Raw genomic sequence first — 57,671 nt, forward strand, 5'->3', positions numbered from 1 at the left:
TTCTAAATAGTGTTTGTCTTTTGTTATCCTGAAAAGTCTTGCCATGGCTTCATTCATACCACCAAACTCTCCAGCAATATAGGTGTTCCACATGCTAATAAGCGTTTCGGTTGGTAACTGTTGCATACGAACATGTACCCAGCTACCCATGCCTTTAGCTATTTCTAGTGCTTTTTCATTACCGCTTACTTCATAAATATCCATTAACCCAGCAAGTATTTTATGTAGTGTATAGTAAGGCGCCCATACTTTTGAATTGTCTGTTCCGTATTTAGCACCTTTTTCTAGCATGATAAATTGATCTGGTGGGTAGGCACTAATAAATCCTTCACCCCAATTCCAGTAATCTGTACGGATACCTGTTTCACTTAAATCTGAATCATAATCTAACTTTCCTGGTCCTGGAGGAACAGCTGTTGGATCTGATTCATGTTTTCCTCCTGCCTGTTTTGGTTTACCTGATAATTGTGATAATTTATATAGCACACTAACCATATATTCCATTTTATCAGAAAACTTAGCTTGTAAAGCTTTGTCATAAGCTGTACTGGCATAAGCTTGAGCAATAGCTGTTAGGTAATGTCCTGTTGCATGCCCACGTAATTTAGTGTCTTGACTGTCCCAAACGCCCAAAGGTTCAGCACCTTGAGGTTGTTCTTGACCAAAAGCATTACGAAACATATAAAGAAAATTATCAGGGTTTGTTGTTGCAAGCGTATTTATGAATTTATCACGATTCTCAATAAACTTGGTGTTATGTCCATTACTATCAGTGTTTAGTGATACTTGATCTAAATTAAAGACATCTAATTTTTGATTAGGAGTCTTGCTTGTTTGCTTTTCTTTTACACTTACTGTAGCTTTTGGCTTTAAATTTGTTCCAGGAATGGTTCCTGTTATTGTATATGTTCCAATTTTAAGAACATTTCTATTGTCTATAGGAGCTGGCCAAATGACACGCGTTTTAGATATTTTAATATCATCTTGATAAATACCTTTAATGTAACGAGGTAATCGAGGAAGCGTGCCTAATACTGTTTCAACTTCAATATCAGGAATACTTATTAAGTATTCGTTATAAAGTTGAGGCTTTGCTTCTGAAAAGACCTCAAGATCGTCATCTTTTTTCTCTCTCTCATTTACTATTTTATCTTCTTGTTTTAATGCTTTATAATATATTCTAGCTATTTGTGCTTCATTTAAAGGAATTCTGTAAATTCTGAAATCATGTAATTTAGCATTAAGGTATGGTTGATTAGCTAATAATGATTTTCCTATATATAATTTGTTTTTTTCGCTTGTGCTACTTTTAAATAATTGGTCTAATTCTAGTTCTACGTTTTTAGTTTCGCTTACTAGTACACCATTAAGATAGGTGCGCATAGATTTAGAAGGAATGTCAAGAACAACAGATAGCATTACCCATTTATTAGTTTCTATAGTAGATGGCTTTGTTTTATAAGTTTTTGTATCAGAAACAATTTTAGCTAAAAAACCAGTTTCATTTTTAGTTCCTGTTGGTGTAATAAAAACATGAGATTTGTTGTTTTTTCCAAAATCAAAAAATGATTGACCATGTTTTGTTGATTGTAAATTAATCCACCCCGTAATGCTAATAGATTCTTCATTATTAACAGCTTCGCTAGGAATGGTAATATATGATTCACTTTCTGCTGATAGTGAAATTACTTTATCAAAAAGAGCATCATTTATAAATGTAGCTTTCTCTCCTTTAAGAGTAGCATGTAGATTATTTCTAGACCAATCTTTTGTATTGCCATTAAAAATGTAACGAGCAATTAACCCTGTTTCTCCAATACCATCTAAAATTTGATCGCCATTTTGAGCGTATAAAGTTGTTGTGTTTAAGGTTGTAAAAACTACTGTTAAGCAAATGAGTAACTTATATATCTTCATAATTAAATTCTTTTTCTTCAATTTTTATTAAATCTTTAATTTTTTTTAGTGATTGTAAATTTTGTTCCATGAGGGAGGTGAAACGTTCATTAAATGTTTTACAAAAAAATCTTTACGTTTTCGGTCTCCGTAAGTTGCTCCCAAAGAATGTGGCATTCCTGGAATTGTGACTAACTCAAAATCTTTATTTGCATTAATCAATGCATTTGCAAATTGCATCGTTGTTGCAGGATCTACATTATCATCAACCTCTCCCAAAATGAGCATAAGATTTCCTCCTAGTTTTTTTGCATTCTCAATATTAGAACAGGCTGCATAATGTGGACCTATTGGATACCCCATAAATTGTTCATTCCACCATAGTTTATCCATCCTATTATCATGACAGCCACATGAAGCTACGGCAACATCATAGAAATCTGAATTAAAAACTAAAGCAGCTGCAGCGTTTTGACCACCTGCAGAACCTCCAAATATACCTACCTTATCAATATTCATATAAGGGTATTTTTTTGAAGCCGCTTTCATCCATAATTTTCTATCTGGGAAACCTCCGTCTTTAAGGTTTTTCCAGGCAATGTCTTGAAATGCTTTCGACCTATTTGAAGTTCCCATGCCATCTATTTGTACAACAATAAAGCCAAGTTCTGCTAAAGAAGACATGGTCCAATAATAAGCATGAAAATCTTTAGGAACAAAAGAACTGTGAGGTCCTGCATAAATGTATTCTATAACAGGATATTTTTTATTAGGGTTAAAAGATGTTGGACGCACGATAATACCCCAAATATCGGTTACACCATCTCGTCCTTTTACTTTAAAAGGTTCTGGAGCTATCCAGCCTTCGTTTATTAAAGCTGTGTTATCGCCTTTTTGAAGTTCTAAAATAGTTTTGGTATTGTCTATTGATTTTAAAACTGTTACAGGTGGTGTGTTTACACTTGAATACTGATCGACATAATACTTATAATCTTTTGAAAACGTAACTGTATGATTACCATTTTCTGTAGTAAGTCGTTTAAAATGTTTTCCATCAAAACCTATTTTGCAATAATGTGTAAAATATGGATCTTGATTTTTATCTAATCCGCTAGCTGTAAAATAGATGGTTCTATTTTCTTCATCTACATGAATCACTTTTCTAACAACCCATTTTCCTTTGGTTATTTGATTTTTAACAACTCCATTAATTCCGTCATATAAGTATAAATGATTCCAACCATCTCGCTCTGAAGCCCAAACTATTTCCTCAGCATCGTTAATATCGTACCTGTATCTTTTACCACTATAATCTATAAACGTTTTAGCTGTTTCGTTTATTAAAACATTTAGTTTGCCTGTTTCTGCGTTTATATTAATAATTTTATAAGCTTGATGTCCACGTTGGTTGTATTCAAATGTAAACGATTTACTATCAGATCTCCAATTGATATTGTGAAGATTAAATTGATTACTGAATTCTGTGGTAGGAATAGCGATATGTTTTTTAGATTCAACTATAAATAATTGAGGACTTTTAAAAGGTAATTCATCTCCAGGTTTTCTATAATCTCTAGACTGTAATTTAGGTTGTAGTTGGTCTTTTGGAGACGATTCTACAAAGTATATTTTATGGTCTTCACCAGGTCTTACCTTATACGCCATTATTTTTTTTCCATCTGGAGACCATTTAATATATGAAGAATAATAAAAGCCTTGAGAACCATCATAACTTAATTGACTTTCTTCTTTGGTTTCATTATCTTTTATATAAAGATTAAAGTTTTTTATGAAAGCTGTCGTCTTTGAATCGGGAGAAACAACTGGAGGGTTTTTTGTTTCATCAAAAAAGTTTCCCCAATAGCCCCAATCTTTTTTTTCTTCGAGGTTAATGCTATCTAAAACTTTTAAAATGTAGTTATTGAGATTGCAAGAAATAAGTAAGTTTTTATAATTAAATTTTAAGCTATTAAGTTCTGAATCAAAATGTATATTATTAATATTTATATCATTAGAATCAACATTTGTTTCTGTTTCTTTAGAAAGAACTTCAGCAAATTTTTGATGATTAAAAAATAGTTTTTGTGTTTTTTGTTTTGCATCAACTAAAAAATAATCAGTTCCTTTTTCTGAATTATTAACATACCATAGCAAATGATTTTTAATCCAATGAAAATCTTTAGGAGTGTTAAAAACTTTGTTTTTAAATAAAGAATCTAATGTAATCGATTTTTTATATTCTTCTAAAGTTCCTTGACTAAAGGAGCTAAAAAAGCTAAGAATTAAACAAATAATAACGATATTTTTACTTAATTTTTTCATATAATGTATAATTCATAAAATTATACATTAATAGTAAAATTTAATAGCGTAATGTTAGCTAAAACTAATAGTATATTACCCTTAACATCCTTGTTGATGGGGGCTAAGTTGTTATTTTAGTACGAATTATAATGTAATTAGTTTATTTTAAAAGGATTCTCTATTGAATGCGCAGGTTCAGTAAACCATTTAGGACCATCATTAGTCATATAAATATGATCTTCTAATCGAACACCAAATTCATTTGGGACACAAATCATAGGTTCGTTACTAAAACACATTCCAGGTTCTAAAATAGTATTATTGCCTTTAACAATATATGGATATTCGTGAATATCTAACCCAATACCATGACCTGTTCTATGTGGTAAACCAGGTAGTTTGTAATCTGGACCTAGATTATGAGATTCTAAAGTTTGTCGTGAAGCATCATCTATAGAACCGCAGGTGTTTCCTAATTGGCTGGCATTAAATGCAGCAAATTGGGTTTCTTTTTCAGTATTCCAAATGTTGCGTTGTAAATCATTAGGTTTTCCAAAAATATAAGTTCTTGTAATATCTGAAATATAATCATGAAGAGAACAACCTGTATCGACCAAAACCATATCATTTAGTTCTAAAGGTTTTGGTGTTTTTACTCCATGTGGAAATGAAGAATCTACACCAAATAATACAATACAGAAATAGGATCCAGATGAAATACCGTAACGTTTATGTGCTTCATGAATAAAATCTTCAACTTCTTTTGCAGAAATGCCAACTCTTAAAATTCTTGCGGTTGCTTTGTGGACTTCTAGAGTAATATCCATTAAAGCTTGAATAATGGCAATTTCGGCATCAGATTTAATCATTCTACATGCTGAAATTATTGGTTTAGCATTTTCAATGTTTAAAGAAATTACTTTAGAAATGCCTTCATAAATAAAAAACGGAGTACTTTCATCAATTAAAATATCGCCTTCTAAAACATTATTTTCTTTAAGAATGTTGTTTAAAAGTGTAAATGGGCTTTCATGTTCTTCCCAACAATGAATGGTTCCTTCAATAACCATGAAATCTAGAATAGTACCTTTTTCGAAGTTAGGAGCAATATAGTGAACACTACCATTAGAGAATAAAATTGCACCAACCATACGTTCACTCGGATGCCAATGCATTCCTGTGAAATATAGTAGGTTAGTGCCTGCATGTAAATAAACGGCATGTACATTTTGAGTTTGCATGAGTTTGCAAGCTTTGTATATACGTGCTATATATTCACTTTTTTGAATAGGTTTTATTAATTGTGCAGTTGGCTTTATAGCTTTTAATTCTGCTTCTATTGTAGATCCTCCTATTCCGAATGTATTCATGTTATTGTTTTATTAGTGTAAAGTTAAGTGTAAAGATTAATGTGTCATAATAGTTTTAAAAATAATTTAACTTTAATTTTCTCTGTATAAGTAGCGTTTTTCAAATTCTTCTCTGGTTAACAATATGGCACCTTTAGGGATTTGAAATAGACTGTCTGGGGTTTCTTGTTTTTTCATCTCTTTTACTCTGTAAGTTATAAAGCCCGAAAGACCATTCTTATTCTTATCAAGTGGAAATGTTGCTGAGAATATAGAAAATTTTGGAGCTTTAAACATATTGTCTAAAGGTGTTTTAACAGGTGTTCTGTTTTTAGTAATCCATAAATGAGCATCAATATTTTTACCTGATTCTTTAGCAGAGAAAGGAAACAAAAATTCTTCGCAAAGGTTTTTTGCTATTTCTTTATGTTTATTTAAAGTTTTCATTTTTTTGTCATCTTGTTGCTTGTTTATATAACCATTAAAAAACATACGATAAATGCTAAAAAGAAAGTCTTTCAGTTCTGTTTTGTAATAATATGTTGTATCGTTTTTAAAACCAAAAACAATTGCTTCCTGTTTTTTTAAATCAAGAATATAAGTTGGTGCAAGTACACGAGCCGAAAGGTTATTTTTTAAAGTATAATTATCCTTTTTAGACGAGGAGCTATTAGATTGAATTAAATTAGCATCTTGTAGTGAATTTTTTCGTAGCACTTTAAAATTCTTAATGTAAAATGTATAGGTTTGATATGGGGTGTTAAAATTGGGAGTTTCGGTTAAAGACAAAAATTGCTCTACTATTAATCTGCCTTCTCCTTGATTCATAAAAACTTGAGCTTCTGTGTAATGAATAAAGCAAAATAATGATATTAATAATAATTTTTTAGGCATAGTAATTAATCTTTTAAAGAATATATTTATAAAAAAAATAAAAGGTGTTTAAAAAAGATTAAACACCTTTTAATTAATGTAATATAGAAAGTGATCATACTTCTCTGTATGTAGCAGACAGAGTTGATATTATAATAGGGAGATTAATAATATCTCCTGAATAAGTAAGACGAACAGTACTGGTAGCTACTGCATCTATAACCTCTTGTCCAATAAGGCCTCCAAAACTTGCTCTTTGAATAAGAGTTTGGTGAGTATTTATTGTATTAGTTCCTCCAGATGTTGATGGCAATCCAAATTTAGAAATAGTTCCGAATCCACTCATTGCAAATTCTAGATTATTTTGTGCTATTGTGCAATTTGCAGAATAATATGATTTAGGACCATAAGCAGAATTTCTTCGATATGCATATTGTGCTGCAATACTAACACCGTAATTAGCACTAATGCTTGAATAGAACCCCTTGAACCCTAAAGAGGCAATCGTGTTTACTACTCCTGTATAGTACTCGGCATCTGTTCCATACATTGTGGTTGTTTTGCTATAAGATGATTCAGTGCTATTTGTTAGGAGCGTAGGAGTTAACTGAGAGGTAATGGTGTCTGATATAAATATTCTATTTTCATAGAAATATTTGTAACCCTCCTCGAAATTTTCAAATTTTAACATATTTGAATCATCAATTTTTAATCCATCTGAATTGTTGAGCCAATCTATAGTTATTAAGTTTTCAAGTTTTTCCTTATATTCTAAGTCGTTTTGAGTCTTATCGTCTATTAATTCTTCGTTTTGGCATGAGTTTATTAGTATTGCACTAAATAAATAAATAAATAAATTTTTTCATGATATTGTGTTTTATGTTAATAATTACTTTGTTATGCATAACGAAGTTAAAAGTAAGATTTTAATCACGAATAAATGTTATCATAATGTTAATAATGTAGCTTTTTATTTAAAAACAAGTAGTAAAAACAACAATAAATGTAAGTTAAATATTGTTTTTTTTATTTGAAACGCTCTGGTGCAAGCGGGTTTAAATTTACTGAAGATTTTTTGTTTCCAACTAATTCTGTTACTAATTGACCAGTAATAGGCCCTAAACTCCAACCCATCATAGCGTGTCCAGCTGCAATAGTTAAGTTTGAATATTTACTTGTTTTGCCAATAAAAGGAACGCCATCTGGCGATACAGGTCTTAAACCAGAAGTAGCATTTGCTCGTTCTTCGGCTGTAATTTCGATGTCTTTATAATATTTTTTTGCAGAATTAGCTAAAGCTTCAACACGTTGTTTTCTAACTAAGTTATTGTTTCCTGAAAACTCCATAGTTCCTGCAAAACGCGTAAATCCATCCATAGGTGTAATAGCAGCTTTTGCTTCTAGTAAAATGGTTGGTATCGTTATGCCAGTAGGTCTGTGTAAATCCATACTATACCCTTTGCCTCCTTGTATAGGAATATTTAGTTTTAATTTTGATGCTAGAGTAGATGTCCAACTTCCGCTAGCTAGAACAAATTCATCTGCTTCAAAATTTACAAATTCGGTTTTTACCGATACTATTTTATTGTTTTTTACGGTAAAGTCTTCAACTTTTTGATTGGTATGAAACACAACACCATTATTTTCTAACCAAGTTTTCATAGAGGTCATAAAATGGTTAGGCGTCATGTGAGAATCACATTTATAATGTACGGCACCAATAACATTGTTTGATAAAACAGGTTGAATTTTGTTGAGCTCTTCTTTGTTTAAGCATGTAACATCAAGTCCTTCTTTTAAAGCTCTATGGGCAATTTCATGTTCTTCTTCTTCACTCTCTGCATTACTATAAGCCATTAAAACACCTTTTTTCTCGTAATGAAAATTAAAATCTAGAGTAGCAAGCATTTCTTCAAATAACACCTGACTTTTTAGGTTCAATTCTTTAATTACAGGAATTGATTTTTCAACATTTGATTTGGTTGCCGATTTTTTAAAAAGCCATGCCCATTTAAAAAAATCAAAGTCTAATCTGGGTTTTATATAAAAAGGACTAGAGCTATTAAACATCCATTTGATACCTTGTGTAATAATACCAGGAGCTGCTAGTGGTATAAAATGACTTGGTGTTAAGTATCCTGCATTTATGAAGGATGCACCAGTTGTTATATCACTTTGATCTAAAACAGTTACAGAATAGCCTTCTTTTATTAAGTAATAAGCACTACATAATCCAGAAATTCCACCACCAATTATAACTACTTTTTGCATTAGTTTTAATGTATTTATATTGAAAAATAAAATGCGCCAGTAAAATCATTTCTTAAATAGATTTATTCTGCACGCATTCTGTGTTTTATTGTTATTTAATTTTATTGTTAAATCACTTGAAAGCCATGTGCATATGGGTCATCATCATCTATAATGATATTGTTGTAACCTGTAACTTTCGCCCATCCTTGAATACTAGGTATGATGGCTGTTTTTCCATCTAAAGTGGTTTCTTCTACAACACGACCTGTAAATTTACTACCTATAAAGCTTTCGTGAATAAACGGTTCGTCAATTTTAAGTTTTCCTTTTGCATATAATTGAGCAAGACGAGCCGATGTTCCAGTGCCACAAGGGGAGCGGTCAATCGCTTTATCACCATAAAAAACAGCATTTCTACCTGAAGAAGTTGGGTCTATAGGATTACCTGTCCATAGCATATGACTTACATCTCTAATAGTATCATTTTCTGGGTGAATAAACATGTCAGGGTATTTGGCATTGATTCGATCTCTAACCACTTGCGAATACTGAATGATTTTACTTGCGGTAAAATCGTGCACACCACTAAAATTCTTTTGAGGATCTACTATGGCGTAGTAATTACCACCATATGAAACATCAAATGTAATTTCTCCTAATTCAGGGCAATCAATGGTTAAGTTTTCAGCAGCTAAATACGATTTTACATTAACTAGCTTAACCCAGTCCACTTTTTTACCTGTTTGCTGGTATTCAATTTCAACCAATCCAGCTGGTGCTTCCATTTTTATTTTTCCAGGTGTTTTTGGGGTTACTAAGCCTTCTTCAATAGCGATAGTAATAGTACCTATTGTACCATGACCACACATTGGTAAACAGCCAGAAGTTTCAATAAAAAGAATAGCAAAATCGTTTTCAGGATTATGAGGTGGAAATAAAATACTACCACTCATCATATCATGACCACGAGGTTCAAACATGAGGCCTTTGCGAATCCAATCATATTCTTTAAGGAAGTGTTGGCGTTTTTCACTCATTGTATTTCCAATAAGATTTGGACCGCCACCAGCAACCACACGAACAGGATTTCCGCAAGTATGTGCATCAACACAAAAGAAGGTTTTTCTTGACATGTGTTTATTATATATAAGATTATTAAAACCCGTATAATATACGGGTTTTATTTATTTTTTTAATGAATCAGGAAGTAATTCTATTGGAAAAGATTGGTAGCTCACAGGTCGTACCCATCTTTTTATAGAATTTGTTCCAACAGCTGTAAACCTAGAATCTGTTGAGGCTGGATAAGGACCACCGTGTTGCATTGAAGGAGTAACTTCTACGCCAGTAGGAACACCGTTAAAAATAATTCGTCCTACCCGGTTTTCTAAAGCATCTACAATGTCGCTTAAGTTATCATAATCTTCTTCTTCAGCTAGAATAGTTCCTGTTAATTGCCCTTCTAAACCAGAAATAACTTCGATTAATTCGGCTTCATCTTTACATCTTACAACTAAAGAGAAAGGACCAAATACTTCTTGATGTGTTTTAGGATTAGCAAGGAAATTTGCTCCAGAAACACTATTTATTTGAGAAGCTGCAAAGTTAGGTTCTAATGTTCCTGATACTTTTCCAGCAACTTCAACACCAGGTTGTTCTGTATTTGCTGCACCATTTTTATCATATCCATTTTTAATATTTGGATGTAACATACTTTGTGGAGCAATAGCTATTGTTTTTTCAGCTAAATCTGTAATGAATTTTTGGGTATCATCACATTCAATAGTTAAAAGTAATCCTGGGTTTGTACAAAACTGACCAGCGCCTAAAGTGATAGACCCAGCATAGGTACTTGCTATATCTTCAGATCTATTAGCAATGGCTTTTTGCGTAATAATAACAGGGTTAATACTCCCCATTTCGGCAAAAACAGGAATTGGTTCTTCGCGTTTTGAAGCAATATCAAACAGTGCGCGACCTCCATTAATACTTCCTGTAAAACCAACAGCTTTTACTTTAGCGTGTTTTACTAGTGCTGTACCTACTTCAATGCCACCAGAAACACAAGAAAAAATACCATTTGGCATTCCTGTTTTTTCTGCAGCTTTTATAATAGCAGCAGCAACTAATTCAGCAGTTCCTAAATGCATAGGATGTGCTTTAACAATTACAGGACATCCTGCTGCTAATGCGCTTGCTGTGTCGCCACCAGCTGTTGAAAATGCTAAAGGAAAATTACTTGCACCAAAAACAACAACAGGTCCTAAAGGAATAGACGTTTTTCTAAGGTCATCTTTAGGTAAAGGTTGTCTATCTGGAATGGCTTCTTCAATTATATTGTCTTTCCAATCGTCATTAGAAACTAAATCTGCAAAAGAACGTAATTGAAATACTGTTCTACCACGTTCACCAATTGCTCTACCTTCTGGAAGTCCAGACTCCGTTGTATAGGTATCAATTAATTCTTGATCTAATGCTAAGATTTCATCAGCAATAGTATTTAAAAAAGCAGCTTTTTGTGTTCCAGGTACTTTTCTGTATACTTTAAAAGCTTCAGATGCTAATAGCACCGCTTCATCAACTTCATCTTCTGTAGCTTCAATAAAAGCTGTAGGGTTTTCAATATTTAGCTTAGGGTTTACTGTTTTATGAGTAACACTTCCTTTTCCACTAAGTTTGTTTCCAATATAATTTTTACCTGTTATCATTGTCTTTTATGTGTTTTTGTAGTAAGCTATAATAAGTCCAAAACTTCAAGCCTTTCTTTTGCTAGAACATATCTTGCTCGAACATCGTCAATTTGCTCTTGAGTTAATTTTTTACCAAAGGTACGAAGTCCACCATCTGTATCATTATGATGAATTCCCATAGCAAATTTAAGGTATTCCATTAAAAGTGGTTGAGCATCAAGGTATGATATAGAATTCATAGCCTGAGAAATTTTGTTTGCTTCAGCCCATTCTCCTTTTAAAATATACTCTTGCATAGTAACACTAGCTTTTGGGAAGATAGTACCTACACCTGTAATCCCACCACATGCTCCAGCAAGTCCTGCATATACAGTGACACTGTCAACACCTGCTAAAATTTTTAAATTTTTGTTCTCTAACATAAGCATTTCAATAGTTGAAACATCTATCGTCGATATTTTAAGAGCAGTTACTTCAGGTAGAGCAGCAAGTCTTTTAAGAAGATCAGTTGAAAGAGCATGATATCCAGCTGCATCAGGGTTGTTATAAGGCATAATTGTTACACCTGCCCCTTTTGCGGTTGCTGCAGCAAGCTCATAGTACGCATACATTTCTTCATCAGAAGGTGCCTCCTTAGTCTTTGGTGGCATAACCATGACTGTATCAACTCCAACCGTTGCAAGTCCTTCAATAATCTTGGAAAGTTCTTCTTTAGTTTCTGCAGTAGCTCCACTGATTAATGGTACATTATATTCTTTTGCAACTTCAGAAAGGGATTTTAGTAAAGATAGACGTTGTTCGTTACTCAGGTATTTATTCTCACCCAGAGTGCCAGAAGCTACAAGTCCGCCCATTCTGCTTCCACCCTTACCCTGAGCATTTAAAACAGCTGCGGCTTGTTTTTTTGTTATATCAAAGTCAATTTCAAGAGTACCGGATTCCGACTCTTTTAGCCATGTAAAAACGGCTGGCATAACGACTTCCCATTGTATCATAATATGTGTGTTTTTTTATTTTAAACAAAAGTAAATGTATGTAGAACAATTTTTCATACAATTATTAGCACTTTGTGATATTATATTACCTAATAAGTATGCTGTTAATCTTTTTCTTTTACAATATTCGCATATTAGGATTGTGATTTATTTTTATTAAACTAACGTATCCTTAATTTTAAATAATGTAGGTGTTATTGATTTTTTAATGAATAGAAATTTCTTAATAAGATATATAATATGATTCCTTAATTGTTTACTAATGGCATGTTTTTAGTTAAATATTTTAATCATATTTCTTACATTCTTGAGTGTTTAATTATTCCATTTTAGTGCATGTAGAATTTGAACTGATACATATGTGTAAATTAATAGTACATATGTATTATATTACCCCATTTTATTGTTTTTGTTTATTTTTTTAGTGTTATTTGATTAAAAAAAATGAAAGTTCTCCCGTTTAAAATACCTAAACCTGAAAATCAAGCACTCGTTTATCAAGAGTATAGAGATCGGATTTTTTATAATCAACTACATCAACATGGGGAAATTCAAATTGTATTTATAGTTAAAGGATCTGGTACTTTAATTGTAGGAGATACTATTAATGAATATAAGGCAAATGATGTTTTAGTAATTGGCGGTTATATTCCTCATTTATTCAAATCAGATGCTAGTGCGTCAGATGAATCAATTAGCCTCAATTTGTTTTTTGATCAAGATTCTTTTGGTAAAGATTTCTTTAGTATAGCAGATATGACTAGTATCCAAAGCTTTTTTAAAGATGCAGAACATGGCATTAGACTTTTGTCAAGAAAAAAAGAGGTTATAAAACAATTTAAAAAGTTAGCAAGACAAAATACTGTACTGCGAATAGGGACGCTTTTAAAAATTGTTAATCATATTAATGAAGCAAAAAAAGGAACATTATCTTCTTTTGTTTATAAAAAGAAATATACAGAGGATGAAGGGAAACGCATGAATGATGTTTTTAATTTTGCAATGGAAAAGTATTATGAGCCTATAACTTTAGAAGCTGTTTCTGAAATAGCAAATATGAGTAAAAATGCTTTTTGTCGTTATTTTAAAAAACGTACTAATAAAACATTTTTTCAGTTTTTAATAGAAATACGTATTGAGAATGCTTGTAAGTTAATTTATAACAACCCAGATTTATCAATTTCTTCAATTTCAGAAGAATGTGGTTTTCAAAATGTAGCTAATTTTAATAGAAAGTTTAAAGAAATTAAAGGGGTAACTCCTTCCCATTATAGAACTCAACAGTTTTAACTTATTAATTTTAATCGTATAAAAAAGCCTAACTTAAAATTAATAAGTTAGGCTTTTTTATACTTTATTGTTTGTTGTGTATTATTCTACTTCCCATTCAAAAATACCTGCAGCATTCTTTTCGGCAAGTTTTACTTCAAGTTTTAATGCTTTTGTTTTTACAGGTTTAAAAGTAACTTCGTTTCCAAAACCTTTTTCAATAGTATAGTCAGATGTGTTTTCTACAGGAATCCATTCATCTGCACTGTTTTTATAATATAAACTCCATTTATCAGGAACCTGACAGCCTCCCCAGGGCTTATCATCATACCAGTATATTGTTGATCTACTTATGGTTTTTTCTTCAGTAAAATTATACGAAATCCATTCTGTAGTGCCTTCTTTTGGCCACCAATGGTAGTATGGTAAAGATTTGTCGTTTTCGTCTTTAGGTATAAGCCCATCATTAATAGCAACAATGGCTTTAGCATTATGAGAAGCTTTTATTTGGCTTTCTGATGCTACTGTTGGAGCCATTGTTGGTTTTGTAGCATTTAGTTCTATAGGTAACCAAACGGCCATGTCTCCACTTCCACGATGTGCCCATGCATAATAAGGTATCATGTTTAAATTTACATCTTTTGTAACAAGTTTCCCTTGATCGTTATAACTTAATGATTGTGCTTCTGTTTGAATCATATTAATGCCGTAAAGTAAATCGTTTTTCTTTTCTACTTTAAACTCAGGTTTTTTGTTTAGAATGATACCAAAAATATCAAAATCATTATCAGGCCATTCTGCACAATACACAATAGGACCTCGTTCAATAGAAACCTTGCCCTGATCTACTTTAACAGCAGGATTTGCTTTTACAGTTCTAGTTTTCATGTCAAAATGAACTTCAATTTTGTCACCTTTTTTCCAAGTTCTGTTAATGCTTGCATAGCCTTTTTCAATGTTACTAGGTGTTTCTTTTCCATTTACTGTTATAGTAAACTTTAATTCTTTTTTATCATTATAAGAATAAAGGTTTGAAGGAACAACATCATTTTGAAGCCAACCAGGAATACGAATTTTAATGGCAAATGATTGTTTTCTTTTTGGTGAAACTTCTAGGTTGATATCTCCAGTCCACGGATAATTTGTGGTTTGTTTTATAGAAACTTGTTTGCCTTTAACAGTAAGATCTGAATTGTTAGACATGAAAAGATTTACGTATACATCATCATTATTAACAGCGTAAACATATCCTGGAATAGAAGGAATGAAACGACTAATATTTGACGGGCAACATGCGCATCCAAACCATGCTTGACGTTGGTGTTGACCAATAGATTCTAATGGGTTAGGGTAGAAGAAGCTACCACCGTCTAAGGATACTCCTGATATAAGACCGTTATACAAAGTACGTTCTAAAACATCGTAATATTTAGAATCTCCATGTAGTAAGAATAAGCGATGATTTAAGTATACATTACCAATAGCAGCACAAGTTTCACAATATGCAGACATGTTAGGTAACTCATAATTTTTGCCAAAAGCTTCTCCGTGTCCTGTAGCACCAATACCTCCTGTGATGTATAGCTTTTTTGAAACAATATTATCCCAAATTTTGTCAATGGCATGTATGTAATTTTCATCGCCAGTAAGAGCAGCAACATCAGCCATACCAGAATACATGTATGATGCGCGAACCGCATGTCCAACAGCTTCATCTTGTTCTAAAACAGGTTTATGAGATTGACTGTATTCTGATTTAATATGCGTGTGACCACGTTTATCTAGTATTAGTTTTGCAAAATCAAGATATTTTTTATTTCCTGTAACCACAGAAAGTTTAGCAAGAGCCATTTCTGTAATTTGATGTCCAGGAACTACCATGGTTTGTCCAGGTTGATCTCCAACTTCACGTACGGCACAATCGGCAAATTTAATAGCAATGTCAAGAAAACTTCGTTTCCCTGTTGCTTGATAGTGTGCTACAGCGCCTTCAACCATGTGTCCAAGGTTATATAGTTCATGACTTAAATCTTCTTCTTTTTCCCAACGTTTTGTGCCTGCCCAATCGTGTGTGTGTTCAGGATTCATGGTTCTAAAGGTGTATAAATACCCATCTGGTTCTTGAGCTTTGCCTACAATTGTAATAAGGCTGTCAATATATTTATCCAATTTTTCATCAGGAAAAGTTTGCATAGAGTAGCTAGCGCCTTCAATGGTTTTGTATACATCGGTATCGTCAAATGTAAAACCTTCTACCTTGTATGTTTCATCAGGATTTGCTGCTTTTAAGAAATTTTCATAACGTCCTGTGGTTTCGCATTTGCCAAAAGCAAGTGGAATAGTAGTAACTCTACTGGCTTTAAGGCGTTGTCCCCAAAAAGTATCTGTAACGTTTACAGAAGTAAAGGGTACAGGAGAAATAGGGTATCCTGTTTTTGTTTTCTTTTGTGCTTGACTTATGAAAAAGCTTAGAGCAAAAAAGCAAATTATTGATTTACGTATCATATCAACTTTTAATTTTAGTAATTTGTTTTTTCTTTATTTTTTTGTTATTATAGCTGCCCATCCACCCGATTTATTTAAGCGAATATTCATTTTAGAAGTGTTGTTAATGTTTTTTTCTTCAATACTGTAATCACTGGCTATTTTATCTGAGTTTATACCATCTCTCATCCATTTTATATGGTAGTCACCAGTATCTAAAAATGAAAAATCAATGGTGAAATCTCTAGGTGCTTCATCATTCATTGCTCCAATGTACCATGAATCTCCATGTTTTCTTGCCATGATTACATAATCTGCAACTTTAGCCTCTAACACCAAAGACTCATCCCAAACCGTTGGGATTTTTGAAATGAATGCCGTAGTTTCATGTTCTCTGTAATAATTACTAGGTGTATCACTCAACATTTGAAGTGGTGCTTCGTAAATAACATACATAGCAACTTGATGCGCTCTCGTACCCATAACCATAGGTCTGTCAAAACGCGCTGTAAAGTTTTCTTTATGTACATTATCAAGACCGCCAGGAGTAAAATCTATTACACCAGCTGTCATTCTTGTAAAAGGAATGGTTAGTTCGTGTTCTGATGTTATTTTATCTTCCCATTTGCAGTTTTCTAAACCTTTAACACCTTCGTAATTAATTACGTTAGGATAAGCTCTTCTTAATCCAGATGGTTTAAAAGCACCGTGAAAATCTACTAATAAATGATGTTCTGCTGCTTTTTTAGCAACACGTTCATAAAAATTAACTACGTATTGATCAGCTCTTTGTATAAAATCAATTTTTACGCCTTTAACGCCCCAATTTTCGAAAATACTTAAAATAGTTTCCATCTCTTCGTCTAACGGACGCCATAAGCTCCAAAGTATAATATCAACACCTTTTTCTTTTCCGTATTTAACTAATTCTGGAATATTAATCTCAGGGTTAGATTCCTTTACATTAAGCGTGGTTTTAGACCAGCCTTCATCAAGAATTATATATTCTAAGCCATATTTAGAGGCGAAATCAATATAATATTTGTAGGTTTCAGTATTTATTCCTGATTTAAAATTAACACCATCTATATTATTAGCATTCCACCAATCCCAAGCTACTTTTCCTGGTTTAATCCAAGAAACATTGTTTAGTTTTAAAGGGTTTGCTAATTGGTATACTAAATTGTTAGATATTATATCGCTATCTTTTGGTGAAATCATAAAAACACGCCAAGGAAACGCTCTATTACCAGATGTATTAGCAATATAATTTGCTTCTTCTCCTATTATTTCTGCACGATCGCGTTTTCCTTTTTTAGTTGATAATACTACTTTCGGGAATATACTTTTAAATCCAGCATCGTCTTTTTGTAAAAACATATGAGGGTAATCGTAAATATTCGATTCTGTAAAACTAATGCTAGGAGTATTCGGTTTTGTAAATAACAACGGTAAATTAGCAATAGTGGTATTAGGTATATTAGAAGAGTTTAATACCTCAAAATAGTTTTCAAAATGAGAAATTAAGCTTTTTTCTTCTGGTAAATAGCAAGAAAAATCTGGTTGCAAATTAAATTGCATTTCCTCATTAGTAACCTTAATGTTTTTCTTTCCTAATTTTGTAACATATCTGTAAGTTACTCCATTGTTATATACTCTAATTTCAAAATCGAAATGATTATAGCTTAAGGTTAATTGATTATAAGCATCATTAATAATTTTGTTTTTTGTTGGTATAATGGCTTTAATGGTTTTATTTTCAGAAGAAATTTTCGCCTTTTTAAATCTAGACGCAGCTACTAACGATCCTTTTTCTTCTAATAATAGATTTGAAGTAATATCATTAATAAGTGGCATGCCTGAATAACTAATATTAAGATGTAAAGAATTTTTACTCTCTACAGAAACTAAAATATTACCATCAGAAGATTGTATTGTTTGTTGCCCAAAAAAATGAATGGAGTAGAAAAAGAATAAAGCGAACAGTTTGTTTGCATAGGAGGTTTTTATCATGAGTGTTAAATTTATTTTTATTTGAATAACAGCTTTGTTAAATTAAGAATAAGTTAAATTAATAAATGTAAAAATAGCGTGTTATTGTTTTATTCTATTTAAAATAATTATCAGAATATGGTATTATATTATCAGGTTTAAATCTTTTGTTTTTTGTAATAACTCTGCAAAAAAAAATACACTATTGTATTCTCTAGGTTGGTAGTCATATTCTTAGTTTTAGCTCGTTTTTTATGTATTTATTGTAGTTTTTTTTACAAAAACAAATATATTATGTTAATATAATATTAATAACGGCTAATATAAGGCAGGTTGTTTTATGGGTTTAAGCGTAATATTGTAGTGTAGTGTTTTTTTCGCTATTAAAGTCTTATATATAAACTAAAATAACTAACAACTTAAATATTTAATAACTTATGAAAAAAAAGAGAAAATGTAAAATGTATGGGCTTTCAAAGCTTATTTTGCTTAGCTGTTGTTTTATTCTATTTTTTAAGGTAGAAATAATACGAGCAAATACTTACGAAGCTGTTGCTTTTCAACAAAATAAAATTGTTACAGGTAGAGTAGTAGATGCCAATGGCATTGGTCTGTTAGGGGTGAATATTATTCTTAAGGGTACAGGAATTGGAGCCATGACAGATGATGATGGAAACTTCTCAATTAGTGTTAAGGAAGGAAAAGATACTTTGCTTTTTTCTTTTGTAGGCATGAAGGATAAAGAAGTGCAAGTTGCTGGTAAAACAAATTTACAGGTAACTATGGAAGAGGATATAGGTGAGTTGGATGAAGTTGTTTTAATTGGTTATCAGAGTGTACAAAAGAAAACAGTAACATCTGCAATGACAACTATTAAGTCAAAAGAGATCGAGAACAGACCGTATGCTTCTGTAGATCAAATTTTGGCAGGTAAAATAGCAGGACTTTCATCTTTGAGTATTTCTGGTGAGCCTGGTGCTAGTACCATTACAAACATAAGAGGGTCTAATAGTGTTGTATTAGGAGGCGTTAGTCATCCTTTATATGTTATTGATGGTATGATTTACGATGTAAACGACCTTCCGGGAGCTTATGGAACAAATCCTTTAGCAGCTATAAATCCTAATGAAATTGAGTCTATTGATGTTTTAAAAGATGCATCAGCTGCCGCAATTTATGGTTCAAGAGGAGCTAATGGTGTTATTTTAATAAAAACCAAAACAGCAGGTACCTCTAAAAAACCTGCGTTTCGATTCAATACTTATATGGGGTCGGTACGAAAGCCTACTTTAAGAACTGTTACTACGGGTAGGTTAGAACGTGAATTAAAATTAGATTTAATAGACGGTTATTACAAAAGCTTAGAGGGTTCATATGCAACCCCTACGATCTCGCCTTTTTTAACAGATAGTTTAAATGTAGCTTTTAATAATAATACCGATTGGCAAGAAATGCTTGTACAAAATAGTTTAATTCAAAACGCTGATGCTAGTTTAAGTGGAAGTTTTGGCGAAAATAACAACCAATACCGTGTGTCTTTAGGGTATTATAAAGAAGATGGTGTTATTAAAGGATATGGAATGACAAGAATTTCTCCTAAGGTTTTTCTATCATTAAATCCAAATAAAAAGGTGAATTTAACAACAACTTTTGCACCTTCATTTACAAGTTTTGAACATGGTTTAGGTAGTGGAAATGTGTTTCCTTTTTCTACATGGAGTTTTCCATCGTCTTTTTGGAAGATTACAGATAAACAAAAATCCCTTTATCGAGGAGAAGGGACTTTAGATGAAGATAAGATAACAGACCTTTTATCGAATACCCGACTAAATTTTAAATTTACAGATGACTTGATGTTTACAAGTTCATTTTCATATACCTATAGGTCTAATAGACGTGATTATTTACAAAGTGCAGCAACAAGTTGGAATGGTAGAAATATAGCTGAAAGCTGGCAATTTGAAACCAATAGATGGGAAATAGAAAATTATTTAACTTATAATAAAGCCTTTGGCGATCATAACTTATCTGTAATAGGTGGTCAACAAGCTTCTGGGCAATCTAATAAAAGTGCATATATAAGAGGTATAGGAGGCCTTGGAGGTACTATTTTTGGTATTCCTCAAGGAAACGACCTATTTGCAGAAACGAAGATAGATAACAGAAAAAGATTAGGTGTTTTTGGACGTGCTAGTTATGATTATAAACAAAAGTATTTGTTTTCAACGTCTTATAGACGTGATGCTTCTACTCGTTATAATCAATATAAACGTTGGACAGACTTTTATTCGTTTTCTTTGGGATGGAATATTGCAGACGAAGCATTTTTCTCTAATTTAACTAATACAATAAATTTATTTAAATTAAGAGGAAGTTATGGTGTTACAGGTAACGATAGAGGGGGTTATTATGCGCAATATAATATTTATAAAAATGATGCGCGTTATTATGGGTCTTCTTTTGGAGTTGGTAATGAAGGTTACGCAAGATCATATAATGGTACGATTGCCGTTGGACAAAATTATTTAGGTGCTGCTGGGGATAAAAATATAACATGGGAAAAATATCCACAAGTAAATATAGGGTTTGATATGAGTCTTTTTAATAACCGTATAGAGATTAATGCAGACTGGTATGCACGTGATGGTCAAGATTTGTTTTATGATAATTTAATTGCGCCTACAACATCTGGTTATAAGAATTATAGTGGTAATGTTATTGATATACGAAATACAGGTTTTGAGGTAACTTTAAATACTAGAAACTTCTCTAATAGTTCAACTTTTCAGTGGAATACACATTTTAATATAGGTATTAATGATAATTATATAACAAAGTTGCCTAATGGAGGCAAAGATATTACAATAGGTGCTCCTTGGTTACAGTATACTTTAACAAAGGGTAAACCAATTTATGAATATCGCGTTTGGGAAAGTGATGGTGTTTTTCGTACTTTAGAAGAAATACCTACTGATCCATTAACAGGAAAGAAAATGACTTATGAAGGTTCGCCTTTAAAAGTAGGAGATCCTAAATATTTAGATAAAAATGGCGATTATAACATTGACGCTAACGATAAAGTTAATGGCGGAAATGCAAATATTAAAGTTTCAGGTGGTTTCACTAATGAGTTTGTATATAAAAATTGGTCTTTATCTGTATTTTGTAATTTTATAACGGGACGAAAAATTTGGAATGGTTATGTTTCTGATGCTCTTAATGGAACTAAAACTAGTAACCCTGCAAGAAGTTGGACATCTACTGCTGGACCTGCTCTTTTAACCGATATAGATTATTATACAGTAGATAATCCTAATGCAGAATATGGTGCACTTATTAGAGATCCTGATATAGATCGTTTTCATATTGCAAACTCTAAGTTTATTGAAGATGCTAGCTTTTTACGTATAAAAAACATTTCGCTTGGTTATGTAGTTCCAAAAGAATTTGCTAATAAATTACAATGTAGTTCATTACGTTTTTATGGTATGGCAGATAATGTTTTATTACTAACCAATTCTACATTGCCAGATCCTGAAGCGGTTGACGCAGATGGGCATACAACAGGTAATAATTATCCGTTAGCGCTTAAATTAACATTAGGACTTATAGCTAGTTTTTAAAAAAAAAATATACAAAATGAAAAATACTTATAATATAAAATATATGCTACGCATGCTTGTTTTTAGTTTGCTTGCAATACAATTTACCTCGTGTTCAGATTTTTTAGAAGAAGCACCTGTTACAGAGTCTTCAGATCAAACCTTTTGGGTTAATGGAGAGGCGGCAAATTCAGCAATAGCTGCTTCATATTCAGAATTAAGAAAAGCTTTAAATAATGGTTTATCGTATTTCGTGCATGGCGATTTGCCTACTGATGAATTTTCGAAAACTAGTATTTATAAACTTAACTGGGATTATCAAGCTTTGCAAGAAGTAACCTGGGGACTTGCAGCAAGTGCAACCCAAAGTGATAGGCCTATGTATAGAGCAAGAGATTTTAGTGCATTTTACGCAACTATTAAACAAGCCAATTTATGTATTAAACATATTCCAGAAATTCCTGAAGATACTTTTGAAGAATACGATAAAAATTATAACCAATATATGGGAGAAGCTTATTTTATTAGAGCCTTTTCATATTTTTATATGACTCGTGTTTGGGGAGATGTGCCAATTGTAAGCGATTCTAACCCAGATGAAGCAGATTTAAAAGATTATGCTCGTAATGATAAAGATCAAGTACTATTAAAGGTTATTGACGATTGTAAAACAGCATTAAAATATCTTGGATGGGATTATAGTAATGTCGATGATAAAGCAGTGAGAGCTAATGCTGGTGCTGCATGGGCTTTATTAGCACATGCGTATGCTTGGGCTGGAAACTATTCGTCTGCCGAAATTGCTGCAAATAAAGTTATAGAAGATGGGGGCTATACTTATGTAGATCGTAATAGTTATTCAAATATATATAGCGGACAGTCTTCTGAATCTATATTTGAAATTGCTCAAAATTCTAGTACAGAATCGGCAGGATATAGTGTGGCACACCACTTACTTAGAGGAAAATATTTATTTACAAGAAAAGATAATACTCAAACTATTTGGACATTAGATGAAGACACGTTTAGAGAAACTTTCTTTGATGATGAAAACGATTTAAGACGTATTAACGGGTTTGATAATTGGACTATAGAAGATAATCAGGGTTTTTGGCCTAATGTTTTAAAGTTTGCAAATATTTCATATACAAGTCCTACATCTCCACTTGCGTCAAATAATATTATTGTTTTTCGTTTAGCAGGTATTACATTGTTAAAAGCAGAAGCTTTGGCTGCGCAAAATAGATTTTCAGAAGCAAGAATGGCATTAAATGAAGTGCGTAATATTTCAGGTTTAGAAGACTCAACAGTATCAGATGATGATTTGTTTGAGGCTATTATTCAAGAGCGAGGAAGAGAATTGTTTTTAGAAGGGCATCGTTTTTATGATTTAGTGCGATTAGCACGAGAAAAACAAATTTATAAGTTTGGTTCTGATAATTCAGATAAAATTAAACCTTCAGACTTTTTAGAAGGGAAATCGTATTGGCCTATTCAACCAACTCTTATAGAAACAAACCCTTTGTTAAAACAAACAGAATATTGGTCTGCACTAACTCTATAAATAAGAGTAGAATAGGTTTAGTTTAATTTAAAAAAAAATAAAATGATAAAAAATATAAAAAATGGCATCATATTAATCCTCATTGTTCTTGCTTTTAATGCTTGTACAGAAGAGTATGTTACAGATGCTGGTGTTTCTAAAGCAGAAACAGAGCTTACGGCTTACGATTACCTTAAAACACACAAGTATCATATGTTTGATAGTATTGTAAAAGTAATTGATGTGTTAAATTTAAAAGATAAGGTTAATGCATCAGGTACATTTTTTGCGCCTACAGATTATGGTTTAAATTCGTTTTTAAGCCAAAAAACATTTGATTTACAAGTAAGATTTCCTGATAGTACGTATACTATTAATAGTTTAATAAACGATCCGGAAGCCACAGAAAACTATATACTTCAATATGCTTTTAAAGAAAGAATAACTTTAACTGATGCGACTACCGATGGTAAAGTATATGAAACTTTAGCAGGTAATGAAATTACAATTCAAAAAAGGGTTGCAACAGATGCGGTTTATACGCAGTATACTGATGTGCCTACATATTTCCTTTTTTATATAAAACCTAATGAAATTAGAAGAATAAGAGGAATACAATATGATATAGAATTTGAATTAGAACAATGCCAAACTACAGATATTTTAACTCAAAATGGCAGTGGTACGGTATTAAATGTTTTAAATAGTCAACATGTGTTCGATTATTTCTCAATTAAATCATCTACAAAAATATAAACTATGAAAAAAAGTATAATATTATCAGCGATAGGCTTATTACTTTTAGCTTTTGGTTGCGAAAAACCAGAAGCAGGATATTTAAGCGACAACATTTTTTACAATACAAATCCTTTCAATGTAGCTAAAGGCATTACAACATATTCTAAACCAATTGTAGGTAATGGATCAACAACACTATTAAATGTTGAATTGCTTAAAGTTAAAAACGAAGCAGGCGAAGACGTTACAGAAGCATTTACAAAGCCTGGAAACATTGTGGTATTTAAAGATGCCATTAATTATAAAGACTCAACTTTAGCATTACTTCACGAAAAGTTAAAAGATAGCTTAGTAACACCTTTTAATGTGAATTACATTGGAGGTCGTTTAGAGTTTAGTGCGGCAACATCCTATGTAGCAGGAGGTGAGTACGATATTGATGTAGAAGTAAGTAATATAAAAGGAACAAGTGTTATTGAAAATGCTTGTAAAATTATATTAGAAAAAAGAGATCCTCTTGATACTTATAACATGAATTATAAAAGAATAGCAACACCTAGTACTGGGGAGTTAAAACTTTCTGAAACAAATGATGCTAATATAACTGTTGATGTTGAGTATATTCCAGGTGCAGAAAATGGTTCAAAATGTATTTATAAGTTTTTAGATAAAAATGGTGATGCCTTTAATCCTCTAACAGGTCAAGTAACACGAAGAGCAGATGATTTTCCGTTTTTTGATACTTGGAATCCATGGTATCCAGTAGTAAAAACAGATACCGCTTTTGAGCAAGAAATGCCAAATTATGAAGGTGTTATGTTTCCGTATTTTACAGAATTCAAATTAGGTGATAGAAATTGGGTTGATATAAGTGCGCGTTATGATTGGAAAATTCCTGCAGGTAATATTGAAGAAATTGATGAAGACTTACATGGTTTAATCTCTTTTGATTTTAGTGCTACTGGAACGTTTATTATAACCACTCAAATGCATAAATTAACTAGGAAATAATAAAGGAATAACTTAAAAACATTTAATTATGAAAAAAAATATAAGTATACTATATGTCATATTGAGTTTGTTTATTGTTTCGTGTAACGATACACTTAATATAGTAGAAGAACCCGAAGTAATAAATACAGATTTAGCTTTTGCCCCTTATGGGTTTCAGGTAATTGATTTGTATACCTTGTATAATGAATACGATTATACAATTACATTGAATTATAAAGATTCTGAAAGTTTAAATCTGTCACTTATTGAAGATGCAGCATCTTTAAATGATTTCAATATTTTATATGAAACAGATTATAAGATATTACCTGAATCTTATTATTCTTTAACAAAAGATGTAAAATTAACAGAAGCTTCTCAAGCTGAAGTTCCTGTTAAGTTGAATGTGAAAAAAATAATTGAAGAGATAGGAGTAGAAGAATCTGCTAACTATGTTATTTCTTTAAAGGCTGAATCAACAAATGAAGATATTGATATCAATAGCACTGGTGGTAATGTTATTTTGAGTGTTTTAATTAAAGAACCAGTTATAACTTATAGTGAAGCGGCTCTTAATATTAGTGTTGACGATACAACAAAAGTTGCAAATCTTTCCATACCAGCTACTTTTGGGTTTAATGGTTTTGATAAAACGAAAGTAACAGCAACTGTAAATTTAGCTAATGTAGCAACATATAATTCTGAAAACGGTACAGATTATTCTGAATTTCCAAGTGGATCCTATGTTTTTAATGGAGTTATAGAAAATTTAGAAACTAAAACGCTTAGTGTAGATCTTGAATTAGATGTTACAACAGCAGGTTTCGAAGTTGGTTCTACATATGTACTACCAGTTGATTTAAGTTCTGATTCGTATTCTTTTAATACACAGACTTTGTATTATGTTGTAACAATTACAGGTACAAAGCCTAATTATGAAGCTGAATTTGATCTTAATACTGTGCAAAAGGTTACTGGTGATTATTCTGCATCAGAGGTTAAGATTGATTTAGAAGAAACAGCCTCTCTTTTAAATACTACAGTAAGTGAGCTAGAAAATAATATTACATTATATGCTCTTAATACAGATGAAATATCTTTTACAAAAGATTATACAGCGAATGCTCCTGGATATTGGTTCCATAATGATGGAAATGCTGGTCCATGGGGAGATAATGCTAGTATGTATGTAGAATACAAAGGAGACGGAGTGTTTAATGTTGGGCAATTTCCAGATAGAGCTCAAGCTGGAGAGGAATATAAAGTAGGTGTTGCTTTTGCATATAATGATTTATTGGTAAGATATAATATTACTTTGCATATAGCATCAGCATTTACAGACTTAAGTATAGATGCGCCTCAGAATGACAGTTATGCAGCTGTTCCTTTAGCTATTGATATTAATGCTGCAGCTGCTGCTATAGGGGTGTCTACCGATGAATTAAAAGGTAATATGTCAATATATGCTTTAAATAGTGATGCAACAATTACAGCAGCAGCTTATACTGCTAATAATGGGTATTGGTTAGATAATACTGGTAGTGTTTGTAATTGGGGAGCAGAGGGATGTTCTATATATATAGAATATGATAATGATACTACATTTAATGTAGGTCAGTACCCTGGAGCAACTAATTCAGGAGATAGTTTTAATTATACATTAATGATTGTTTATGATAATGATAAGTTTGTAGCTTATAATATTACTGTAACCATTACTTAGTTTAAGTAGTTTTTATTACAAAAACACCAAATCGTATATTTAACAATATACTTTTTGGTGTTTTTTTTTGGAATAAAATTAAAAAGCCGATAAACATTATGTTTATCGGCTTTTGGTGAGATTTGGTAATCTCTAAGCGGAGAAAGAGGGATTCGAACCCCCGGAGGTGTGACCCTCAACAGTTTTCAAGACTGCCGCATTCGACCACTCTGCCATTTCTCCTTGAGTGTATCATCAGGTTATTCCCTGATTGCGGGTGCAAATATAGAATCCTTTTTCCTTCTATTCAAATAAAAATATGTTTTTTTCAAAAAAAAATCATAACTCATTTAGTAGTAGATATTTTATGGTTTATTTTATATAAAAAGATAATTCCAAACCTTATTTTTGCCAAAACTAAAATTATTACATGGGTATTATAAAACAGTTGCAATGGCGCTATGCTACTAAAAATTTTGATACATTAAAAAAGCTTTCAGTAGAAAAATTAGATATATTAAAGCAAGCTTTTAATTTAACGGCGACCTCATTTGGGTTGCAAACTATAAAACTAATAGTTATAGAAGATAAGGAGTTTAGAGCATCTTTAGTCGAGAGTTCTTATAATCAAAAACAAGTTGAAGAAGCTTCGCATTTATTAGTTATATGTATTCAAAATAAAATTGAAGAAATAGATGTGAATAGTTATTATGCAAACATAAAAGCCATAAGAGATACTCCTGATTCTATTCTAGATCCGTATAAAGAAGATCTTATTAAAATGATGGATAAAAAAACGATATCAGAACAGCAGCAATGGTCTAAAAATCAAGCTTACATAGCTTTAGGAAATTTAATGACTGTTTGTGCTGTAGAAGGTATAGATGCTTGTCCAATGGAAGGTTTTATTCCATCTAAGTACGACGAGTTACTTCAGTTAGATAAAAAAGGACTAAAGTCGGTATTATTGTTACCTGTAGGGTATAGAGCTAAAGACGATATGTTTTCAGAATTAAAAAAAGTTAGAAAACCTCTAGAAGAAACCATTATAGAAATGTAATAAATTAATTGTTTGGTAAGGAGTATTCACAATTTTATGTTTAATAAAATAAATGAGTAATCCTTAATGTAATAATAAGTACAAATAAACTAAAAGAACAAATAAATATATGCCAGGATTTGAATTATTCGGAGATGCAGAAAGAAAAGAAGTAAACGATGTATTAGATAACGGTGTTTTAATGCGCTACGGCTTTGATGGAATGAGAAATGGACATTGGAAAGCTAAAGAGCTAGAAACTCAATTACAAACTTCTTTAAAGTCAAACTATGTACAATTAGTATCTAGCGGAACAGCAGCAGTGTCTGTAGCTTTAGCAGCAGCTGGCGTAGGAGCTGGAGACGAAGTTATTATGCCAACATTTACTTTTGTAGCTAGTTTTGAAGCTATTATGATGCTTGGTGCTATACCAATTTTAGTAGATATTGATGATACTTTAGGATTAAATCCAGAAGCGGTAGAGCAAGCTATTACACCAAAAACAAAAGCTATTATGGTGGTGCAAATGTGTGGAAGTATGGCAAACATGGATGCATTACAGGTGATTGCTAATAAACATAATATTTTATTGGTTGAAGATGCTTGTCAAGCTATAGGTGGAACATATAAAGGAAAACCTTTAGGAAGTATAGGTGATTTAGGTTGTTTTTCATTCGATTTTGTTAAAACCATTACTTGTGGCGAAGGTGGAGCTGTAATAACTAATAATAAAGAATATTATACAAATGCCGATCATTATAGCGATCATGGTCACGATCATGTTGGTAATGATAGGGGAGCAGAGACACATCCGTTTATAGGTTATAATTTTAGAATTTCAGAATTGCATGCAGCAGTTGGTTTAGCACAAGTAAAACGTTTACCAGAATTTATAGCACTTCAGAAAAAAAATTATACGATTCTAAGAGAAGCTTTATCACAAATTCCAGAAGTAACTTTTAGAACGGTTCCAGAAGGGGGTGAAGAGAGTTATGCGTTTTTAAATTTCTTTTTACCAGATTTAGATACTGCTTCAAAAGTTATAGATGCATTTAAAGATAATGACGTAGATATTTGTTGGAATTATTATAATAACAATTGGCATTACCTAAATAAATGGGATCACTTAAAAGATTTAAAATCTTTATTCCCTATTTCTGCTGAGGTAAAAGAAGGATTAGAATACCTTAAAACTAAAGAGTTTCAAGAATCAGATCATTATATAGGAAGAAACATCTCTTGTTTAATAAAATTATCATGGACAGAACAAGAAGTGAAAGAAAGAGCTAATAGAATGGTTGAAGCTATAAAAAGTGTACTTTAATTGAAAAATAATTCCTTAAGCGTAGCTTGGGGTTTCTTTTGAGATTGTCATTCCCGCGAAGGCGGGAATCTAAACTGAAAGAGTTTAAAATAAGGAAATAAAAAAGTCTGAGATTAAATTTAATCTCAGACTTTTTTATTAAAACAGCTTTTAAAGTTGTTTTAATAATTAACATAATCAACAATTTCTAATCCGTAACCAATTAAACCAACACGTTTGGTTTGTATGGTGTTAGAAATTAAACGCAGTTTATGTATGTTTAAATCGTGCAATATTTGAGCGCCAATACCAAAATCTCTATCGTCCATATCAATTTTTGGAGCTTTTGTAATGCTGTTAGCGTCTTGATTTTCTTTTAAAAATGACAATCTATTTAAAATATTCATAGATTGTGATTCTTGGTTTATAAAAATAATAGCACCTTTTCCAGCATCATTTATCACCTTAAACATGTCATCTAATTGCTTATCAGCGTTATTCGTTAGTGTGCCTAAAATATCGTTATTAACTAGCGTAGAGTTTATTCTAGTTAAAACCTCTTCATCATTGTTCCATTGTCCTTTCGTTAAAGTTATATGGACTTGATTGTTAGTGTTTTGTTTATAAGCTCTTAATCTAAAACTACCAAAACGAGTTTCTATTTGAAAATCTTCTTTTTTCTCTATTAAAGAATCGTGCTGCATTCTATAGGCAACCAAATCTTCAATAGAAACAATTTTTATATCTAATTTTTTAGCAATTTTACAAAGCTGAGGTAAACGCGCCATGGTACCATCTTCATTCATTATTTCTACAATAACACCAGCTGGATTTAAACCTGCTAGTCTTGCAAAATCTATAGCTGCTTCAGTATGTCCTGTACGCCTTAAAACGCCACCGTTTTTAGCTACTAAAGGAAATATATGGCCTGGTCTAGCTAGTTCAAATGGTTTAGTATCATCTTCAACAAGCGCTTTTACAGTTAAAGATCTATCGCTAGCAGAAATACCTGTTGTTACACCTTTGCCTTTTAAATCTACCGATACGGTAAAGGCTGTTTCCATGTGGTCTGTGTTATTTCTAACCATCATATCAAGCTCTAATTCTTTACAGCGTTTTTCGGTAAGAGGCGCGCAAATAAGACCTCTTCCTTCAGTTGCCATAAAGTTTATCATTTCTGGTGTTACTTTATCGGCTGCAGCTACAAAATCGCCTTCATTTTCACGGTTTGCATCATCAACAACTATAATAACTTTACCATTTCTAATGTCTTCAATAGCATCATGTATGGTGTTAAGTTTTAATTCTGAAGTTGTATTTTCTATCATGGATTTAAATGTAATTTTTGCAAAGATATTGCTTATTTTAAAGAATCTAAACAATTAAGCTTTAAGTCTTCTTTCATTTTAACATTTAGAAACAAGTTTACTATAAAATAAAGCGGTATTCCTATTATAAGTAAAAAGACATTAGGAGATTTTTCTTTTTTATTTACGTGTTTATAAAATGAAAAGATATTTATTAAAGACTTTAAATAATAAATTAAAAACAAAATTAAAGACACTAAACTAAGCTGTATAGATGCTGTTGCTAGTGATGGTAATTTGTTGTTATTAAAAACAAAATGTAAAATTAATAAAACAACTCCTATACAGTATAGTATAATAGAATATTTTGAATGGTCTTTATAGTCTGTATATTTTTCTTCAGATATATCATAGTCTTTATTAATACTTAAGCCAGATTCACGAAGGTTATTAATTGTTTTACCTCTTTTATTTAAAAGGACTAGTGCTTCATAACGACAGTTTTCATCATGTCCTAATTCTTCATAGTTAGAAATTACATTAAGTAATTCTTCATCTTTATAATTACCAAGAAACTTGTAGTCTACAATTTCTTTCTCTTTAATCTTGAATATTTTTTTAAGTGGTAAAATAATACTATCTGTATCGAATAATCCTTTATCTTCGGTAGCACGTTTAGTTAAATAGATTCCTAGAGGAAGCATAATCAAAGTGGAAAACCAACTAGCTAAAACTGGATTAAAATCTCCACTTTTACCACTATTGGTAGCGAAAATACCAATAAAATGATATGATAAAAATAATAAGATTGCAATAACCATTGGTAGGCCAATCCCTCCTTTTCTAATTAATGCTCCAAGTGGTGCACCAACAAAGAAAAGTATAATGCAAGCAAATCCTAAAGCAAATTTCTCATGAAAAGAGATAATATGTCTGTTAAATGTGATTTTAGATATTTTATATGAATTTATTTTTTGATCAATTATTTGTTTTGCACTTATAGCAGATTTTAATGTTATATCAACTATTTGATATTTGTTTTTGGTATCAAAAGCATTTAAAATAGGCCCTGTATTATTCAAATCCTTTTTAGAATCAGGGGCTAATTCTTTGTTAAAACTAATAATACTAGAACGGGTATATAAATTAGAGGCAATTCCCTTTTGAACCTTATAATGTAATTCAGCTAATGAGTCTAAAGTTTCGTCTAGATCTACAATATCTAGCATGTTATATCTATCAGTATGTGATTCCTCATTAAAATCTACATTGCCAAGTTGAGACAAATCTATGTTTATAATATCTTTTTCAAAAGGTCCTTTAGCAAATGGTTTTTTGTTTTTACTACTTATATCGTTTCTAGGTAAATCTTCATAATAATTACCATCAAATAAAATGAGTTGTAAATTTCCAGAACTTTCATCATAAAAAAACTCGCCATTTTTAGCTTTAATTGTTTTAGCATTGGTTTTTCCGTTTCCTCCTTTTATATGTATGGTAACATCTTCTAAAAATTGGTCGTTATCACCTGTTTTATTTTCTACTTTTATGTTGTATTCTGTACCTTCTATTTGATTAAATTGACCTTCAACAATGGCCATGGAAGGTTTGGTTTTAGCTATGTTTCTTCTTAGGTTATAAAACTTCATTTCAGACCATGGAATAGCATTGTTTGCAAAGAAGAACGTAATAATTCCAACACCAACAATAAAAATGCTTAAGCCTGACATAGCACGTTGTAACGAAATACCTGTAGATTTCATGGCAGCAAACTCGTAGTTTTCGGCAAAACTACCGAATACCATAATGGAGGATAGTAATATAGTGAGTGGTAATACTAAAGGAATTAACTTAGGAAAGACATAAATTACGAATTTGTACATAATATCTAAACCTATATCTTTTCCTGCAAATTCTTTGATATAAAGCCAAATAGATTGTAAAATAAAAATCAGTATGAGTATAATAAACACACTGAAAAAAGTTTTAAGGTATGTTGTTAGTATGTAGCGGTCTAGTATTTTCAAGGTATTTACCTAATCTAAATTGTTGATGTAATAGTCTTTGTATTTATTGGCATCAAAGGTAAATAAGCTTTTTGATAAAGGCTCGTTTGTTTTAAAAGAATTAACAGTAAGTGTTGTTTTTGAACCGTTTTTTCCAACCTGTATTAAATTGTAGATGTGTTTAGTATTTGCATCTATACCTAAAAGAATATTATCTATTTCAGAATCTGAATCTATAGGTGTTAGTTTTACATACTGAATTTTTCTACCTTTTATATTTTGTACAATATCTAAGGCATACGTGTAACCATCTTCATAAAATGAAAGCATTTTACTAGGTGTTATAGCATCTTCTTCATTATCACTTTCAGAAGAAATAGTTACTTCTTCATCTTCTGGACTAATACTGTATAATGTTTTTCCATCATATAGACGTGTTACACCAAGAATGTTAAGTTTGTATTTTTCACTTTGTAAAATAACATCACCTTTAGTTTCTTGTTTTATATTTTCAGAAGTATTTTCTAAAACATATTTAAAGTCTATTGAAATATTATCGTAGCTTTTTACTTTTTCAGAAACTTCGTTTAATAAATTTTTAGCTTTATTTTGAGAAAAAACATTAATAGATAATGTTATTAATAATAGTGTTATAATTTTATTAATCATCTTTATTTTAAATTATATTTCGTTTTCTAAATGTTGATCTAATGCTGATAAATCTGTTATTAGCACTTGTCTTGCTTTACTACCTTCAAAAGGACCAACAATACCTGCGGCTTCTAATTGATCTATAATTCTGCCTGCTCGATTGTAACCTAATTTTAATTTACGTTGTAATAATGAAGCAGAACCTTGTTGAGCTGTAACTATAACAATAGCTGCATCTTTAAACAGTTTATCCCTGTCTGATATGTCTATATCAAGACTTGTGCCACTTTCTTCACCAACGTATTCTGGAAGTTGATAAGCGTCTGGATATGCTTTTTGTGCACCAATAAAATCAACAATTCTTTCAACTTCTGGAGTATCAACAAAGGCACATTGTACGCGAATTAAATCGTTTCCTTGTGTGTATAACATATCTCCACGACCAATAAGTTGATCGGCACCTGAGCCATCTAAGATAGTACGAGAATCTATTTTTGATGTTACTCTAAAAGCAATACGTGCTGGGAAGTTTGCTTTTATAATACCTGTAATTACATTAACCGAAGGACGCTGAGTTGCAATAATTAAATGAATACCAATGGCACGTGCTAATTGTGCTAAACGGGCAATAGGTGTTTCTACTTCTTTTCCAGCAGTCATTATTAAATCGGCAAACTCATCAACCACTAAAACAATATATGGAAGGAATTGATGTCCATCATTAGGATTTAATTTACGAGCCTTAAACTTTGCATTGTATTCGGCAATATTTCTACATAAAGCATTTTTAAGTAGTTCGTAGCGGTTATCCATTTCAATACACAAAGAGTTTAGTGTATTTATGACTTTAGTATTATCTGTTATAATAGCATCTTCACTATCTGGAAGTTTTGCTAAATAATGGCGCTCAATTTTATTGAATAATGTAAGCTCTACCTTTTTAGGGTCGACTAATATAAACTTAACTTCAGCGGGATGTTTTTTGTATAATAATGATGTTAGTACAGCATTTAATCCAACAGATTTTCCTTGACCGGTAGCACCTGCCATTAGTAAGTGTGGCATTTTTGCTAAATCGACCACTAAAGTTTCGTTACTAATTGTTTTACCTAACGCAATAGGTAATTGCATTTCGGACTTTTGAAATTTTTGTGATGCAATAGCCGATCGCATTGAAACGATTGTTGAATTTTTATTAGGAACCTCAATACCAATAGTTCCTTTTCCAGGAATAGGAGCAATAATACGTATACCTAATGCAGCCAAAGAAAGAGCAATATCATCTTCTAAATTTTTAATTTTAGAAATACGTACTCCAGCTTCTGGTACAATTTCATAGAGAGTAACTGTTGGTCCAATAGTGGCTTTAATACTTGCAATACCAATTTTATAATTACTTAAAGTATCAACAATTTTATTTTTATTTTCTTCAAGTTCGTCTTGGTTTATTGTAATTCCTCCAGTATCATATTGTTTTAAAAGATCTAAAGGAGGAAATTGATAATTTCCGAGTTCTAAAGTGGGATCGAATTGTCCAAAATCTTCAACAAGTTTGTTTGCTAAATTATCGGTTTCAGATAGTTCTTCAGGAACTTCAACAACTTTTATTTCTAAATCTTCATCTATTGTTTCTTCTTCCGCAACTTTAACTTCAAGTATTGTTTTTTCTTCCGCAACAACTGTTTTAGGTTTTGTAGGCTTCTTTGGTTCAGGTTTATTATTATCAAGAGGAATTTCAAAAGCAGATTTAAAAGCTTCGGCTTCTTCTGTTAAATTATTATCTAAAGGAACGATGATGTCTTCTTTCATTTCTGAAAATTCATCCTTTATATTCTTTTTAGCTGATGAGAATAGTGTTGTGAAACTTTCAAAGGTAAGTTTAAAACGTATGGCTAAATAGGTTATTAATCCAAATAAAAGTAAAAGCGACACACCAATTTTTCCTATATAATCTTGAAGAAAACTATTTACTTCAAAGCCAATAGTGCCTCCTAAAAGATCATTATTATTTCCAAAAAAACCTAAAAGGATTGAAGCCCATATTACAATTAAAGTACCCCAAAACCAATGTTTTCTTAGTTTGCTTTTGTTTATATTCATTAAAGTATAAATACCAGAAATAAATATAAGTCCAGAGAAAATAAATGATGGAATTCCAAAACCTTTTTGAATAAAGAAATCGCTTAACCAAGCACCTAATTTACTTAACCAGTTTTCGGCTTTTGCATCGCGTGAAGCAAATTCAGAAAGTGTACTTTGGTCTGCTTCTCCTGTAAAGAAAAAAGAAATAAATGCAATACATAATAAAACACCAAAAAGTACAAGAAAACTACCTACAACTAATTTTTGTTGACTAGATAGCTTGAAATTAGGCTTTTTAAGTTTTTTTCGTGGTGTTTTTTTTGTTTTGCTTTTCGCCATTAAGGTTGGTTTCTATATTTTATGGTAGAAATCTGTTATTTATTGTTTGTGTTTTTACAAAGCAACAAAAATACAAATTACTAACGTTTATTCTAGGGGTAATAGTATTTAAAAAATCTTTGGAATATATATTATTAAACCAATGGCTATAGCAAAAAGAGATGCTATAAAAACTGCTCCGGCAGCAATATCTTTAATTAGCCCTATTTTACTATGATGTTCTGGGTGTATAAAGTTGGCAATTTCTTCAATAGCCGTATTAATTCCCTCAATACTCATTACTAAGCCAATTGCTAAAAGTTGAATAATCCACTCGTTTGAGGAAATGTTGAAAAAGAACCCTGCAACTGTAACCAAAATAGCTAGTGTAAATTGAATTTTTATGCTAGCCTCTGTTTTTAAAAGAAGAAAAGCACCTTTAAAAGCATAGCCAACACTTTTTATTCTATTTGCTATGAAGGATTCTTTTTCAGACATCTATAATAATATATTATGAATATAAAGCTTCTAATGCAGCTTTGTAATTTGGTTCATCTACTATTTCAGGAACTTGTTCTGTATACAAAACGGTACCGTTTTCATCTAAAACAACAACACAACGTGAGTGTAAAGCTTCTAATGGTCCAGTGATGAAGTTTAAGCCATAATCTTTACCAAAACTCCCATCTTTATAGTCAGAAAGATTGATAACATTATCTAAGCCTTCGGCTCCACAAAAACGAGCTTGAGCAAATGGTAAATCGTGAGAAATACAAAGTACTTTGGTGTTTTCTAATTCGCTTGCTTCTTTGTTAAATTGTCTAACAGATTGTGCGCAAGTACCAGTATCTATACTTGGGAAAATATTTAATACAACCTTACTGCCAGCAAAATCATTTAAACTTTTAGAAGATAAATCTGTTGCTGTTAATGTAAAGTTAGGTGCTTTTGAACCTATTTTTGGTAATTCGCCAGAGGTTTCAATTGGGCCTCCTTTTAGTGTAACTGTTGCCATTTTTTTGTTTTTAATTTTAGAATTTAAAAATATGAATATTTAATCTTTCAAACGGTGTTTTTGTAAAAATTGTTTAACAAAAAAACGCTTTATCTTTTTTATCTGATAAAGCGTTTGTAATTTTATTTTAAATAAAGTTTACGAATCAATAGAACCTAAAACACGTTTCATAAAACCGTTTAAAGCATCTTTTTTAGTAGCACCATCTTTAACCATTTTGTTAACTTCAATAGCGCCGTACATATTAGAGATTAATTCTCCAATAACGTCTAACTCTTCATCTTTTAACGAAGGAACTTCGGTTAAAGCTTCTAGAGTTTCAATAGTTTCAATAACGAAATCTTCGTCATTATCTTCTATAAACTGAGTTAGGTGTTTAATTACTGGTAATTTCATCTACTAATTCTTTTAAAACATCAAACTTGTTGGTTTGAACTTGGTTTACAAATGCACCATTTTTAAATGTGGCAAATGTTGGTAAATTATCAACGTTTGCTAGTTTTCTTGATTCAGGAAATTTTTCAGCATCAGCAATTACAAAAACTGCATTGTCATTTTCAGAAGCTAATTTTTTAAATTTTGGCTTCATAATTCTACAATTTCCACACCATGTTGCAGCGTATTGTACAACTACTATATCGTTACTGTTTACAATTTCTTGTAAATTGTCTTGAGCTAATTCTTGCATAACTTTATAATTTAGTGTGAAGCTAAATATTCTGCAGTTCCTTTAGCATTAGGAGCCATAGCTTCTTTTCCTTCTTCCCAGTTTGCAGGACAAACTTCTCCTTTTTCTTGTACATGTGTTAAAGCGTCTATTAAACGAATATATTCACCAACATTTCTACCTAAAGGCATGTTGTTAATGCTTTCGTGTTGTACAACACCATCTTCATCAATAATATAAGTTGCTCTGTAAGTTACATTATCGCCTTCAACTTGAACGGTTCCTGTTTCTTCATCAAACGTTTCGTTTGTAATATCAAGAATACCTAAAATACTAGATAAGTTTCTGTTACTATCTGCTAAAATAGGGTATGTTACACCTTCAATTCCTCCGTTGTCTTTTGCAGCACTTAACCATGCAAAATGAACTTCTGGTGTGTCGCAAGAAGCTCCAATTACAATCGTGTTACGTTTTTCAAATTCTGGTAAAGCCGCTTGAAATGCATGTAATTCTGTTGGACATACAAATGTGAAATCTTTTGGGTACCAAAATAAAACTACTTTTTTTTTGTTGTTAACTGCTTCTTCAAGAACGTTTACTTTAAAAGTATCGCCCATTTCGTTCATTGCGTCAACGTTTAAATTTGGGAATTTTTTTCCTACTAATGCCATGTGTTTTTATATTTAATTATTATTAATTTTCGATAATACAAAGATAAGACACAAGCTAAAATATTGAATAAAATAAAATTTTAATTTTTTATTTAACTATAAGTTTAATTTATGATGTTTTTTGATTGTTATAAATTTATCTTATTTATTAGTAAGTTGTTTTATTTTAATTGAAAACGCAGCAAATAAAAGTGTGGTGAAAGGACTTAGCCAATTAAAGAACGCATAACCTGCATATGAGAAGGTGTCTACACCAAGAACGCCACTTTGATAAGCTCCGCAGGTATTCCAAGGTATTAAAACAGACGTTACTGTACCAGAGTCTTCTAAAGTTCTACTTAGGTTTTCGGGTGCTAAGCCTTTATCTTCATAAGCTTTTTTAAACATTTTACCAGGAATAACAATGGCTAAATATTGGTCTGACGCAATAGTATTTAAGCCTAAACAGCTAATAACTGTGCTTGCAAAGAGGCCAAAAACAGATGAGGCAATAGAAAGTAACATTTTTGTTATTCTGGCTAATGCGCCAATGCCGTCCATAATACCTCCAAAAACCATAGCGCATATAATAAGTAAAATGGTCCATAGCATACCGTTCATGCCTCCAGCAGAAAAGAGTTCATTAAGTTTTTCATTATTTGTTGTTATCTGGGTATCTGTAAGTATAGAGGTAATAATTGCATTAAGTTTAGAGTCACTTAAATTTGTTAAAACCTCTGGTTGAAAAATAAATGCAAAAATAGCGGCTAAAATTACACCTGAGCTCAACGCTATTAATGGCTTTGTTTTAAAAAGGATTAATACTATTACAACTACTGGTACAATAAATAACCATGGAGAAATATTGAATGTTGAGTTTATAGTAGATAATAAACCGCTTAAATCGGCATTTCCAGTTGTGCTTATATTTAAACTAATAATAGTAAAAATTATTAAAGTAACAATTACAGTTGGTACAGTTGTAATAGCCATATATCTAATATGCGTAAACAAATCGGTTCCAGCCATAGCGGGCGCTAAGTTTGTTGTATCGCTTAAAGGAGACATTTTATCACCAAAATAAGCTCCAGATATTACAGCTCCAGCTATCATTCCGGTATCAATACCAAGCGCAGTGCCAATACCAACCAATGCAATACCTACAGTGGCGGACGTGGTCCATGAACTTCCAGTAGCAATTGAAATTATAGAACAAATAATAACTGTTGCAGGTAAAAATATTGACGGATTTAAAACTTGTAAACCATAATAAACCATAGCAGGAATAACACCACTTATTAGCCACGTGCCAGCCAAAGCTCCAACTAAAAATAATATTAAAATTGGCACAAAAACACTTTTTAAATTTTCATAAACTTCTTTAAGCATGAGCTGAATAGATACTTTATTAAAAAATCCAACTATTGCAGCTACTAACCCTCCAAGTAATAATATTATTTGGTTTGTATAGGTGCCAAACCATTCTTGATCTTCTACAAAAAAGATATTATAGGCAAGCATGCTCATAAGAATTATAACAGGAATTATAGCTTCCCAGATGTTAAGTTCTTTGTTTTCAATAATGTTTTGGTTGTCTGCTTTAATTTTGGAGATATTGTTCTGATCTTGCATTCTATGGTTTTTGTGATGTAATGTTACGATTTTAGTAGAATGTATGCAAATCATATGAGTTGATTACATTTGCATCTTATTTTAAATTATATAATGGATTCGTTAACTCAAATTGTATTAGGAGCTGCTTGTGGAGAAGCAATACTTGGAAAAAAGATAGGGAATAAAGCCTTGTTATTTGGAGCTATTGGTGGTACAATACCAGATTTAGATGTTTTGGTTGGTGGTTGGTTGCATGGTAATGAAATTGATGCGATGCTATTTCATAGAGGATTTATGCACTCCATTTTATTTTCTGTTTTAGCAGCTTTTCTATTAGGATGGCTTGTTTATAAGCTCTACAATTCTGGTAAACGATTGCATACAACAACCCAAAAAGATTGGGTTTTATTATTCTTTTGGTCACTTTTTACGCATCCTATTTTAGATTGTTTTACGCCTTATGGCACACAGTTATTTGCGCCTTTTAGTAATTATCGTGTGGCGTTTAATAATATAGCGGTTGCAGACCCGCTATATACGTTGCCTTTTTTAATATGTATGATTGTTTTAATGTTTTTTAAAAGAAGAACTGTTAAAAGACAATTATGGCTTAAGCTAGGAATTGGTATAAGTTCTATATATATGATTCTTACTTTAGGAAATAAATTATATATCGATTCAGTTTTTAGAAAATCTTTAAAAGATAGCGATGTAAATGCCATACGATTTACTACACAACCAGCTATTTTAAATAATATACTTTGGTATGGTATAGCTGAAACCGATTCGTCTTATTTTGTTGCTAATTATTCGTTGTTTGATACAAAAAACAGGTTTTTAAACTTTAAAGCTATTCCTAAACAGCGCGATTTAAAACCTTCAAAATTTAATGATATTAAGAATTTAGCATGGTTTAGTAATCAATATTATAGCGTTTATAAAATTGGTGATAATGAATTTCAATACAATGATTTAAGATATCCTATTTTAGATGAAAATACTCCAAATACATCTGTATTTAGTTTATTGCTTTATAAAGATGAAAATAGGCTTAATATGAAACCTTTTGAACCTAAATTTGATAGTTTGGGCGATGTTATGAATAGTATGTGGATACGAATTAAAGGAATTTAAAAGATGCTTAATTTTTGCAAAAGAGTGTTTCTTTAAATAATTAAGGCTTGACGATATTTTAAATCATCAAGCCTTAATTATAAAAATAATAATAGGTTTTTTACTTTATATCTTTTCAGATAATACACTAATGTTACTTTCTATTGTTTGTCCTTGTACACTCATCTTCATAACTATATTTGATTCAGAAGGAACCCCAGTTGTTTTGTCAATATTCATGTCTCCGCTAATGTCTCCTTCAGTTAAACCTAAAATAGAGCCAGAAATATCTATAATAATTTCATTTTCAGAAATTGATTTTACAGTATAAACAAATTTCATTTTCATGCCTTTAGATTCTTTGTCCATTTCCCAAGTACTTCCTACTTTAACAGCTTCTTTAGGGTATGTAACATTACTTAATTGATTTCCTATATCATCTAACCCAGGAGTTTTTGGTTCAACATGTATTTCTGTAACTTCACCTAAATTATTTCCTTTAGCAGAAATAACAGCATTTAACATTGGGCTCATTTGTGTTTTAAGCATTTTTCCCATATCGTCTAATTCTTCATCTTTTTTATCAGAATCAAAATTCATTGTTTGACCTCCAGCATTAGAATTCATGGCTATTTTGGTAAATTTTATGGTGCTATCATAAATATCATCATTAACATCAGTTATATCCATTTCCATACTCATCTTCATATCCATATTTCCTGCAGCTCCCATGTTTTGAGATATTTCTATAGACATTTTGTATTTATCTCCTTTGTTGTAGTTTAATCTTAATAAGGTAGATTCTTGAGCATTGCTTATTAGAACAAATGCTAGCATTAAAAAAGTTAATGTATTTTTCATTTTATAAGTTTTTATATGCAGCTAATATAAGAAAGTATTGTAAGAAAAATACATAAATAATATTGTTTAAATTATAAAACCCCAACTGCAACCATACATTGCCTCATAGTTAAGTAAGTGCGCTCAATATCATCATCTAAACCAATAGAAAATCTAATTAATCCATTACTCAGACCCATGGCTTGTTGTTCGTCTTCAGGAATTTCAGACGATGTTGAAGTTCCGGGAGCGCTAAATAGTGTTTTATAAAATCCTAAGCTAACCGCTAGATAGCCTAAGTTTTTGTTTTGCATGAGCTCCATTAATTCGTTAGCTTTTTCTAAAGAGCCCACATCAATAGTTAGCATGCCTCCAAACCCATATTTTTCATTCATCATACTTTTAAATAACTTATGAGACGGGTGCGATTGTAATCCAGGGTATACGGTTTTTAAACCATCAGACTCAAATTTTTCTGCTAAATACACGGCATTTTTACTATGTTGTTGCATTCTTATGTGCAGGGTTCTTAAGTTTTTTAAAACTGAGGAAGCTCTTAAGCTATCCATTGTAGAGCCTAATAACATAGAAGCTCCAGTGTTTACATTACGTAAATCGTTTATAAATTCTTGGGTGCCACAAATAACACCTCCAACAGTATCGCTAGAGCCATTTATGAATTTTGTTAAACTGTGAATTACAATATCTGCTCCTAAAATAGCAGGAGAAATTGATAACGGAGAAAATGTATTATCTACAACTAATTTTAAGTTGTGTTTTTTAGCAATCTCAGATAGCCCTTTTATATCTGCCACTTCTAATAGCGGATTGCTAACAGCTTCGCAGTACAATACTTTTGTGTTTTTTGTAATAGCAGCTTCAACTTTTTGTAAATTAGTTATATCAACAAAAGAAGTTTCAATATTAAAACGAGGTGTAAAGTTTTTTAAAAAAGCATAAGTGCCTCCGTAAATAGTTCTGCTAGATATAATATGATCGCCAGCATTACAAAGTTGTAGTAAAACGGGGGTGATAGCTCCCATTCCCGAAGCCGATACATTGGCAGTTTCTGTGCCTTCCATAGCCGCTAAAGCTTCGCCTAAATATAAATTAGAAGGCGAGGAGTGACGCGAGTATAAATAACAACCATCTGCATTACCTTCAAAGGTATCAAACATAGTTTTTGCTGAGAGGAAGGTATATGTTGAAGAATCTGATATAGATGGGTTTACTCCTCCAAATTCTCCAAAATATTGTAAGTCTTGTATATTGTTTGCGGGTTTAAATGCCATAATGAAAGTTTTAGTGTTTAAACAAAATTGATTTTTTTTAGAATTAAAAACAATAGATTACTAATTGTTTGATATATAAAACTATAATAATTGATAATTATAGATTATTTTATTGTAGTTTTGAGTCTTGAATATGTTTTACTGAAAAATTTTCCATTATGATTTTTGATGCTATAGATAAAAAGTTATTAGAATATTTACAAAAGGACAGTAAGCAAACAAATAAAGAACTATCTAACAAGTTAAATTTGTCTGTTACTGCTGTTTATGAACGTATAAAAAAGCTTGAAAAAGAAGGGTTTATAAATAAATATGTGGCATTGGTTAATAAACAGCAGGTCGATAAATCATTTGTTGCGTTTTGTCATATTAAGCTTATTCAGCACACTCAAGATTATGTCGTAAAATTTGAAAAAGAAGTCACTAATTTAAATGAAGTGTTAGAGTGTTATCATATTAGTGGTGATTACGACTACTTACTAAAAGTATTGGTAAAAGATATGGTTGCTTTTAGAGAATTTATGGTAAACAAGTTAACATCAATTAATCATATTGGTAGTACACATAGTATGTTTGTAATAAATGAAGTAAAGCACACTACAGCAATTAATTTTTAAAATGAATTCAATATCCTATAAAAGTATCGAGTTTTTTATCATTTTTATACTAATACCAGTAAGTTACTCACTTCCTTATTCTTTGTATTTAAAACTCTCTCTTGGGATTTTGGGATTATTTTACATCATTTATATTTTATTGAAAGTTGAAAACCAGAAAATTAAAATAACTCCTAAGTTAAATTGGAAACGCTTTTGGAAAGAAACATTAATTAAACTTTTAATAATTGCCGTTTTAACAACGTTTTTTGTTTGGTTAACTCATTCAGAGGTGCTTTTTGAAGTTGTTATTAATAAACCTATTATGTGGGTTAAATTTATTTTTATTTACAGCTTATTTTCAGTGTATCCACAAGAGTTATTGTATAGAACGTTCTTTTTTAAACGTTATAAAATGTTGTTTAAAAACAAATCGCTTTTCCTTTTTGTAAATGCCATTGTGTTTTCTTTAGCACATTTATTTTTTAAGAATTCCTTGGTGCTAATTTTAACTTTTTTAGGAGGTTTGCTATTTGCATTTACGTTTAATAAAACAAAATCAACACTTTTAGTATCTATCGAACATGCTATTTATGGTAGTTGGTTATTTACTGTTGGTATGGGTGGTATGCTAGGATTTCCTACTTAAAATGTTTTAACATTTAATAACTCTCACATAGTTGAGTCTTTTTTATTACTTTTAAAAAACTTTTTTTAACTAAAATTAAATGTAAATATGAAAAAAATAAGTTACATCCTTTTTGGGGTTATTATAGGAGCGTTAGCTACCTATTATTTTTGTCCAAGACAAGTTGAATTAGAAAGTTTAGAGACTAGAATGGTAATACCTAAAGATACAATTTCGGTAGCAGAAGCTATTAAATTAAGTAATAATTGGACAAATAATAATCCTACAGAAATAGATTCTACTTTAGAAGTAGAAGGTTCAAAAAAGGCAACACGTTCTGTATGGTGGGCATTAAAAGATGTTAATGAATATTTGGCTTACGCAAAGGCAAAATCTGATACATTGGGTTATAATATGACTGGTATACGGGTGTACTTAGGTAATTATGGTAAAAATGCTAAGCCCTCTAAAAAGAATAGAAATACTATGTTCATTGTTCCAACAGGAAATAAAACGATTTCTAAAGCAAGTAGTATAAATATAATTTTACCACCTTCAGATGATGATATCCCTGCTCCTCCTTTGAATAGAGGAGATGGAGGAACAGAACCTTATCAGCCATAATATTACGTGGAAGAGTTCTTAAAAGAAAATTATAGTTTATTAACTCATGTTTTTGAAGCTATTGCAGCAATAACTGGATTGTTATTATTTAAAAAATATAAATTTACTGTTGTTAAATATTTTATATATTTTTTAGTCTATTTAACTATTTGCGATTTAGCTAATCAATATAATAGGTATGTCCATCCAGATATGTTTTTAAGTTTTTTAGTAGGAACTGTTTTTAAGAAAAATTTTTGGTGGTGTACATTATATTGGGATATTGGTGCTATTTTATTTTTTGTTTTTTATTTTAATAGAATATTAAAAAAAGAATCTTTCAAAAAAATAATTTCTATTAGTGGTTTAGTTTTTTTTGTGTTTTCAATAGGGTGTATTATTATTAATTGGGATGATTTTTTTATTAAATTCTTTACAAGTATCGTTGTATTCGGTGCCCTAATAATAATTTTGTGTTGTATGTTTTATTTTGTAGAAATTTTACAAAGTGATAAGGTTTTAACATTTTATAAATCTATGAATTTCTATATTACTACTGGTATATTCATTTGGTGGTTAATTATTACTCCTATTGTGTTTTATGATGTTTACTATGTGTATGATAGTTTAAAAAATATATATATTGATTGGGATTTTACTATGCTAAGACAGCAGATTTATTTGTTTTCAAATATTTTAATGTATTCAACTTTTACCTTTGCTTTAATATGGTGCAGACCTCAGAACGATTAGTTAGTTCAGCTTCAGAACGATATTTATTAGTGTATATGATTGCTGTTTTAGTAATTATAACAACTTTAGTTATAGTCTTTTTTGTTGTATTCTTAAAACGAAAAAATAAATTACTATTAGATAAAATGAAACAACAACAGGCTTTTGAAGAGGAGATAGCATTGGCTCAAACAGAAACTCAAGAACAGACCTTAAAGAATATTGGATGGGAATTACATGATAATGTCGGACAGTTACTTTCATTTGCCAGTATGCAGCTAAGTATTTTAAAAATGCAGGTTGCAGATGATTTTAAAGATAAATTTAAAGATACAACTGATGCCTTAAGGGAAAGTTTGTCTGAAGTGAGAGCGCTTTCCAAAACATTAAATAATGAGGTGGTTTTGAATATAGGTTTTGAAAAATCCATTACTAATGAGTTAAACCGACTTAAAAAAATGAAGTTTAATTCTGCTGAGCTTAAAATAATAGGAGATAAAGTAGTTTTTAAAAACAGAAAACATGAAATTATTATTTTTAGAATTTTACAAGAATTTTTATCAAATTCGGTAAAATATTCTGAAGCTAAAAATTTAGAGATTACTTTAGATTATAAACCTGATAACTTATTAATTACTGCAAAAGATGATGGAGTAGGTTTTAATATGAGCAATGTAGAAACAGGTTCGGGTTTAATTAATATGAAAAGTAGAGCCGCTTTAATTAATGCAGAATTGAATATTGTTTCAAAACTTAAAGGAGGTGTTTTGTTAACATTAATCTACCCATACTAAATAATAATATTTAACTAGAACAAGCGTCCCAAATAGAATCTTTTGGTAAAGGTGCAGTAATTGTTATTGGTTCTTTTTTTACAGGATGAATAAATTCAATATATCTAGCATGTAAATGAATGCTAGCGTCTTTATTACTTCTGTCAAAACCATATTTTAAATCACCTTTTATCGGGCTACCAATATTTGATAGTTGTGACCGTATTTGATGGTGCCTACCAGTTTCTAAATTAATTTCAAGTAAGAAATAATTATCTAGTTTTTTTAATAATTTATAATGAAGAATAGCCTTTTTACTATCTTTTATTTCCTTAGAGTAAGCAGTAGATTTGTTGTTTTTAGGGTTCTTTTTTAACCAGTTAATTAAAGTGTCGTTATCCTTTTTAGGTTTGTTTTTAACAATAGTCCAATAAGTTTTCTGTATATCTTTCGAAACAAAAAGTGCATTTATTCGTGGTAACACCTTGCTGGTTTTTGCAAATATAACCAAGCCGGTTGTTGGTCTGTCTAATCTGTGTACGGTTCCTAAATAAACATTTCCTGGTTTGTTGTACTTGTCTTTAATGTATTCTTTAACAACATCACTTAGTGGTTTGTCTCCTGTTTTATCGCCTTGTACAATATCGCCAGCTCGTTTATTAACCACAATTATGTGATTGTCTTCAAATAGAACTTGCAGGTTAGATTTATTAGAAATAATCTTAGACATAATTAGATCTTTATATTTTTAGTGTTGATTTAAATTTAGAGACCATTTTAATAATTTCATCAAGTTCAGATAAAAGAGGATTTAATTCTTCTTTGGAAATTCTTTAAATCTATGCATTAATTTAAATCTAATATGTCTAAGATTCTAAAGGTCTAAAAACCTATATTAATACTGTTCAGAATCATTAGGGAAATCTTTAGATTTTACATCACCAACATATTGAGAAATAGCACTTGTCATATCTTCATATAAATTCATATATCGACGTAAAAAACGCGGATTAAATTCATGCGTCATGCCAAGCATATCATGTAATACTAAAACTTGTCCGTCAACACCATTTCCAGCACCAATGCCAATAATAGGAATGCTAACACTTTCGGCTACTTGTTTTGCTAAAGCTGCTGGTATTTTTTCAAGTACAATGGCAAAGCATCCAATACGTTCTAATACTTTAGCATCTTTAATTAAATCGGCAGCTTCTTTTTCTTCTTTAGCACGAACCGTATATGTTCCAAATTTATAAATAGATTGAGGCGTTAAACCCAAATGGCCCATAACAGGAATTCCAGCATTTAAAATTCGTTTTATAGAATCTTTTATTTCTCTACCACCTTCTAGTTTTACAGAATGCGCACCACTTTCCTTCATAATTCTAATAGCAGAACGTAAGGCTTCTTTAGGGTCACTTTGGTAACTTCCAAAAGGTAAATCTACAACCACTAAGGCACGATTAATAGCTCGAATTACAGAAGACGCATGGTAAATCATTTGGTCTAAAGTAATTGGTAGAGTTGTTTCGTGTCCTGCCATAACATTACTAGCAGAATCTCCAACCAGAATAACATCTATGCCAGCAGTATCAACAATTTTTGCCATGGTATAATCATAAGCCGTAAGCATTGATATTTTTTCACCATTAGTTTTCATATCAACTAATGTTTTCACTGTAATACGTTTATATTCTTTTTTTGCTGTAGACATCTTTTTTAATTTTTGAGTACGTAAAAATACTAAAACTAATTCGTTTGAAGTAAAAGAAAAGGTGCTTAATTAGTTAAAAAACACCTTTAGTTTTCAAAGCTTATTTTGAATGTTTTAATTAAAATAAATCTATTGTTTTACTCAATTAATTCACCATTTACTTTTACATTATTGAATGTAAGGTTTTCTATTATTGATTTATCATAATCACCATTTTCAGCTTCAGTATTTATGTTTTCAAACGTAAAATTTGAAAGTTTGTCATATTCAGTAATTTTCATGTCATAAAAAACATCACATTTTATATCAATATTTCTCATTGTAATATTACTTGAATAAGATAGAGGTACATCTTCTCTTCCTTTTAAATCGAAGAATTGTGTCCAAGGTTTTATGTAAATAAAGCTATGTACTTGCCCTGTAATATTCTCTACGGTAATGTATTCATAATTTTGTGCTGTATCTGGACGCATTTTAAGCCATAATAAACGTTTAGCATCTGTTGCTTTACAATTACGCATTATTATATTTTTATTATGAATAGATTCGCTACCATTAGTTAATGCTGCATGGCAAAAACCAAATTCGCAATCTTCTATAATAATATTCGTGTTTTCTCCATTGCTTGCATCTTTATTTGCCCAAGGTCCTTTACCGCCTTTTAAAGCAATAGCATCATCATTTACAGCCATATAACACCCTTTTACTAATACATTAGAACACACATCTAAATCTATAGCATCTGTACTTGGAGCTTTAATAGGTTTGTGTGGCGAGGTAATGCGTAAATCTAAAATTTTCACATTATTACATTGATAATAGTGGCTAGACCAAAACCCAGAATTTCTAAGATGTACATCTTGTAATTGTATATTATCACATTTCCAAATAAATACTAAGCGTGGTCTAGAAACCTCAAGGTTTGTGCATTTAGGATTTTCTTTTCTACGTTGCCAAAAGGCTTTCCAGTAGTTTAAACCATTACCATCAATAATACCGTTACCAGTAATAGTAAAACCATTTACCCCAAAAGCATTTACAAGCGCCGAAAAATATTCTATACTTTGGCCTTCAATTCTAGAAGCTTCAAAAGGATAATCTTTAATATTATCAGATCCTTTTAAAACGCCACCTTTTACAACATGTAAATGGGTGTTAGGTTTAAAGAACAAGGCGCCACTTAAAAAGGTGCCTTCTGGTACAATAATTACACCCCCACCATTTCTGTAGGCTTCATCTATAGTGTTTTGAATTGCAACAGTTTGTACAATAGTACTATCGTTAGTTACACCATAATCTGTAATCGTATAAAATTTACCAAGATCGGTAGGGTTTATTTTTGAATCGTCTAAAAACCAATCTGGTATTATTGTTCCGTCAGGGAAGACGTTTTTATTGTTTACTTTTTCTTTGGTTTGTTGTGAACACGATGCTAATAATACAGTGAGAACTAATAAATAAAGGTTTTTCATTTTTTAATAGGGTAAGTTTAGTGGTTATGCTTTTTATGTTAATAAGCATGTAAAAATAGTGAATTATGTATAGACTGTAAAGGTTTTCTTGAAAGATATAACGCTCTAACAATCGGCCATATTAACACTAATAGCTAAACCACCTTCGCTAGTTTCTTTATATTTAGAATTCATGTCATTTGCTGTTTTCCACATGGTATTTACAACTTTATCAAACGGTACTTTGGCGTTCTCAGGATTGGTGTCAAGTGCTAATTCAGAAGCATTAATAGCTTTTATAGCTCCCATCGCATTACGTTCAATACATGGTATTTGTACCAAACCTCCAATAGGGTCGCAGGTTAATCCTAAATGATGCTCCATAGCAATTTCAGCCGCAATTAATACTTGTTCTGGCGTGCCACCTTGTAATTCGCATAGTGCTGCAGCTGCCATTGCAGATGATACACCTATTTCTGCTTGACAGCCACCCATGGCTGCCGATATAGTAGCACCTTTTTTAAAGAGGCTGCCAATTTCGCCAGCAACTAATAAAAAACGCTTTATATCCTCAAAGTCACCATCATGGTTTTCAATAACCAAATAGTACATTAAAACGGCAGGAATAACGCCTGCGCTACCATTTGTAGGTGCTGTTACAATACGACCTAATGAGGCATTTACTTCGTTTACAGCAAGTGCAAAACAGCTTACCCATTTTATGATTTGACGAAATTTAACTTCGGTATTTCTAATGGCAGCGATCCATTCGTTAGGGTTTGTATAAGTGACATCTCCAATTAATAATTTGTTAGTGTCATATGCTCGACGTCTAACATTTAAACCTCCAGGTAAAAAACCTTCGGTATGACTTCCATTATACATGCATTCAAGCATAGTGTCCCAAATGCGTTCTAATTCAGAATCAATGGTTTCAATAGGTCTAATGGATTTTTCGTTTTCTAAAACAACTTCAGAAATTGATTTATTAAGTGTGTTACAATAGTTTAATAATTCGGTTCCTAGAGAAATAGGATATGGAAAAGTCTTTTTAAAAATCTTCTTTTGCTTCTTTGAGTTTTTTCTTTTCTTTTTAACAACAAATCCGCCACCAATAGAATAAAAAGTAGAGCTTGTTTTTTTTTCGTCTAGATATGCTGTAAACTTTAAAGCATTTGCATGAAATGGTAAAAATTCCTTATTAAAAATAATATCGGTTTCAGGATTAAAACGTATTGGTTTTTCGTTGTTAAGTAGTAATGTGTTTGTTTCTTTTATAGAGTTTATTAATATTTTAATACTTTCTGTAGGAACTCTTTCTGGGTCAGACCCTAATAAACCAAGCATAACAGCAAAATCTGTAGCATGTCCTTTTCCAGTTAATGATAAGGATCCATATAGATTTACTTTTATTTTTTTAACGTCGTTAAACTTGTTTTTCTTTTTAAGTTCTTTTATCCAACGTTCGGCAGCACGCCAAGGTCCTAGGGTATGAGAACTAGATGGACCGACACCAATTTTTAACATGTCGAAAACAGAAATGGACTCCATTAATTAACGTTTTAGTTTAAAAACAAATATATATTCTTTTTTTAGTTGATTCGTATTATTTAAAGTTAATAGTTTGTTGTTTTTTGATGGTATATGTCTTTGCGCAAGGGATAGTAATGAAATATTTATATTCATGAGTTCAATAATTTAAAAATTAATAGTTTACGAATAAAAGCCCACAGCGAGTTATGAGCGAGGACTTGTAGCCCTTTGACTTTGCTCAGGATAAATTTATAGCCCGACCCTTGTGGTTGCGCCCAAAATAAATGACAGGTGACTGAATTTTTTACTCGATTTAAGTAATACTGATTGTTTAGAGAGCTTACTGTGATAGAAATATGACACTGTGTCAGCATTTTTGAGTTGGCATAATCATTGACTTTAGTACCATGAATTTAAAAATGAACATTCAACACAATAAATAAAAAATATTATGAGTAAAATTATTGGAATCGATTTAGGTACAACCAACTCTTGCGTTTCTGTTATGGAAGGTAATGAAGCTGTTGTAATCCCAAACGCAGAAGGTAAGCGTACTACGCCATCGGTTATTGCATTTGTAGAAGGAGGCGAAATTAAAGTTGGTGATCCAGCAAAACGTCAAGCAGTTACTAACCCAACAAAAACAGTTTATTCGGTTAAACGTTTTATGGGTAATAAATATTCTGAATCTAAAGCAGAAGCAGAACGCGTACCATATAAAGTAGTAAAAGGAGATAACGATACACCTCGTGTAGATATCGATGGTCGTTTATATACACCTCAAGAATTATCGGCTATGATTCTTCAAAAAATGAAGAAAACAGCTGAAGATTATTTAGGACAAGACGTAAGTGAAGCTGTTATTACTGTACCGGCTTACTTTAACGATAGTCAACGTCAAGCAACTAAAGAAGCTGGTGAAATTGCTGGTTTAAAAGTTAGACGTATTATTAACGAACCTACCGCAGCTGCATTAGCTTACGGTATGGACAAAAAAGGTGTTGACCAAAAAATAGTTGTTTTTGATTTTGGTGGAGGAACACATGATGTATCTATTCTAGAATTAGGCGACGGTGTATTTGAAGTATTATCTACAGACGGTGATACACACTTAGGTGGTGATGATGTTGATGATAAAATTATTAACTGGTTAGCCGATGAGTTTAATGCTGAAGAGTCTATGGATTTACGTCAAGATCCTATGTCTTTACAACGTTTAAAAGAAGCTGCTGAAAAAGCGAAGATTGAATTATCTTCTTCTGCACAAACAGAAATAAACTTACCATATATTACGGCTACAGCTAGTGGACCAAAACACTTAGTACGTACGTTAACACGTTCTAAATTTGAACAATTAATTGACGATTTAGTAAAACGTACTATCGAGCCTTGTCAATCTGCATTAAAATCTGCAGGTTTATCAAAATCTGATATTGATGAAGTTATTTTAGTAGGTGGTTCTACACGTATTCCTGCTGTACAAGCAGCCGTTGAAAAATTCTTCGGAAAAACACCAAGTAAAGGTGTTAATCCTGATGAAGTAGTATCTTTAGGAGCTGGTATTCAAGGTGGTGTATTAACAGGAGATGTTAAAGATGTATTACTTTTAGATGTAACACCTTTATCTTTAGGTATTGAAACTATGGGTAATGTATTTACTAAGCTTATTGAAGCGAATACAACGATTCCTACTAAAAAATCGCAAGTATTCTCTACAGCAGCCGATAATCAGCCTTCAGTAGAAATTCACGTATTACAAGGTGAACGTGCTATGGCAGCAGATAATAAAACAATTGGACGTTTCCATTTAAGTGATATTCCACCAGCAAGACGTGGGACACCACAAATTGAAGTAACGTTTGATATTGATGCCAATGGTATTATTAAAGTATCTGCGGAAGATAAAGCAACTGGTAAGAAACAAGATATTCGTATCGAAGCATCTTCTGGATTAAGCGAAGAAGAAATCGAGAAAATGAAAGCAGATGCTGAAGCAAATGCTGAAGCAGATAAAGCTGCAGCTGAAAATGCTCAGAAATTAAATGAAGCTGATTCTATGATTTTCCAAACGGAAAAACAATTAGAAGAGTTTGGTGATAAATTATCTGATGATAAAAAACAACCTATTGTTGATGCTTTAGAAGAGTTGAAAAAAGCTTACGAATCTAAAGATTTAGAGGTTATTACACCTGCTTTAGATAAAATAAACGAGGCTTGGAAAGTTGCTTCAGAAGAAATGTACAAAGCACAGGCAGAAGCTCAAGGAGGAGCTCCAGGACCAGATGCAGGAGCAGGAGAACCAGCTCAAGCAGAAGGAGATAATGTAGAAGATGTAGACTTCGAAGAAGTTAAGTAAGTAGAGAATCAATTTTTTTTAAATTGAGTGAATCACTTATCCTAAGCATAGTCTAAGGATCTTACATATAAGCTAGAAGTCGGAAGACTTAAGTTAGAATTAAAAAACGCAACCATTATTGGTTGCGTTTTTTTGTGAAAAAAGTAAAGCTTTTAACTTGCTTTTTTGTAAATTTACCTACAAATTCACCAACCCCAAAAAATCATGAAAAAAATTACAATTTTATTTATTGCAGTATCCATTTCTTTATTTTCTTGCTCTAGTGAAGATTCAAGCCCTGTAACATCGGGAAATATTCTAGGAACTTGGACAGGAAACTCTATTGACTATAGTGGGACTACAATAACAAATTTTCAAGGACAAACAATTGAAACAGACTATGTAGGAGAATCCTATGATATGGATTATACTTTAACTTTTAATGAAGATCCAAATGTTCTTATTTCAGAAGGTAACTATAGTCTTAAATTAACATCAACCATTTTAGGACAAACTACGGTTCAAAATGTTGAAAATATTGAGTTTTTAGAAGCTGGAACATGGAGTTTAAAAGGCGATGTGCTTACAACATCAGCAGGAGGTAAATCTTATGAATATTCAATCATTGAATTAACAGAGAGTACTCTTAAAATTTCAGTGTCAACAGAAGAAGACTTATCTCAGCAAGGAGCAACTATTACTGCTACAGTAGATGCAGTAATGACCTTTGTTAAATAACAAAAGTTTACATAAGTATTTAAAACGCAACCAGAAATGGTTGCGTTTTTTGTTTAGACTTATTATTCTTCTAACTCAATAAACAAAAAGAAAACTGTTACTTTTGTATCAAATTTCTAATATGTCCTTTTCAATAAAATTAAAGTCAGATTACACTCCTAAGCGTTTAGCAGTAAAGCTTAATGCCAAAGGCGAACAGTTTGTAGTAAAAGGACATCCTTGGGTTTTTTCAGATAATATTATTAAAATAAATACCGATGCCAAATCGGGTGATTTAGCAATCATTTTCGGTAAAAATAAAAACCGTGTTGTTGGTTTAGGTTTGTATGATGCTAATTCTCCTATACGCATTAAAATGTTGCATAGCAGCATTGAAAAGGCAGAGATAAATGCTACTTTTTTTCATAACAAAATAGAAATAGCCTATAACAAACGTCAAAACTTATTAAAAACAAACACGAATAGTTATCGTTTATTATTTGGTGAAAACGATGGTTTTCCTGGGTTAATAGCCGATGTGTATGCTTCTGTTTTAGTGGTTAAAATTTATTCTGAAATATGGCTTCCTTATTTAGATTCTATTATTCCAGGTTTACAAGAAGTTTCAGAAGTAAAAACGGTTGTTATTCGTTTAAGTAGAAGTTTAGAGCAGTCTAAAGCGCACCAACTAAAAAATGGAGATGTTGTTTATGGTGTTTTAGATAACGAAGTGGTTCAGTTTGTAGAGCATGGTGTTAACTTTTCAGCAAATGTTATTAAAGGACATAAAACAGGTTACTTCTTAGATCATCGAGCTAATAGAAAACAAGTAGGAGAGTGGAGTAAGAACAAAACAGTTTTAGATGTGTTCTCTTATGCTGGTGGGTTTTCGGTACATGCTTTATATAATGACGCTAAAGAAGTAACTAGTTTAGATATAAGTAAACAAGCTTTAGAAATTGCTATTGAAAATGGAAAGTTAAATAATTATAAAGGTAAACATAAAACCATTGCTGGTGATGCTTTTGAAGCACTTAGAAAGTTAATTAAAAATAAAGTAACGTTTGATGTTGTTGTAATTGATCCGCCAAGTTTTGCAAAACAAGCATCAGAAATAGATTTAGCAAAAAAGAAATATGCACAATTATCTGAATTAGGTGAAAAACTAACAGCTAAAAATGGGCTGTTAGTTCTAGCTTCATGTTCATCAAGAGTTCTTAGTCAAGCTTTTTTCGATATTAATGGTCAAACCTTAGCATCGTCAAATAGAAAATATGAAGTGATACTAAAAACCCAACACGATGAAGATCATCCTATTGGGTTTCCAGAAGGCGCATATTTAAAATGTGCCTATTATCGTTTTTTAGGTTAATTAATATAGATTTTTTACAAGAATAAACCGTTTTCATTGGTTTTTACTGTAATTATTTCATCTTCATTTTTAATCTTTATTTTATATTCTTGTGTTACTGTGTCTTTTTCGCTTTGGTATTTTATATAATAGGCATCACCTATTATACCCCAATTAGGAAATCGTTTAGCTATAGATTGTAAAACTACTAGAGGTAATCTTACATCATTATAATTTTCTCTAGTTTCAACAATTTTTCCATTTATATTATACACTGCTGTAATTTCTCCTTCAGGAATATTAAAAGATACTTTATATGTGTCATACTCATCATTATACAATGAAGTATATATAGTGTTATTTCTATAGTTTACAACTTTCTCTTCTAAATATTTAACACATTTAGGGGCATTGTTGTGATCTACAGCATTTAAGTATTTGTTGTTTAAATCAATTACTGTTTCTGATAATTCGACTGTTTGAGCATTTGTTAACGTGATTAATCCTAAAAAGAGGAAACCTAATATTATTTTTTTCATGATATACTGGTATTTAGTTTATAGTATAAAATTAGATATATAGGTATAATAATAAAATGATAAATGTCATGAAATCAGTGTTTTATGGTTGTTTTTGTTGGAGTATTTATAACTAATTGATTATCAGTTACTATGCATGCATAATATTTTGCTATATTTGAATAAAAATAATTATGGCTACAAAACTCACTAAGCTTTTAAGTATAAAACACCCTATTATTCAGGCTCCTATGTTTTTAGTTTCAAACGTAGCAATGGTAAAAGAGGCTATGCTGGGAGGTATTGCAGGATGTATTCCTGCATTAAATTATAGAACACTCGACGAGTTAAAAATAGCCTTAAGAGAGTTAAAAGCAGCTAAGCCTAAAGAAGGAGCTTTTGGTTTTAATTTAATAGTAAATAAATCAAACTTAAAATATAAAGAGCAACTACGTGCTATTTGTGAAGAAGGCTGTGATTTTATAATTACATCTTTAGGTAGTCCAGAGGAAACCATAAATCAAGCTCATAAAGTAGGAATTAAAGTTTTTTGTGATGTAGTCGATTTAAAATTCGCAAAAAAGGTAGAAGCTTTAGGCGCCGATGCTATTATTGCGGTTAATAATAAAGCAGGAGGACATAGAGGTAATGAAACACCAAAAGTACTTATTGAAGATCTTAGTAAAAATTGTAGTATTCCAATAATTTCAGCCGGAGGAGTAGGCTGTAAAGCAGATATTGATGCTATGCTAAGTTATGGGGCAGAAGGTGTTTCAGTTGGAAGTCCGTTTATAGCATCTGTAGAAGCAGGCGTTACAGAAGAATATAAGCAAGCTTGTGTCGATTATGGAGCAGATGATATTGTTATGACCGAACGTATTTCTGGAACACCTTGTACCGTTATTAATACACCATATGTGCAAAAAATTGGAACAAAACAAACTTGGTTAGAATCGATCTTAAATAAAAATAGAAAACTTAAAAAATGGGTTAAAATGATTCGCTTTTCAATAGGCATGAATGCTACTAAAAACGCAGCAACTAAAGCAACTTATAAAACGGTTTGGGTAGCTGGTCCTAGTATTGAGCATACTCATAAAATTCTACCAACAAAAGATATTATTAGACGTTTAATTCTTTGATTAAAGAAATCTCTTTGTTTTTTTCTTTTTCTTGTTGCCAACAAATAAACTAATAGTTGTGCTAGCAATTAATCCACCAGTGGTGGTTGCTATAACTTCACCAGTGTCAAATCTTTCATTTTCACTTACATCAATAAGTTCTTTTGTAACTCCTGCTAATGCAGAAATACCAAGGCTGTACCAAAATGCTTTTTTCTTGTTTTTAGTAGTTGCATAGATAAAGGTATACGTAGTTGCTGAAATTAACGCTCCTGCACCTAGATGCAATTTGTCATCTGTAGATATAAACTGCGCATTACATACACCTGTATACATTAAGGCTAAAATTAAAACAATTACTTTCATAAATATTTTTTTATTTCAAACATGAAAAGTATTCTAATAATTTAAGAATAGCTTTTAATATTCGTTTGTATAAATATATTAACGATAAAGTGTTAAAAATCTTTAAATTTGATTTTAAATTATATAAAAATAATGAAAAACAGAAGATTAGGGAGTAACGGATTTAATATAAGTGAGGTTGGTTTAGGTTGTTGGCAATTAGGAGCCGATTGGGGAAAAGACATCTCTAAAGAAAACGCTTTTAGTATTTTAAACGAAGCTGTTAAAAATGGTATTACATTTTTTGATACAGCAGATGTTTATGGTGATGGAAAAAGTGAAGCTTTAATTGGTGAATTTTTAAAAACCTGCGATAAGCCAATACATGTAGCTACAAAGTTTGGTAGAGCAGGAAATGCATATCCAGATAAATATTCAAAAGCAGTTTTAAGAAAAACTATTGAAGAATCAATAGAACGATTAGGAGTTAATTCAATAGATTTATTACAACTTCATTGTATTCCTACTCAATATTTAAGAGATGGTGATATTTTTGATTGGTTGCGCGAATTACAACAAGAAGGCTTAATAAAACATTTTGGAGCAAGTGTAGAAACTGTTGAAGAAGGTTTAATTTGTATGGAACAAGAAGGCTTATTATCACTACAAGTTAT

48 protein-coding genes and 1 tRNA gene (2 of these 49 cut by a window edge) are annotated in these 57,671 nt (G+C 31.3%); 19 read left to right on the top strand and 30 right to left on the bottom strand.

Annotated features, from left to right (window positions below):
- The 9 genes from ACH5TX_RS17340 to ACH5TX_RS17380 form a co-directional block, all read right to left on the bottom strand.
- A protein-coding gene (locus ACH5TX_RS17340; RefSeq protein ID WP_439340757.1) for a beta-L-arabinofuranosidase domain-containing protein crosses the window boundary here: on the bottom strand, nt 1–1,917 show its 5' portion. It extends 1,140 nt beyond the left edge of the window; only the first 1,917 of its 3,057 coding nucleotides appear in the window; its start codon is at nt 1,915–1,917; its stop codon lies off the left edge, out of view.
- Between the two features lie 45 nt (nt 1,918–1,962).
- Nucleotides 1,963–4,218: a S9 family peptidase gene (locus ACH5TX_RS17345; RefSeq protein WP_439340758.1), complete on the bottom strand. Its 2,256-nt coding sequence runs from the start codon at nt 4,216–4,218 to the stop codon at nt 1,963–1,965.
- Between the two features lie 137 nt (nt 4,219–4,355).
- A complete protein-coding gene (locus ACH5TX_RS17350; protein WP_439340759.1) occupies nt 4,356–5,570 on the bottom strand; it encodes a M24 family metallopeptidase in 1,215 nt (404 codons plus the stop codon).
- Nucleotides 5,571–5,642: 72 nt separating this feature from the next.
- Nucleotides 5,643–6,443 (bottom strand): hypothetical protein, encoded by an 801-nt coding sequence (locus ACH5TX_RS17355; protein ID WP_439340760.1) that lies wholly within the window; start codon nt 6,441–6,443, stop codon nt 5,643–5,645.
- A gap of 94 nt (nt 6,444–6,537) precedes the next feature.
- Nucleotides 6,538–7,113, bottom strand: coding sequence for a hypothetical protein (locus ACH5TX_RS17360; protein WP_439340761.1), 576 nt, complete (start codon nt 7,111–7,113; stop codon nt 6,538–6,540).
- Between the two features lie 335 nt (nt 7,114–7,448).
- Nucleotides 7,449–8,693: an NAD(P)/FAD-dependent oxidoreductase gene (locus ACH5TX_RS17365; protein ID WP_439340762.1), complete on the bottom strand. Its 1,245-nt coding sequence runs from the start codon at nt 8,691–8,693 to the stop codon at nt 7,449–7,451.
- Nucleotides 8,694–8,800: 107 nt separating this feature from the next.
- A complete protein-coding gene (locus tag ACH5TX_RS17370) occupies nt 8,801–9,808 on the bottom strand; it encodes a 4-hydroxyproline epimerase (RefSeq protein WP_439340763.1) in 1,008 nt (335 codons plus the stop codon).
- 51 nt (nt 9,809–9,859) lie between these two features.
- Complete coding sequence (locus ACH5TX_RS17375; protein ID WP_439340764.1) at nt 9,860–11,383, bottom strand: aldehyde dehydrogenase (NADP(+)); 1,524 nt, start codon at nt 11,381–11,383, stop codon at nt 9,860–9,862.
- Between the two features lie 26 nt (nt 11,384–11,409).
- Nucleotides 11,410–12,360: a dihydrodipicolinate synthase family protein gene (locus tag ACH5TX_RS17380; protein ID WP_439340765.1), complete on the bottom strand. Its 951-nt coding sequence runs from the start codon at nt 12,358–12,360 to the stop codon at nt 11,410–11,412.
- A gap of 444 nt (nt 12,361–12,804) precedes the next feature.
- Between ACH5TX_RS17380 and ACH5TX_RS17385 the strand changes: the two genes are divergently transcribed.
- On the top strand, nt 12,805–13,650 hold the full coding sequence (locus ACH5TX_RS17385; RefSeq protein WP_439340766.1) for an AraC family transcriptional regulator: 846 nt from the start codon (nt 12,805–12,807) through the stop codon (nt 13,648–13,650).
- Between the two features lie 81 nt (nt 13,651–13,731).
- Here the strand turns inward: ACH5TX_RS17385 and ACH5TX_RS17390 are convergent, their stop codons facing one another.
- Nucleotides 13,732–16,134 (bottom strand): glycoside hydrolase family 127 protein, encoded by a 2,403-nt coding sequence (locus tag ACH5TX_RS17390; RefSeq protein ID WP_439340767.1) that lies wholly within the window; start codon nt 16,132–16,134, stop codon nt 13,732–13,734.
- 33 nt (nt 16,135–16,167) lie between these two features.
- Nucleotides 16,168–18,126, bottom strand: coding sequence for a glycoside hydrolase family 97 protein (locus ACH5TX_RS17395; RefSeq protein WP_439340768.1), 1,959 nt, complete (start codon nt 18,124–18,126; stop codon nt 16,168–16,170).
- Between the two features lie 416 nt (nt 18,127–18,542).
- Here ACH5TX_RS17395 and ACH5TX_RS17400 point away from each other — a divergent pair, with 416 nt between their 5' ends.
- From ACH5TX_RS17400 to ACH5TX_RS17420, 5 genes are read left to right on the top strand one after another with little or no spacing between them, the layout of a single operon-like run.
- Complete coding sequence (locus tag ACH5TX_RS17400) at nt 18,543–21,728, top strand: SusC/RagA family TonB-linked outer membrane protein (protein ID WP_439340769.1); 3,186 nt, start codon at nt 18,543–18,545, stop codon at nt 21,726–21,728.
- 16 nt (nt 21,729–21,744) lie between these two features.
- Nucleotides 21,745–23,271: a RagB/SusD family nutrient uptake outer membrane protein gene (locus ACH5TX_RS17405; protein ID WP_439340770.1), complete on the top strand. Its 1,527-nt coding sequence runs from the start codon at nt 21,745–21,747 to the stop codon at nt 23,269–23,271.
- 42 nt (nt 23,272–23,313) lie between these two features.
- Nucleotides 23,314–24,006 (top strand): fasciclin domain-containing protein, encoded by a 693-nt coding sequence (locus tag ACH5TX_RS17410; protein WP_439340771.1) that lies wholly within the window; start codon nt 23,314–23,316, stop codon nt 24,004–24,006.
- A 3-nt stretch (nt 24,007–24,009) separates the two neighbouring features.
- On the top strand, nt 24,010–24,999 hold the full coding sequence (locus tag ACH5TX_RS17415) for a hypothetical protein (RefSeq protein WP_439340772.1): 990 nt from the start codon (nt 24,010–24,012) through the stop codon (nt 24,997–24,999).
- Nucleotides 25,000–25,027: 28 nt separating this feature from the next.
- Nucleotides 25,028–26,704 (top strand): DUF4859 domain-containing protein, encoded by a 1,677-nt coding sequence (locus tag ACH5TX_RS17420; protein WP_439340773.1) that lies wholly within the window; start codon nt 25,028–25,030, stop codon nt 26,702–26,704.
- Nucleotides 26,705–26,841: 137 nt separating this feature from the next.
- Here ACH5TX_RS17420 and ACH5TX_RS17425 read toward each other — a convergent pair.
- Nucleotides 26,842–26,926, bottom strand: a tRNA-Ser gene (locus ACH5TX_RS17425).
- A 187-nt stretch (nt 26,927–27,113) separates the two neighbouring features.
- On the opposite strand from ACH5TX_RS17425, the gene ACH5TX_RS17430 reads away from it, so the two are divergent.
- Both ACH5TX_RS17430 and ACH5TX_RS17435 read left to right on the top strand, forming a co-directional pair.
- Nucleotides 27,114–27,743, top strand: a complete 630-nt coding sequence (locus ACH5TX_RS17430; protein WP_439340774.1) for an NAD(P)H-dependent oxidoreductase — start codon at nt 27,114–27,116, stop codon at nt 27,741–27,743.
- 109 nt (nt 27,744–27,852) lie between these two features.
- The gene (locus tag ACH5TX_RS17435; RefSeq protein ID WP_439340775.1) at nt 27,853–29,046 is read left to right on the top strand and encodes a DegT/DnrJ/EryC1/StrS family aminotransferase; all 1,194 of its coding nucleotides are present in this window, start codon (nt 27,853–27,855) and stop codon (nt 29,044–29,046) included.
- Nucleotides 29,047–29,207: 161 nt separating this feature from the next.
- Here the strand turns inward: ACH5TX_RS17435 and ribB are convergent, their stop codons facing one another.
- The 10 genes from ribB to nhaC form a co-directional block, all read right to left on the bottom strand.
- The gene (ribB, locus tag ACH5TX_RS17440; protein WP_439340776.1) at nt 29,208–30,353 is read right to left on the bottom strand and encodes a 3,4-dihydroxy-2-butanone-4-phosphate synthase; all 1,146 of its coding nucleotides are present in this window, start codon (nt 30,351–30,353) and stop codon (nt 29,208–29,210) included.
- Between the two features lie 32 nt (nt 30,354–30,385).
- On the bottom strand, nt 30,386–32,359 hold the full coding sequence (locus ACH5TX_RS17445) for an LptF/LptG family permease (RefSeq protein WP_439340777.1): 1,974 nt from the start codon (nt 32,357–32,359) through the stop codon (nt 30,386–30,388).
- Between the two features lie 9 nt (nt 32,360–32,368).
- On the bottom strand, nt 32,369–33,007 hold the full coding sequence (lolA1, locus tag ACH5TX_RS17450; protein WP_439340778.1) for an outer membrane lipoprotein periplasmic chaperone LolA1: 639 nt from the start codon (nt 33,005–33,007) through the stop codon (nt 32,369–32,371).
- A gap of 12 nt (nt 33,008–33,019) precedes the next feature.
- A complete protein-coding gene (locus ACH5TX_RS17455) occupies nt 33,020–35,410 on the bottom strand; it encodes a DNA translocase FtsK (protein WP_439340779.1) in 2,391 nt (796 codons plus the stop codon).
- A 108-nt stretch (nt 35,411–35,518) separates the two neighbouring features.
- Complete coding sequence (locus ACH5TX_RS17460) at nt 35,519–35,887, bottom strand: diacylglycerol kinase (protein ID WP_439340780.1); 369 nt, start codon at nt 35,885–35,887, stop codon at nt 35,519–35,521.
- Between the two features lie 13 nt (nt 35,888–35,900).
- A complete protein-coding gene (gene tpx, locus ACH5TX_RS17465; protein WP_439334839.1) occupies nt 35,901–36,404 on the bottom strand; it encodes a thiol peroxidase in 504 nt (167 codons plus the stop codon).
- Between the two features lie 138 nt (nt 36,405–36,542).
- Entirely contained in the window at nt 36,543–36,800 is a 258-nt protein-coding gene (locus tag ACH5TX_RS17470) for a DUF6952 family protein (protein ID WP_439340781.1), read from the bottom strand.
- Complete coding sequence (locus tag ACH5TX_RS17475) at nt 36,781–37,092, bottom strand: thioredoxin family protein (protein WP_439334837.1); 312 nt, start codon at nt 37,090–37,092, stop codon at nt 36,781–36,783. The genes ACH5TX_RS17470 and ACH5TX_RS17475 overlap by 20 nt, the downstream gene beginning before the upstream one ends.
- A gap of 11 nt (nt 37,093–37,103) precedes the next feature.
- Complete coding sequence (locus tag ACH5TX_RS17480) at nt 37,104–37,742, bottom strand: peroxiredoxin (protein WP_439340782.1); 639 nt, start codon at nt 37,740–37,742, stop codon at nt 37,104–37,106.
- 141 nt (nt 37,743–37,883) lie between these two features.
- The gene (gene nhaC, locus ACH5TX_RS17485) at nt 37,884–39,353 is read right to left on the bottom strand and encodes a Na+/H+ antiporter NhaC (protein ID WP_439340783.1); all 1,470 of its coding nucleotides are present in this window, start codon (nt 39,351–39,353) and stop codon (nt 37,884–37,886) included.
- 93 nt (nt 39,354–39,446) lie between these two features.
- On the opposite strand from nhaC, the gene ACH5TX_RS17490 reads away from it, so the two are divergent.
- Entirely contained in the window at nt 39,447–40,469 is a 1,023-nt protein-coding gene (locus tag ACH5TX_RS17490; protein WP_439340784.1) for a metal-dependent hydrolase, read from the top strand.
- 105 nt (nt 40,470–40,574) lie between these two features.
- On the opposite strand, the gene ACH5TX_RS17495 is transcribed toward ACH5TX_RS17490, so the two are convergent.
- Nucleotides 40,575–41,309, bottom strand: coding sequence for a DUF6263 family protein (locus tag ACH5TX_RS17495; protein WP_439340785.1), 735 nt, complete (start codon nt 41,307–41,309; stop codon nt 40,575–40,577).
- A gap of 71 nt (nt 41,310–41,380) precedes the next feature.
- Nucleotides 41,381–42,580 (bottom strand): aminotransferase class I/II-fold pyridoxal phosphate-dependent enzyme, encoded by a 1,200-nt coding sequence (locus ACH5TX_RS17500; RefSeq protein WP_439340786.1) that lies wholly within the window; start codon nt 42,578–42,580, stop codon nt 41,381–41,383.
- 158 nt (nt 42,581–42,738) lie between these two features.
- Here ACH5TX_RS17500 and ACH5TX_RS17505 point away from each other — a divergent pair, with 158 nt between their 5' ends.
- The 5 genes from ACH5TX_RS17505 (at nt 42,739) to ACH5TX_RS17525 (ending at nt 45,933) form a co-directional block, all read left to right on the top strand.
- A complete protein-coding gene (locus ACH5TX_RS17505) occupies nt 42,739–43,197 on the top strand; it encodes an Lrp/AsnC family transcriptional regulator (protein ID WP_439334830.1) in 459 nt (152 codons plus the stop codon).
- A 1-nt stretch (nt 43,198) separates the two neighbouring features.
- Nucleotides 43,199–43,825 carry a CPBP family intramembrane glutamic endopeptidase gene (locus ACH5TX_RS17510; RefSeq protein WP_439340787.1) on the top strand — a complete coding sequence of 209 codons (627 nt, stop codon included), beginning with the start codon at nt 43,199–43,201 and terminating at the stop codon, nt 43,823–43,825.
- An 87-nt stretch (nt 43,826–43,912) separates the two neighbouring features.
- Nucleotides 43,913–44,428 carry a hypothetical protein gene (locus tag ACH5TX_RS17515; protein WP_439340788.1) on the top strand — a complete coding sequence of 172 codons (516 nt, stop codon included), beginning with the start codon at nt 43,913–43,915 and terminating at the stop codon, nt 44,426–44,428.
- A gap of 6 nt (nt 44,429–44,434) precedes the next feature.
- Entirely contained in the window at nt 44,435–45,160 is a 726-nt protein-coding gene (locus tag ACH5TX_RS17520) for a hypothetical protein (protein ID WP_439340789.1), read from the top strand.
- Nucleotides 45,136–45,933, top strand: a complete 798-nt coding sequence (locus ACH5TX_RS17525; protein ID WP_439340790.1) for a sensor histidine kinase — start codon at nt 45,136–45,138, stop codon at nt 45,931–45,933. Before ACH5TX_RS17520 ends, ACH5TX_RS17525 begins: the two co-directional genes overlap by 25 nt.
- A 10-nt stretch (nt 45,934–45,943) precedes the next feature.
- On the opposite strand, the gene ACH5TX_RS17530 is transcribed toward ACH5TX_RS17525, so the two are convergent.
- The 4 genes from ACH5TX_RS17530 to ACH5TX_RS17545 all read right to left on the bottom strand — a co-directional run bounded on the left by ACH5TX_RS17530 (nt 45,944) and on the right by ACH5TX_RS17545 (nt 50,628).
- Nucleotides 45,944–46,642 (bottom strand): RluA family pseudouridine synthase, encoded by a 699-nt coding sequence (locus ACH5TX_RS17530; RefSeq protein ID WP_439340791.1) that lies wholly within the window; start codon nt 46,640–46,642, stop codon nt 45,944–45,946.
- Between the two features lie 165 nt (nt 46,643–46,807).
- The gene (gene panB, locus ACH5TX_RS17535) at nt 46,808–47,626 is read right to left on the bottom strand and encodes a 3-methyl-2-oxobutanoate hydroxymethyltransferase (RefSeq protein ID WP_439340792.1); all 819 of its coding nucleotides are present in this window, start codon (nt 47,624–47,626) and stop codon (nt 46,808–46,810) included.
- Between the two features lie 137 nt (nt 47,627–47,763).
- The gene (locus tag ACH5TX_RS17540) at nt 47,764–49,098 is read right to left on the bottom strand and encodes a rhamnogalacturonidase (RefSeq protein ID WP_439340793.1); all 1,335 of its coding nucleotides are present in this window, start codon (nt 49,096–49,098) and stop codon (nt 47,764–47,766) included.
- Nucleotides 49,099–49,203: 105 nt separating this feature from the next.
- On the bottom strand, nt 49,204–50,628 hold the full coding sequence (locus ACH5TX_RS17545) for an L-serine ammonia-lyase (protein ID WP_439340794.1): 1,425 nt from the start codon (nt 50,626–50,628) through the stop codon (nt 49,204–49,206).
- Nucleotides 50,629–51,061: 433 nt separating this feature from the next.
- Between ACH5TX_RS17545 and dnaK the strand changes: the two genes are divergently transcribed.
- The 3 genes from dnaK to ACH5TX_RS17560 all read left to right on the top strand — a co-directional run bounded on the left by dnaK (nt 51,062) and on the right by ACH5TX_RS17560 (nt 55,034).
- The gene (gene dnaK, locus ACH5TX_RS17550; protein ID WP_439340795.1) at nt 51,062–52,966 is read left to right on the top strand and encodes a molecular chaperone DnaK; all 1,905 of its coding nucleotides are present in this window, start codon (nt 51,062–51,064) and stop codon (nt 52,964–52,966) included.
- Nucleotides 52,967–53,170: 204 nt separating this feature from the next.
- On the top strand, nt 53,171–53,683 hold the full coding sequence (locus ACH5TX_RS17555; RefSeq protein WP_439340796.1) for a lipocalin family protein: 513 nt from the start codon (nt 53,171–53,173) through the stop codon (nt 53,681–53,683).
- Nucleotides 53,684–53,804: 121 nt separating this feature from the next.
- Complete coding sequence (locus tag ACH5TX_RS17560; RefSeq protein ID WP_439340797.1) at nt 53,805–55,034, top strand: class I SAM-dependent rRNA methyltransferase; 1,230 nt, start codon at nt 53,805–53,807, stop codon at nt 55,032–55,034.
- A gap of 14 nt (nt 55,035–55,048) precedes the next feature.
- On the opposite strand, the gene ACH5TX_RS17565 is transcribed toward ACH5TX_RS17560, so the two are convergent.
- Entirely contained in the window at nt 55,049–55,552 is a 504-nt protein-coding gene (locus tag ACH5TX_RS17565; protein WP_439340798.1) for a nicotinate-nucleotide adenylyltransferase, read from the bottom strand.
- A 173-nt stretch (nt 55,553–55,725) separates the two neighbouring features.
- Between ACH5TX_RS17565 and ACH5TX_RS17570 the strand changes: the two genes are divergently transcribed.
- Entirely contained in the window at nt 55,726–56,673 is a 948-nt protein-coding gene (locus ACH5TX_RS17570; protein WP_439340799.1) for an NAD(P)H-dependent flavin oxidoreductase, read from the top strand.
- On the opposite strand, the gene ACH5TX_RS17575 is transcribed toward ACH5TX_RS17570, so the two are convergent.
- Complete coding sequence (locus ACH5TX_RS17575; protein ID WP_439340800.1) at nt 56,674–57,018, bottom strand: hypothetical protein; 345 nt, start codon at nt 57,016–57,018, stop codon at nt 56,674–56,676.
- A gap of 132 nt (nt 57,019–57,150) precedes the next feature.
- On the opposite strand from ACH5TX_RS17575, the gene ACH5TX_RS17580 reads away from it, so the two are divergent.
- Nucleotides 57,151–57,671: the 5' portion of an aldo/keto reductase gene (locus ACH5TX_RS17580; protein WP_439340801.1), read on the top strand. It continues 466 nt past the right edge of the window; only the first 521 of its 987 coding nucleotides appear in the window; the start codon lies at nt 57,151–57,153; its stop codon lies off the right edge, out of view.

Source organism: Thalassobellus citreus, from assembly GCF_044385915.1.
In the GTDB taxonomy this organism is placed as follows: domain Bacteria; phylum Bacteroidota; class Bacteroidia; order Flavobacteriales; family Flavobacteriaceae; genus Thalassobellus; species Thalassobellus citreus.

Bases quoted from the DNA above. Each gene is read 5' to 3' on its own strand.
- ACH5TX_RS17345 (WP_439340758.1), bottom strand. From the start codon at position 4,218: ATGAAAAAATTAAGTAAAAATATCGTTATTATTTGTTTAATTCTTAGC.
- ACH5TX_RS17350 (WP_439340759.1), bottom strand. From the start codon at position 5,570: ATGAATACATTCGGAATAGGAGGATCTACAATAGAAGCAGAATTAAAA.
- ACH5TX_RS17355 (WP_439340760.1), bottom strand. From the start codon at position 6,443: ATGCCTAAAAAATTATTATTAATATCATTATTTTGCTTTATTCATTAC.
- ACH5TX_RS17360 (WP_439340761.1), bottom strand. From the start codon at position 7,113: ATGTTAAAATTTGAAAATTTCGAGGAGGGTTACAAATATTTCTATGAA.
- ACH5TX_RS17365 (WP_439340762.1), bottom strand. From the start codon at position 8,693: ATGCAAAAAGTAGTTATAATTGGTGGTGGAATTTCTGGATTATGTAGT.
- ACH5TX_RS17370 (WP_439340763.1), bottom strand. From the start codon at position 9,808: ATGTCAAGAAAAACCTTCTTTTGTGTTGATGCACATACTTGCGGAAAT.
- ACH5TX_RS17375 (WP_439340764.1), bottom strand. From the start codon at position 11,383: ATGATAACAGGTAAAAATTATATTGGAAACAAACTTAGTGGAAAAGGA.
- ACH5TX_RS17380 (WP_439340765.1), bottom strand. From the start codon at position 12,360: ATGATACAATGGGAAGTCGTTATGCCAGCCGTTTTTACATGGCTAAAA.
- ACH5TX_RS17385 (WP_439340766.1), top strand. From the start codon at position 12,805: ATGAAAGTTCTCCCGTTTAAAATACCTAAACCTGAAAATCAAGCACTC.
- ACH5TX_RS17390 (WP_439340767.1), bottom strand. From the start codon at position 16,134: ATGATACGTAAATCAATAATTTGCTTTTTTGCTCTAAGCTTTTTCATA.
- ACH5TX_RS17395 (WP_439340768.1), bottom strand. From the start codon at position 18,126: ATGATAAAAACCTCCTATGCAAACAAACTGTTCGCTTTATTCTTTTTC.
- ACH5TX_RS17400 (WP_439340769.1), top strand. From the start codon at position 18,543: ATGAAAAAAAAGAGAAAATGTAAAATGTATGGGCTTTCAAAGCTTATT.
- ACH5TX_RS17405 (WP_439340770.1), top strand. From the start codon at position 21,745: ATGAAAAATACTTATAATATAAAATATATGCTACGCATGCTTGTTTTT.
- ACH5TX_RS17410 (WP_439340771.1), top strand. From the start codon at position 23,314: ATGATAAAAAATATAAAAAATGGCATCATATTAATCCTCATTGTTCTT.
- ACH5TX_RS17415 (WP_439340772.1), top strand. From the start codon at position 24,010: ATGAAAAAAAGTATAATATTATCAGCGATAGGCTTATTACTTTTAGCT.
- ACH5TX_RS17420 (WP_439340773.1), top strand. From the start codon at position 25,028: ATGAAAAAAAATATAAGTATACTATATGTCATATTGAGTTTGTTTATT.
- ACH5TX_RS17430 (WP_439340774.1), top strand. From the start codon at position 27,114: ATGGGTATTATAAAACAGTTGCAATGGCGCTATGCTACTAAAAATTTT.
- ACH5TX_RS17435 (WP_439340775.1), top strand. From the start codon at position 27,853: ATGCCAGGATTTGAATTATTCGGAGATGCAGAAAGAAAAGAAGTAAAC.
- ribB (WP_439340776.1), bottom strand. From the start codon at position 30,353: ATGATAGAAAATACAACTTCAGAATTAAAACTTAACACCATACATGAT.
- lolA1 (WP_439340778.1), bottom strand. From the start codon at position 33,007: ATGATTAATAAAATTATAACACTATTATTAATAACATTATCTATTAAT.
- ACH5TX_RS17455 (WP_439340779.1), bottom strand. From the start codon at position 35,410: ATGGCGAAAAGCAAAACAAAAAAAACACCACGAAAAAAACTTAAAAAG.
- ACH5TX_RS17460 (WP_439340780.1), bottom strand. From the start codon at position 35,887: ATGTCTGAAAAAGAATCCTTCATAGCAAATAGAATAAAAAGTGTTGGC.
- tpx (WP_439334839.1), bottom strand. From the start codon at position 36,404: ATGGCAACAGTTACACTAAAAGGAGGCCCAATTGAAACCTCTGGCGAA.
- ACH5TX_RS17470 (WP_439340781.1), bottom strand. From the start codon at position 36,800: ATGAAATTACCAGTAATTAAACACCTAACTCAGTTTATAGAAGATAAT.
- ACH5TX_RS17475 (WP_439334837.1), bottom strand. From the start codon at position 37,092: ATGCAAGAATTAGCTCAAGACAATTTACAAGAAATTGTAAACAGTAAC.
- ACH5TX_RS17480 (WP_439340782.1), bottom strand. From the start codon at position 37,742: ATGGCATTAGTAGGAAAAAAATTCCCAAATTTAAACGTTGACGCAATG.
- nhaC (WP_439340783.1), bottom strand. From the start codon at position 39,353: ATGCAAGATCAGAACAATATCTCCAAAATTAAAGCAGACAACCAAAAC.
- ACH5TX_RS17490 (WP_439340784.1), top strand. From the start codon at position 39,447: ATGGATTCGTTAACTCAAATTGTATTAGGAGCTGCTTGTGGAGAAGCA.
- ACH5TX_RS17495 (WP_439340785.1), bottom strand. From the start codon at position 41,309: ATGAAAAATACATTAACTTTTTTAATGCTAGCATTTGTTCTAATAAGC.
- ACH5TX_RS17500 (WP_439340786.1), bottom strand. From the start codon at position 42,580: ATGGCATTTAAACCCGCAAACAATATACAAGACTTACAATATTTTGGA.
- ACH5TX_RS17505 (WP_439334830.1), top strand. From the start codon at position 42,739: ATGATTTTTGATGCTATAGATAAAAAGTTATTAGAATATTTACAAAAG.
- ACH5TX_RS17510 (WP_439340787.1), top strand. From the start codon at position 43,199: ATGAATTCAATATCCTATAAAAGTATCGAGTTTTTTATCATTTTTATA.
- ACH5TX_RS17515 (WP_439340788.1), top strand. From the start codon at position 43,913: ATGAAAAAAATAAGTTACATCCTTTTTGGGGTTATTATAGGAGCGTTA.
- ACH5TX_RS17525 (WP_439340790.1), top strand. From the start codon at position 45,136: ATGGTGCAGACCTCAGAACGATTAGTTAGTTCAGCTTCAGAACGATAT.
- ACH5TX_RS17530 (WP_439340791.1), bottom strand. From the start codon at position 46,642: ATGTCTAAGATTATTTCTAATAAATCTAACCTGCAAGTTCTATTTGAA.
- panB (WP_439340792.1), bottom strand. From the start codon at position 47,626: ATGTCTACAGCAAAAAAAGAATATAAACGTATTACAGTGAAAACATTA.
- ACH5TX_RS17540 (WP_439340793.1), bottom strand. From the start codon at position 49,098: ATGAAAAACCTTTATTTATTAGTTCTCACTGTATTATTAGCATCGTGT.
- ACH5TX_RS17545 (WP_439340794.1), bottom strand. From the start codon at position 50,628: ATGGAGTCCATTTCTGTTTTCGACATGTTAAAAATTGGTGTCGGTCCA.
- dnaK (WP_439340795.1), top strand. From the start codon at position 51,062: ATGAGTAAAATTATTGGAATCGATTTAGGTACAACCAACTCTTGCGTT.
- ACH5TX_RS17555 (WP_439340796.1), top strand. From the start codon at position 53,171: ATGAAAAAAATTACAATTTTATTTATTGCAGTATCCATTTCTTTATTT.
- ACH5TX_RS17560 (WP_439340797.1), top strand. From the start codon at position 53,805: ATGTCCTTTTCAATAAAATTAAAGTCAGATTACACTCCTAAGCGTTTA.
- ACH5TX_RS17565 (WP_439340798.1), bottom strand. From the start codon at position 55,552: ATGAAAAAAATAATATTAGGTTTCCTCTTTTTAGGATTAATCACGTTA.
- ACH5TX_RS17570 (WP_439340799.1), top strand. From the start codon at position 55,726: ATGGCTACAAAACTCACTAAGCTTTTAAGTATAAAACACCCTATTATT.
- ACH5TX_RS17575 (WP_439340800.1), bottom strand. From the start codon at position 57,018: ATGAAAGTAATTGTTTTAATTTTAGCCTTAATGTATACAGGTGTATGT.